The following is a 57,130-nucleotide window of genomic DNA, read 5'->3' as shown; positions in this document are numbered from 1 at the left end:
TAGCTACCTTAGATAAGATAGCTATTTCCTTTAAATCTTTGAAAACGATTGCTTAGCAATACTGATCAAATGCACCGATTAAGCTATCGGCAATCATTTGAGCCGGACGGCCTTCAATTTGATGACGTTCGATCATGTGAACCAATTTACCATCTTTAAATAAAGCCATGGCTGGCGATGATGGCGGAAAAGGCATCATATACCCCCTGGCCTGATCAACGGCCTCTTTTTCCATGCCCGCAAAAACAGTAACCAATTTATCCGGGTGTTTCTCATTAGCAGCAGCTAATCTTGCAGCAGGGCGTGCATTCGCTGCAGCACAACCGCATACTGAGTTTACCACTACAAATACAGTTCCTTCGCCAGCAATTGCGTTGTCTACATCTGCTGCAGTTTTTAATTCTTCAAAACCTACATTTGTAAGTTCTGCACGCATCGGTTCTACTAAATATTCTGGATACATATGCTTTAATTTCTTTTTTAATTTCTTTTGAGTGCTACAAATGTACAGCACTTGCAGCTAGCATCAAAGCACCTGCAGGCTGAAGCCTTAGTTTTTACCCTTAAATTACTTTGGGTTAAAACTTTAGTCCCAGCGGTAGCATTATTCATATGAATTTTCGCGGGCAATAACTATATTGCTATTGTTTTTAACCCACCAAACCATGACCACCACAGCAGAAACACCATTTCGTATGGAAATGGATCCGAACAAATTAGATTCAAAAATCAAGAGTTTTGAATACAATGGAAACAACTACCTGTACATCTGTCATTTAAACGTCTACTCTGGAATTCCGGGCGGTCATGAAGATGACAGACCGGACCAGGTTAAGTTTTTGGTTAAAAGTTTTTATGGCAAATACATTGACATGGTGATTCCGCTCATGGAATTTGATACGTCTGAATTTTATGCGACGCTAAGCAATGACATCAATAAACATTTAATTTCGACTGAATCAAGTTACTAATTGTTTGCTATTTTTGCTCTATGGAAGCCAAATCAGACAAAAATGCCAAATCCAGTGATTTGATCAGAACCATCGTAAACGATGCATTGAAGCAAAAGATGTGGGTATTTGATCCCGCTTCAAAAAGATGGTTTACGCCTGGTGAATTTATGGAGATGTATGAGCGGTATGATAAGCTGGATATTACCTGGCTGGATAACATCCAGGTGCTTGACCCGATAGAGGGCCTTGAGGCTGCCGATCAGTTGATACAAAGTATCATGACACGCAGAACTGCACTTGCCCGGCGGATAATCGACTACTGGAAAGACAAGAAATAATCCTTTAGACTGGATTTAATTTAACTCTGTTAAATTCTGACGACCTGGCAACTACCTTGATGGGGTGATGTTAATGTCAAACAACAATCATTAAACGGCCATGCTTCCAGTACTTTTGAATTTAGCTAAACTATTGTGTAATTTTGCGCCTGTAAAATAGAAATTTAAAAACATATTATATGTCATCAGTAGAGACAACTTACGTTCCTTACAAAGTTAAGGACATTTCACTGGCAGAATGGGGCCGTAAAGAAATTGGATTAGCCGAAGCAGAAATGCCAGGGTTGATGTCATTACGCGAAGAATTCGGTCCGTCAAAACCTTTAAAAGGTGCACGCATCGCCGGATGTTTACACATGACCATCCAAACTGCAGTTTTAATTGAAACTTTGGTTGAGCTGGGTGCTGAAGTAACCTGGTCTTCATGCAATATCTTTTCTACCCAGGACCACGCTGCAGCTGCAATTGCTGCTGCTGGTATCCAGGTGTATGCCTGGAAAGGCTTAGATGAGGAGAGCTTTGACTGGTGTATTGAGCAAACTTTACATTTCGGTCCGGAGCGTCAGCCTTTAAATATGATTTTAGATGATGGTGGTGATTTAACCAATATGGTGTTTGACAGGTTCCCTGAACTGATTGCTGACATCAAAGGTTTATCTGAAGAAACTACTACAGGTGTACACCGTTTATACGAGCGCATGAAAAATGGCACTTTGCACTTACCTGCAATCAATGTAAACGATTCAGTAACCAAATCTAAATTTGACAACAAATACGGATGTCGTGAATCCCTGGTAGATGCGATTCGTCGTGCTACTGATGTGATGATGGCTGGCAAAGTGGCTGTTGTTGCTGGTTATGGCGACGTAGGTAAAGGTTCTGCAGAATCTTTAAGCTCACAAGGTGTACGTGTAATCGTTTCTGAAATTGATCCGATCTGTGCATTGCAAGCGGCCATGGAAGGTTATGAAGTTAAAAAATTCGCTACTGCAGTTAAAGAAGCTGATATCATCGTAACTACTACCGGTAACTGTGACATCGTTCGTGCAGAGCACTTCAAAACGATGAAAGACAAAGCGATTGTGTGTAACATCGGTCACTTCGACAATGAAATTGACGTAGCCTGGTTGAACAAAAACTATGGTGATACTAAAGTTGAGATCAAACCTCAGGTTGATAAATATACCATTGATGGTAAAGACATCATTTTATTGGCAGAAGGTCGTTTGGTAAACTTAGGTTGCGCAACTGGTCACCCAAGTTTTGTAATGTCGAACTCTTTCACCAACCAAACGTTGGCACAATTAGAGCTTTGGACAAACACAGACAAATACGAAAACAAAGTATATGTATTGCCTAAATACCTGGATGAGAAAGTTGCCCGTTTACACCTGGCTAAAATTGGTGTAGAATTGGACGTTTTAGATCAGCATCAGGCGGATTATATTGGTGTTCCTGTAGAAGGTCCGTTTAAACCGGAAGCATACAGATACTAATGCACAATAGATTTGGGATTTCAGATCGACGATTTCCCGGTATAAACAAATAGCTGCAAAATATTTTGCGGCTATTTGTTGTTATAGAAAGATTGTATTTACTGACTAAATTCATCTTCTACACTTTGGTTCAGGTCATAGAGCAACCAGTTTTTATGCTTCACATCAGCCTGTTTGCTTTTCAGCAGCTGGATAAAGTCCTTTACTCCCACCGGCTCATTTCCGTTTCCATGGATCAATACTATGCTACCGGAATTGGCTGACTGACCTTTAGCCAGCCAGGCGTCGCTACCTACCGGAATAATGCCATAGCTGAGCAGCTTGGTCACCACCTGACGATCAGAAACAAGGCCCGGAAATCGAAAAAATATGGAGGGTAGCAAACCCTGCTGGATCATGGCGAGTTCAGTTCCAAGAATCTCAAAGTTAAGGTCGGTACCAGGCTCCAGTAAAAAATTAGTTTGCAATGGCGCGTTGGAACTTACCCTATGGTTGTAAGAATGGTTGACCCAGGTGATGTCGATGTCACCTGATCTGACCAGACCTTTCAACCAATTTAGATCACCTTGGTGAGTCAGCATCCACCTTCCTGTTACGGAAATGGCAAGTGGAACCGGTTTTTCTGTCTTTTGAAATTCAGCGATCAAAGTAGTAAAAATCACCCTGTCCAGGGGTTTATGCGAAGGACAAAGGTCTATGGTTAAGGTGATTCCTTTTTCCTTGGGAAAGCCATGAATGATGCCCGCATCTTGTAAACTGCCTGAAAGCTGGGTCGCAGTAGCGATCGTTTTCATATAAGCAGTATTTTCAAAATGAGTGGTGGCCTGATCCCAGGTTAAGATCTTAACGGGCAAACCCGCCGCAGGCACAATTGCTGTGGTTAATTCCTGGGGGTTAACGGTCAAATAAGCTAAAGTTCCCGAACGGGTAAATTTCCTTAAGATCAGCTGATCTTTACCTTCGTATCTAGTCAGGGCAAAAAAACGGACATAATTGTCCACATTTACCTGAGCCAGACCTGATATGGCCGGACAGAGCAACAAGCTCATCAATAGCAGTCTGTTTTTCAAAAATGCAATCATACAAGAGGGTTCAAATCAAATTTTAGGAATGATGGTACTCGCGTTTCCATCTCTGATGGCCTGGTAATGCGGCGACATAATCTCCACGCCTGCAGCATCAAAAGCGATATGAATATTTTTATGCAGCTCTGAAAAAACGGCAGGCATTTTTGCCGGATTATTGATGTACACATTCAATTCATAAGCGACAAACCAATCCTCCAGGCTCGTTTGCAATACAAATGGTTTTTTTTCCTTGATGACGCCTTCCGATTGCATAGCCGCTTTGATCAATAGCTCGTGAATGACATTCCAGGAAATGTCATAACCCAGGGTTACCGAAGTATGGATGATCAGTTCGCCTTTGCTGGCCATGCTGCTGTAATTTACGGTATTACCACTCAATATAGCACTGTTTGGAATGGTAATCACTTCATTTTTGAAGCTCAGGATCCTGGTAACAAGCAAAGATTTCTCTTGTACAGCGCCGGTAACTTCACCAATTTTCACAATATCGCCAATTTTAAAAGGACGCATATAAGTGATCACCATACCGGCCACACCATTACTGATTGCAGAAGAAGATCCAAAAGAAATGAGGAGCCCTAAAAAAACAGAAACACCTTTAAATATCCCAGAGTCTGAACCCGGTATAAATGGCCAGATCACAACCAGCATAAATGCGTTGAGAATGAGCTTGACAATATTGTACGTAGGTTTAGCCCAATCCGGATAAAATCCACTGACGGTTAATTTTTCCGTTTCAATTTCATTGGCAAAGAATTTAACTACTTTTTTTAGATAATGGAATACGACAACAACGACGGCAATGGTAATGAAGTCGGGGATAAAATTGATGACGGCACGAAAGATATTTTTAAGCGGGTTAAGTACAAAGCTGATCAGGCTATCGCTCCAGGGTTTTGTCCATGGAAAAAGCCGGAATACAATGGGCAACGTGAGGTAAACAAGGATCACAATGACCGCAATCTTTATCAGATTTAAAATCTTTCGGATCAGGATCAGTTCGCTTTTCCGGTCAATAAGTTCATAATTTTTGATTTTAAGTCCTGAGATTTTTTCATGCAGCCGAATCCTAAGCCAGGCATTAAACCGGTTTGAATACTTATTGAGCAGATAGATACATAACCCAAGAATAAAAATTATTAGCAAGCCCAAGCCGCCCCGTTTCAGCAATTCAGTCAGGTCAGTTTCTTTTTTATAGGTATTGATGTTTTGAAGAATGATTTCCTGATAAGCTTTGGCCATGATGATCCGATCCATCTTCGCTGAATCAGCATCAGCTTTAGATAAACTGAGTAATACATCGCCCCGATAAGCTACATCTACCAGGGTAGAATCATTGAATGTAGTGAGTGAGTCTGACACGAACAACAGGTCTTCTGATAAGGCAACTACCTTTGCGGAAGTCCTTTCTGCCCGTTCGGCAGCGGATAAAGAGCCCAGTTTATTCTGAATGTAAAAAAGGGTATCTGCATGCGCGATGACCGGGTGTGCTTTCTGCATTACTTTACTTTGCTGGGCATGGCCTGGTTTTTGCAAGCCCAGGAGGCAAAGGATGATGAGCAGTTTTTTTTGTAACATTGAGCTGATAAATTATCGTTAATGCAGACAGCAAAATAAGAAAATAATCTGCTAATTTTACCACATGGCTAAATTATCTGTAAACATCAATAAGATCGCAACACTCCGCAACAGCCGCGGAGGAAACAATCCGGATTTAGTAAAAGTAGCGTTAGACTGTGAACGTTTTGGTGCTGAAGGCATCACAGTACACCCGCGTCCCGACGAACGGCACATCCGTTACCAGGATGTTTTTGACCTGAAAGCTGTTATTGCTACAGAGTTTAACATTGAGGGTAATTGCAGGGAGGACAAATTTGTTGACCTGGTTTTGGCCAATAAACCCGCGCAGGTAACTTTGGTACCTGATGCTGAAGGGCAAATCACTTCTAATCATGGATGGGATACGGTTAAGCACCTCGACTACCTCAAAGAAATGGTTGGCCTGTTCCAGTCGGCAGGAATCAGGGTATCCATTTTTGTTGACCCCATCGTAGAAATGGTAGAAGGTGCCAAAGAAACTGGTACAGACCGGGTTGAATTGTATACCGAAGCCTATGCACACAATTATTATGACAACCGCGAAAAGGCTGTTTTACCTTATGTGGCCGCAGCACATAAAGCCCATGAACTTGGCCTTGGCATCAATGCAGGTCATGATCTGGACCTGCATAACCTGCATTATTTCGCACAAAGTATTCCGGGTTTACTGGAAGTGAGCATTGGACATGCCCTGATCAGCGATGCGCTATACCTCGGATTGGAAAACACGGTTCAAATGTATTTGAGACAACTGAAAAATTAAAATAAGCATGATGAAAAGATTATACGCCCTGGCTTTTGTATTTAGCCTGTTTTTAGCTGCCTGCGGCAATAACGCGATGTTGGAACAAAGCACCGCTACCAAACTGGTTGCAGCTTACCTGGAATCGAACCCAGAGTATGAAACTGTAAAAGTAGCACTGGGGGAAATCAAATTCAAAAGCAAGCATGACAAGCTAAATCTACTTAAATATCAGGACCTGCAGAAAAAAGGTTATGTAGAGATGAGCCTACAAGATCAAAAGAAAAAATTCTTATCCAGGGACAGCAGTTATGTTTACCTGATTACGCTAACCGATAAAGCCAAGCCTTTTGTGGTGAAGCAGGAACAGGATCAAGCTGTAGTAAAAGGTATCGCTTACCTGATGGATGAAAGCAAACCCGCAACGATTGACAAATCGGCCAATAAAAGCGCAAAAGTAACTGTGATGCTGAAAAAAGACAAGAACCCTTTCACTGTTTTTTACCAGGACAAAAATGTTGGGGGCAATTTCATTACCAAAACATTTAAGCTCAAATACAAAAAAGAAGAGGGCTGGATGGTTACAGGCGATTAATCTGAAAGTTTATGAAGTCTTTTTAACTGAAGCTAAGGGTATTTTTTATTACCTTTGCGCAACTTTTTATTCATAGACTTCATGAGCTTAAACATTCATTACAAAGAGGATTTTAAAGACCGTCACATTGCACCTAATGCAGCAGATACAGAGGCCATGCTACATACCATTGGACTGGCTTCTATTGACGAATTAATTGAACAAACTGTTCCTCAAACCATCCGGTTAAAACAGCCTTTAAATTTACCAAAGGCGAAATCTGAAAAAGATTACCTGGCGGCATTAAAACAGACTGCGGCTTTAAATAAAGTCTTTAAATCTTACATCGGACAAGGTTATTACGATACCATTACCCCTGGAGTGATTTTACGTAATGTGATGGAAAATCCAGGATGGTATACGCAATATACGCCTTATCAGGCGGAGATTGCTCAGGGCCGTTTACAAGCCTTATTGAATTTCCAGACCATGGTAATTGACCTGACGGGAATGGAAATTGCCAATGCCTCTCTGTTGGATGAAGGTACTGCTGCTGCAGAAGCCATGTTTATGCAATACAGCTTGCGCAAAAACCAGCAGGCAACAAAATTCTTTGTTTCTGAATTACTTTTCCCACAAACGATAGATATTCTAAAAACCCGTGCCAATCCTTTTGGCATTGAGCTGGTAATTGGCGATCACCAGTCATTTGATCTGACAGATGAGTTTTTTGGTGCAATTGTACAATATCCTGCAGGTAATGGAGAAGTATTTGATTATACTGGTTTTGCCAGCAAAGCACATGAAAAGAATGTAAAAGTAACGGTAGTGGCCGATTTGCTGAGCTTAACCTTATTAACGCCTCCGGGCGAATGGGGTGCTGATATCGTAGTGGGTACAACCCAGCGTTTCGGCGTACCAATGGGCTTTGGTGGACCACATGCCGCTTATTTTGCAACTAAGGATGAATATAAACGTTCAATCCCAGGACGCATCATCGGGGTGACCATTGACAGCAATGAGAACTATGCATTGCGCATGGCCTTACAAACCCGTGAGCAACATATCCGTAGAGATAAAGCAACTTCGAATATCTGTACTGCACAAGCTTTACTGGCCATTATGGCTGGCTTTTATGCCGTTTATCATGGTCCGAAAGGCTTAAAACTAATTGCAGAACGTACGCATGGTCTGGCAATTACCTTATCCAAATCATTGGAAAAAGCGGGTTATACCCAATTGAACAAAGCTTATTTTGATACCATTCAGTTAGATCTTGGGAACCTGGTTGACTCGATCCACAGAGAATGTATCGACAATGAGATCAACCTGCATTACCATGGCAGTGTGGTAACCATTGCATTGGATGAGACCACTTCGGTAGAAGATATTAAATTGCTAACCAAGATTTTCTCTAAGGTAAAAGGCATTGCTGCTGACGCAGTGGAGCTGGCAGATGACAAATCGGTAGAGACGGTAATTCCTGAAGCCTTACAACGTACGTCAGCTTATTTGACACACCCGGTATTCAACGTACATCATTCAGAGCATGAGATGTTGCGTTACATCAAATCGTTAGAAACCAAAGATCTTTCGCTTTGTCACTCGATGATTGCATTGGGTTCATGTACCATGAAATTAAATGCAACTACCGAAATGATCCCGGTTACCTGGCCAGAATTTGGTAAGCTTCATCCTTTTGCCCCTGCTGATCAGGTTGCAGGATATTATAACGTATTCAATGAACTGGATAAATGGTTGAGCGAAATTACCGGATTTGCTGCCATGAGCTTACAACCAAATGCTGGTGCTCAGGGTGAATATGCAGGGTTGATGGTAATCAGGGCTTACCACCAGGACCGCGGTGACGCACACCGTAACATTGCTTTGATTCCTTCTTCTGCTCATGGAACCAATCCTGCATCTGCAGCAATGGCCGGCATGAAGATCATCATTGTGAAATCATTAGAAAATGGCAACATTGACGTAGCTGACTTGAAAGCGAAAGCTGAAGAACATGCAGCAAATCTGTCTTGCCTGATGGTAACTTACCCATCTACGCATGGTGTATTTGAAGAAAGCATCATAGAGATTTGTAACATCATCCACGAAAACGGTGGTCAGGTTTATATGGACGGTGCAAATATGAACGCACAGGTTGGTTTAACCAGTCCGGGTTCAATTGGTGCCGATGTTTGTCACCTGAACTTACATAAAACTTTCTGTATTCCACATGGTGGTGGCGGCCCTGGTATGGGACCAATCGGTGTAGCGAAACACCTGGTGCCTTATTTACCGGGACATGCGGTAGTAGATATTGACAATGGCAAGGCGATCCATGCGGTATCTTCTGCACCCTGGGGCTCTGCGTCGATCCTGGTAATTTCTCACGCTTATATCGCGATGATGGGTGCTGAGGGATTAACCAATGCAACCAGGTACGCGATTCTAAATGCAAATTACATGAAAGCGCGTTTAGAGCAACACTACCCGGTTTTATATTCAGGTGCCCAGGGACGTTGTGCACATGAGATGATCCTGGACTGCAGGGGCTTCAAAAACTTTGGTATCGAGGTAGTGGATATTGCCAAGCGTTTAATGGATTATGGTTTCCACGCACCAACGGTATCTTTCCCTGTGGCGGGAACACTAATGGTTGAGCCAACTGAAAGTGAGCCTAAACATGAGTTGGACAGATTTTGTGATGCATTGATTGCGATCAGAAAAGAAGTAGCTGCTGTAGAAAATGGCGATTTAGACAAAACTGACAATCCTTTAAAGAACGCACCGCATACTGCAGCCAATGTAACAGGTGACGAATGGAACCACAGTTACAGCCGACAAACCGCAGCTTTCCCATTGCCATATGTAGCTGCTTATAAATTCTGGCCTTCGGTTGGAAGAGTAAATGACTCATTTGGAGACCGTTCGCTAGTTTGCGCTTGTCCGCCGATTGAGAGCTATATGTAAGAAACTACGGCTTAATTTTAAGCGTATAAAATTTTATTTTTTATTTATAAAAAAGCCATTATTAATAATGGCTTTTTTTATAACTTTATAGATACCCAATCTGGCCTTTTGCCGGAAATCTTTATGACGAATCAAAAGATCAACCTTCTCGTTATCGATGATGATGACATTAACATCTTCATCATTAAAAAAATTGTACAAAAAACGGGATATAATGTTGAAATGGTAGCCAAGGGAAACGGACAGTTAGCAATTGACTACCTCAAGTCTGTATTGCATCAGCCCAACTTTCCTGAACTGATCCTGGTCGACATCAATATGCCCATCCTAAATGGATGGGAGTTCCTTGATGCTTATAATGAGTTACAGGTTAGCCCACCGGTTGACCTCTATATGCTTTCCTCATCGGTTTATGAAAATGACATTGAAAAAGCCAAAACTTATACTAAAGTGAAAGGCTTCATTTCAAAACCCCTGTCTATGGAAAGGCTCATTGAGCTTTTTAAACAACTGGAGTAAAAATTTAGTCTATACTGAAATGCCCGTCGGTTAACCGGATATAACCTGTCGCCTTAGTTTTTGCATGGTAAAACAGGCATTTCCAGTTTTCTGCTGCAGCTTTTTTTCCAAATTCTTCACGCAATTCCATGGCTTTACGACCGTCAAAATCATATTTAGCGATAAATTTACGCAGCAGTTCTTCAGGCTCTGGCAAAACATCACCACCAAAAAACACCTTATCAACACCGTCATCCAACAAAAATACCTGGTGAAAAGGCGTATGTGCGCCGGTTAATTCATAACTGATCTGATCAGTGAGCTGTCCGGAGCCATCGATGAGTACCAGCTGTGCATTTCGCTGTAAAAATTCAAAGATCTCCACTTTGTAAGAAGAAGATTTATTACTGAAGGCACTCTCCCATTCTCCCCGTTGGATGACATAAGTTGCATGGGGAAAACTCAGTTCTGTCTGCCCGTTTACCTGGTGGATCATGCCGCCGGAATGGTCGAAATGTAAATGTGACATCAAAACCATAGTTACGTCGTCGGGACTGAAACCTGCCTTCCGGATATTTTCATGTAATATAAGCCGGCCCTGCTCATCGCTATAGCCAAGACCAGCATCGAACAAGAGCAGGTCATCACCCATTTTCACAAGGAAAGGTTGTACATGAATAAATAAAGATGCCGGGCGATCTTTTGGATTATCTGTCTCAGGATTAAATGGAACGAACTTTTTACTCGCATCTACGGAGTAGGAACCTTCATATAAAGTGTGAACTTGCAATGGCGTAGTTATTAATTAAATGATATATTTACGAATCAATACAAAGATAGGGAACCGCTATGAACTTAATATAATATATTTAAATGGAGAAAAGATGGGTGCAGGCCGTACAGGGCAATCAGGAACAGACAGATTTGCTTGCACAAAAATTAACTATAGATCCAAGTTTAGCACAAATACTGGTTCAGCGAGGCATCACCTCTTTTGATGCGGCCAAAGATTTTTTCAGACCCCAGATGGCGCATCTTCATGATCCCTTCCTGATGAAGGACATGGACAAGGCGATTGTAAGGATAGAAAAAGCGCTGGAACAGCGGGAACACATTTTGATTTACGGCGATTATGATGTGGACGGTACCACCTCAGTTGCCCTTGCCTATAGTTTTTTCCGAAACTTCAGCTCAACCATTGCCTATTATATACCAGACCGTCATAAGGAAGGCTACGGCATTTCGACTACTGGCATTGACTACGCCCGGGAAAATGGCTATACCCTGATTATTGCGCTGGACTGTGGAATCAAATCGAATGATAAAATCACATATGCCAATAGTCTGGGTATTGATTTTATCATTTGCGATCACCACCTTCCTGGAGATGAACTACCGGAAGCGGTTGCCATCCTGGATCCCAAACGTGCAGATTGCACCTATCCTTTCAAAGAACTTGCAGGCTGTGGTATAGGCTTTAAACTGGCTCAGGCTTATTGCATCCGGCATCAATTACCTGCACATCAGTACGAGCAATACATAGACCTGGTCATGGTGAGCATAGCCGCAGATATCGTACCTGTTGAGGATGAGAACCGGATCCTGGCCTATCATGGACTGATTAAGCTGAATACCAAGCCCTGTATGGGTTTGAAAGCCCTGATGGACATCTCTGGCAAAAACAAACACTATACCCTTACGGATGTGGTCTTTTCGCTGGCGCCAAGGATCAACGCTGCGGGCCGGATGGACCATGCTAACCAGGCTGTAAAAATGCTGCTTTGCGATGAAGATGGTCTGGCTCTTGAACAAAGCTTATTTATCAATCTTCAGAATACAGAACGCAAAACTTCTGATCAGAACATTACCGCTGAGGCTTTAGCATTGATTGAAGATTGTGAGATCTTAATGAATAAAAAAACAACAGTGGTGTACCATGAAAGCTGGAACAAGGGGGTGATCGGCATTGTGGCATCGCGACTAACGGAAAAGTATTACCGACCTACCGTGGTGCTGACTAAATCTAATGGCTTACTGACGGGATCGGCGCGTTCGGTGGCAGGTTTTGACTTGTACGAGGCCTTGTTGTCCTGCCAGGACCTGATGGTACAGTTTGGCGGACATAAATTTGCGGCCGGGCTGACGATGAAACCAGAACATATCGAATCTTTTACAGAACGTTTTGAAAAGGTAGTCTCAGCGACAATTACCGAGGACTTACTTTGTCCTGAAATCAAGATAGATAACGAGATTTCTTTAGCTCAAATTGACGGGAAATTTCAGCGGATCATTGCACAGATGGCTCCGTTTGGCCCACACAATATGGCTCCGGTCTTTGTCAGCCACAAAGTAAGTTTAATTGGAAAGCCGTATATTGTTGGCGAAAAACATTTAAAACTAACTTTAAAACAACAAAATTCAGCTATTTTTGAAAGTATTGGATTTGGTCTTGCAGCATATGAAACTCTTTTAGAACCAAACCGTCCCTTCTCTGTTTGTTATACCATAGAGGAGAACGTGTGGAGAGATCAGAAACGCATACAACTCAATATCAAAGCCATAAAATTAGCAGAATAAACAGACACTCATATTTCGTAAATCATAATTACAAATGATCTTAAGAGCTGAAAATTTAATTAAGAAATATAAACAGCGTACTGTTGTAAATGATGTATCATTTGATGTAAGTCAGGGTGAGATTGTAGGTTTGCTTGGACCGAACGGTGCAGGAAAAACGACTTCATTCTATATGATTGTAGGCTTAATTAAACCGAATCAGGGTACCATCTTTTTGGATGACCAGGACATCACCAGCGATCCGATGTACCGTAGGGCTCAGAAAGGGATTGGATATCTGGCCCAGGAAGCTTCAGTTTTCAGAAAATTATCCGTTGAAGACAACATCATGGCTATCCTGGAGATGACCGACATGAACCGGGAGGAAAGGCATGAAAAACTAGACGAACTGATCAACGAGTTCAGTTTACATAAGGTGCGTAAAAACCGTGGCGATTTATTGTCTGGTGGCGAGCGCCGCCGTACTGAAATTGCGAGGGCTTTAGCTGCGAGCCCGAATTTCATCCTGCTGGATGAGCCTTTTGCAGGGGTTGACCCCATTGCAGTTGAAGAAATTCAAACCATTGTAGCTAAACTTAAACAAAAAAATATCGGCATCCTGATTACCGACCACAATGTTCAGGAAACTTTATCCATCACAGATAGGGCATATTTACTTTTTGAAGGTAAAATACTCGAATCAGGCACTCCAGAAGTTCTGGCCGCCAACGAAATGGTAAGGCGGGTATACCTCGGCTCAAATTTCGTACTCCGGACCAAAAATCTATAATCCTTATTCAAAATCTATCCCATGGCAATAGTAAATTCAATCTTCACCTGGTACATGAAAAAGCGTGTTCATCAAATTGAACTTTTCATGAAATATCCGCATGATGTACAGGAGGAATGGTTTTTTAAACTGATTGCAATGGCCAATTATACCGAATGGGGCATCAAGTACGATTATCAGTCCATCCGATCGGTGAAGCAGTTTAAAGACCGCGTACCCATTCAAAACTACGATACCTTAAAACCTTACATTGAGCGGATGCTAAAAGGCGAACAAAACATACTCTGGCCCTCAGAGATCAAGTGGTTTGCCAAATCATCGGGAACGACCAGCGACCGCAGCAAATTTATTCCCGTATCTGAGGAATCTTTACAGGAATGTCATTTTAAAGGCGGCAAAGACTTGCTTTCTATCTTTTGCAACAACAGGCCAAATAACCAGATCCTAACCGGCAAGGGATTGGTATTGGGCGGCAGTCACCAGATTAACCAGCTAAATGAGGATTCTTTTTACGGCGATTTATCTGCGGTACTGATCAAAAACCTGCCCATGTGGGCAGAATACTACCGTACCCCAAACATTTCTATTGCGCTGATGGACAACTATGAGCAGAAAATGGAAAAAATGGCCGAGGCAACCATTAAAGAAAACGTAACCAATATTGCGGGTGTACCGACCTGGACTATTGTATTGGCTAAGAAGGTATTGGAAATGACTGGCAAGAAACATTTGCTGGAAGTATGGCCCAACCTTGAACTCTATATCCATGGGGCGGTAAACTTTAAACCCTACCGCGAGCAGTTTAAAGAATTGATCCCCTCCAATGAAATGTATTACCTGGAGACCTACAATGCTTCTGAAGGCTTTTTTGGGATTCAGGACGAGGTCAACTCCGACGAGTTGTTGCTGATGCTGGATTACGGTATTTATTACGAGTTTTTACCTATTGAAAATCTTGACGATGAAAATCCGGATACTTTAGCCTTAGATCAGGTTGCTTTAAATAAAAACTATGCGATCATCATTTCTACAAATGGTGGTTTATGGCGCTACATGATTGGAGATACGGTACAATTTACTTCTCTGTCTCCTTACCGCATCAAAATTACGGGTCGCACAAAGCATTTCATCAATGCTTTTGGTGAAGAGGTGATCATAGACAATGCCGAGCAAGCCATTTGCAAGGCATGCATTGAAACCAATGCTGTTTTTAAAGACTACACCGCTTGCCCGATCTATTTTAAAGGCGAAGAAGTGGGCGGCCATGAATGGATCATTGAGTTTGACCAGCAGCCAAATAATTTTGAAAGGTTTGTAGATGTACTGGACGAGACCCTTCGTGAGGTGAATTCAGACTATGATGCAAAGCGTTTCAAAGACATGGCACTAAAACGCCCGAAAGTCCACAATGCCCCATCAAATACTTTTTACAACTGGTTGAAATCAAAAGGAAAATTAGGCGGACAGCATAAGGTACCACGTTTGGCTAACGACCGGAAATATGTCGATGAAATTCTCTCCATACTCTAAGCTATTGCTGTACTAAATTTATTTTCTGGAACTGCGTTGGAATTAAAGTATTTTTTAATTAGCTTTAATTAGCTAAATATGAATTCCTTATGAAAACCGTACAACAATTACTTGCCACCAAGCCCGTACAAATCTTTTCTGTAACGGCGAGTTCATCAGTTTTGGATGCCCTGCATGTGATGATGGAAAAAAACATCAGTGCTTTATTGATTACCGACGCGCAGCAACTGCTGGGGATTTTCACGGAAAGGGATTACGCCAGAAAAATTGTGTTACACGGAAAGTCATCAGCGGATACCCCAATAAAAGATGTCATGACGGCTGATCCGATTACTGTTCTACCCTCAGATAGCATCGAGATGTGTATGCAGATCATGACTGATAAACACATCCGACATTTACCCGTGATGCTGCATCAGGAGTTACTCGGTATGGTATCTATTGGAGATGTGGTAAAATTCATCATTGCGGATCAAAAACAAACGATATCACAACTGGAAAGTTATATCAACAGTTAGATTTATAAGATCATGAAAAAGGCCTGGAAAATAATTCCAGGCCTTTTTCATGTGTTCATTTTCTCTGTTACCAGATTTTTACTCTTTTATCAGGAGCCAGGTACAATGAATCTGAAGGTTTCACTTTAAACGCGGTATAGAATTCCGGAATGTTCCTCACCACGCCATTTACCCTGAACTGCGCAGGTGAATGCGGATCGGTACCTACCTGATTTCTAAGCGATTCATCAGTTGCTTTATTCAACCAGGCTTGTCCCCAGCCGATAAACACCCTTTGTTCACCAGTAAAGCCATCCATAACCGGAGCTGGTTTTCCACCTAAACTGGCTTTATAAGCTCTTAATGCGATACTTAGCCCCCCCAGGTCGCCGATGTTCTCACCCAGCGTAAAGTTTCCATTGACATTCAGGTCAGGAAATACTTTAAACGAACTGTATTGAGATACCAAAGCACTTGTCCTTTTCTTAAACTCTTCGTTATCTTTTTTGTTCCACCAGTTACGCATGACACCATCGCCATCAAAAGTACTTCCCTGATCGTCAAAACCGTGACCAATTTCATGACCAATTACTGCACCAATACCACCGTAGTTTACAGCATCATCAGCATTCATGTCAAAGAAAGGCGGCTGTAATATTGCTGCGGGGAATACGATTTCATTCATCGGGGGGTTATAATATGCATTCACCGTTTGCGGATACATACCCCATTCAGAACGATCAACTGGTTTACCAAGTTTATTGATTGTTCTGTTGTATTCGAACTCTGTTGCCCTTAAGTTATTACCATAAAGATCATCTTTAACCACCTTTAAATCACCGTAATCTCTCCATTTATCCGGGTATCCGATTTTGGTAGTAAACTTACTGATTTTAACCAACGCTTGTTTTTTTGTCTCCGGACTCATCCAGTCCAGTTCCTTAATGCTGGCTTCGTAAGCTTTTAACAGGTTGTCTACCAATTTGATCATGCGTGCTTTGGCCTCTGCAGGGAAATGTTTTTCCACATACAGTTTCCCTACCATTTCACCAAGATTGGCATTAACCATGTCTACAGCCCTACGCCATTGTGGTTTTTGTTCTTTTATACCTCTCAGGGTTTTTCCATAGAAATTGAAGTTTTCCTGATCTAAAGCGGTATTCAATACCGATGCCGATCCTGTTACTACACCCCATTTCAGGTAATTTTTCCAGGTATCCAATGGTGTGCTTTTCAAAATAGTCGCAAGATCTTTGGTATAAGCGACCTGGGTAACTACCAGGCTGTCTACTCCTTTGATGCCAGCATCTGCAAGTAAAACATTCCAATCAAAATCGGGCAATAGCTTGTTCAGGTCTTTTACGGCGTATTTATTATACAATCCGGCCATATCCCTGGTGTCTTCCTTTTTCATTTGTTTGGTTGCCAATGCAGTTTCCAGGGCCATGATTTGTTTTGCTTTTGTTGCTCCATCAGGAATTCCGGCAATCTTTAACATGTTTTCGATATGCACCAGATATTTGTCGCGGATTTCTTTTGATTTTGCATCTGTCAGCAGGTAATAGTCACGGTCTGGTAGGCCTAAACCACCTTGCCAGCTAAACAACATATATTTTTTCGGGTCTTTAAAATCTTCCATTACACTCAGGTTGAAAGGAATTTTAAAGCCTATTTTATTCGCGTAGGCAAAATATGCAGGCAAATCTTTGGTTGAAGCAATGGCATCAATTTTTTTAAATTCGGCATCCAGGGGTGCTAAACCTTTGGCATCGCGAACCTTCATGTTCATGTATGAATCATAAAAATCGCCGATCTTTTGTTCCTCAGAACCGTCCTTGGACTTGCTCTTTGCAGCGGTTTCAATAATCGCTTTGACATCGTCCTGTGCTTTATCATTTACTATAGCCATCGCACCAAAAGAAGCCTTATCAGAAGGTATTTTTGTACTTTTCATCCAGGCTCCATTCACATATGCTGTGAAATTGTTTCCTGGAGCTACCGTGGTGTCCATATTTTTCAGGAGGATTCCCGAATGCAACTCCGCTGTCTTTACACCAGGGTTGTTGCACGCTGCCAGGAACAAAATGGTACCAGCAATTGCCGGAATTCCCATTGATCTGTTCAATTTTTTCATCGACATTAACATTTGTTTTTTAAGGTTAGAAGCTGTGCTTATTTTCAATATTTTATCTATTGTCTAAACTGGCAACAGCATCATAAATTATGAGTTAGTATATTCAAACTTAACAAAAGAAATCGAACAGTTTACTATTTAACCGAGAGGTAAATATCTACCCTGGCATTTTCAGGATTCTGCGCCTCAGGGCCATACACTTCGTAATCAGCGGTGTAAGCACGTGGAAGATCAGACTGCCAGATATCCAGCCAGGCTTCGTATACAGCTCCTTTAAGGAGATTTCCAGTAACAACACGTTTGATATACGCAGCAGCCGGGATGATGATTCCAGTTAAGCCTTCGGGAACCTGATCCAGATTGGCAACCCTGTACCCGATCAGGGTAGTGTACGGCTGGGTGTAGTCGCCTTCATACTCTGTGTATACACTATAAATATCTGTACTCTGTACATTGGAAATTTTTGAAAGCAAGTTTTCTGACCTGAATCTTTCCCAAAGTGCAGGAATAGCTATGGCTGCTGTTCCGTCTGTATTACAAGTTCTGACAGCAATACCCATTAATGCAAAAGCATCATGTGTTTGTTTTTCCATTTGATCGATTTTAAGAAGGCAAACTTAGGAACTTGTCTGACACCCCTATGTCAGTGCCAACTTATATCGTGGAAATCTTGATTACTTTTTTTCCTGCGGCATGTGTAGAATCTGTAACCGTAGTATCGGTTTTTAAACTATCCACCCGGGTTGCACTTTCGCTATTCAGTGGTGCACGTAGTTTAAGTTTAGTATTGTCACAGGCGCTAAGCCCTAACACTAAAGCAAACATAAAAATGATGCGTTTCATAAAGATTTTTATAATAAAATTCAAAATTAGAGAATAAAACAGCACAAATGTTACAACGCGAATTCTTTAATCCAAAGCAACCATTTTAATTACATCCCAATTACAATGGGGACCTGTGCAGTGGTACGCGAATACGCTTGTTAGATGAACAATTCGCTTTGATATTCATTTCTTAATGATAGCTTAATATCGCCACCTTAATTTTATTGTAATCACAAATCTCATGGTTATGATCAGCACTAAAATCCGTTACAGCGCAGTTTTTAAAACAGATCAAATGGATGATCTACATAAGTTTCAGACTTTACCGGAACCTGCCGGCAGTTATCCCTATCGTTTAAGCCTGAATCACCCGGCACAGGATAAACTTGTATTTCACATGGTTGGAGATACCGGCGGAACAGGTTTGCCAGACATTCAGGAAAAACTGGCCCGACAAATGGCGCAGCAATGCCATCAGGTAGAACGAAAAATAGACCAGCCTGCTTTTTTGTACCATCTTGGAGATATTGTGTATCATTACGGAGAAGCGGATCAATACCATAATCAGTTCCTCAGCCCTTTTGAACAATACCCGGCACCCATTTATGCCATAGCAGGAAATCATGACACCGACGTAAATCCGGATTGCGAACACTACAGCAGTCTGGAGGCATTTTACACCACGTTTTGCAATACCAGCTCAAAAACCATATACTTTGGTCAAAACATCAACCGTAAAAGTCAGGTACAACCCCATGCGTACTGGACTATGGAAACCCCTTTGGCTACCATTATCGGACTACATACCAATGTACCGAAGTATGGCTGCATCAAAAATGACCAGAAAAGCTGGTTCATCAACGAGCTCCGTCATGCCGCGCAACATCACAAAGACAAAGCGATCATCGTATGTATGCATCACGCCCCCTATTCAGCTGATTTTAACCATGGCTCCAGTCTGCCAATGATTGATTTCCTGGAAGCTGCGTTTCAGGAATCCGGTGTAAAACCTGACGTTGTTTTCAGTGGCCATGTACACAATTACCAGCGGTTCAGCAAGCAATACAATGACGGAAAAACTTTACCATTTGTGGTTGCGGGCGCCGGTGGATTTGAAGAATTGCATCAATTGGCGGATCCTTATGATCCGGCTTACACCATAGACAGCGACTGTTTTACTAAGGTAAATCTGGATAGTTATTGTGACGACAGACATGGTTTTTTAAAGGTTGAGATAGAGAAAAATCCTTTTCATTTCAGCATTAAAGGCAGTTATTACTTAATCAATGAAGATTTTAGAGATGCGCCACCGGTATTGTTTGACAGCTTTAACATTGACCTCACCGGGAGATAAAAAACCGGGGCACTTCCGCATAGAATTTCCTGATGTTAAAAAAATTATTTAACATTGGGGTCAACATTCGATGCATACAGATCAATCAAATCAAACATCTCCGGAAAATTTACTGATGAGACTCAAGGCGGGCGATCAGCTTGCTTTTGCTGCCATTTACAATCGGTACCGGAGTAAAATGTATGCCTATGCAAGTAATCTGTGTAAATCAGAGGAAACGGCAGAAGAGATTGTACAGGAGGTTTTTATCCGCATCTGGCAAAAAAGGGAACAGATCAATTTAGATTTGAACTTCGACGCTTACATCAAAAAAATCACCCTCAATCATGTGTTGAATTACCTGAAAAAAGCGTCCAGGGAAAGGACGCTTCAGCAGGAAATTTTTAATTATATTGAAACCATACGCAATACAACGGAAGACAACGTACTGGAAAGGGAACTGATTAAAACTTATGATGAGGCGATTTCAAAACTTCCGCCGCAAAAGAAACTAATCTACGAATTGAGCCGGAATGAGGAACTGACACATGATCAGATTGCAGAGAAATTGGGCATTTCAAAGAATACGGTGAAAAATCACATGGTTGAGGCGACCAAATTTATCCGCCAGTATGTAAATCAGCATGGTAGCATCATCTGTTTTTTGATCGCGTATTCAAATTATTTTCATTCCAACTAGTCCCCCCTGCTTCCACAGTTGTATTGATATAAACGGCCAGCATAAAAAGCTTAAAACCGGAGGTATATTTTGGAAGATAACGGACAATTAAACACATTATATCAACTCTATTTAAAAAATAGATGTACTGCGGATGAGCTCGAACAGTTTTTCAGGCTTCTTCGAAAAAAGAAAGATGCAGAAATATTGAGTTTAATGTCTGCGACCTGGGATCAGACCCAGGCTATCCCAGAGTCAGGGTTATACCCGGAATTCCTGAAACAGGAAAGTAAACAGGTTAAATTAAATCCTGAGCACATTGACCGCTTTAAAATTTACAAAGCGATCGCAATTGCAGCCATGTTGATCATCATTTCCGGAATTTACTTCTACCGTTCAGATTTTGGTAAACTGTTCCAGGCCAAAGTTAATTATGAACAGGCAATCACAACAAACCAGCGCAAGCAGATTCAGCTACCAGATGGTACCCGTGTTTGGTTAAGCCCGAACAGTAAACTGGACTATCCGGCACAATTTAAAGAATCGGAGCGTCAGGTTAGTTTAACTGGTGAAGCCTTTTTTGAGGTTACCCATGATGCCAGGCATCCTTTCACCATTAAAAGCGGCAGGCTAAGCACTACGGTTCTTGGTACCAGCTTTAATGTGATGGCATATACACAACAACACACCATAAATGTTACCCTGGTTACCGGTAAGGTAGCCTTGGCCTTAATTGGCCAAAACAACACACAGCGTGATACGATTGTGGCCAATCAACGTGTAATCGTTGATAAAACCACTTCCCGCATCATTAAGGAAGATTTCCCACAAGCTGCTGCTTTTCTGGATAAACGGTTAGGTTTATATGAATACGGAGGAGCAGCGCTTCAAGAAGTGGTGAGTGACCTGTCGAATCAGTACAACATTAAAATTAAACTGGACACGGGCATTTCCGAGAAAAACTTTTATGGCCACCTCAACATGAGTGATCCAATAGAACAAAGCTTAAATAAACTATGTACCGTGATGGAAATGAAATGGGAAAAACAAGGGGGGCTATATGTGATTCTAAAATAAATGCCGGACTTTGATGCGCAAAACCCGGCAAGTAAATTCAATTAAATGCCCGAGCCTTGAGAACTGTGGGCAAATCAATTAATATTTAATGATAAAGTTATGAAAAAAAAATTAATAGCGGTGATGCTTGTGTTGACCGTATGCATGCAATTTTTGGCGCAGGCACAAAATCAACTGGCAAAAAAGCTAAGTATAAACATTAAAGACACCCCCCTTAAAACGGCACTTGACCAGATCAGCAAGGCAAGTGGCATTAAATTCACGTATAATGAACAAGTGGCAAATAGCCAGTATAAGGTTTCAGTAAATGCCACGAACAGGAGCCTTGATGAAGTGTTGACAATGACTTTTAACAATTTACCACTACAGTACAGCCCCCTGGACAAAGAGGTTTTCATCCGTATGCAAACTGAACAGGAAAAAAAGCCGGTAGCCGGCCCGGCGGCAAATCCGGTACAAAGCCAGGTAAAATATACTTTAAGTGGTACTATTAAATCTGCAAACAGTGGAGAAACCCTGATTGCAGCCACAGTCCGTGTACTTGACAGCAAATTAGCAACCCAGAGTAATGAATATGGTTTTTATTCCCTCAGCCTCCCAAAAGGTTCATATACCATACAGGTAAGTGCGGTTGGCGCAAAATCACAACAGGTGCAAATCCATCTGGATCAGAATAAAAGTCTGACGTTAAGCCTTGAAGATGATCAGAATGAGCTCGAAACAGTAACCATAACTTCTTCAGCAGCAAAAAGAAACATAGATAACCCGCAAATGGGTATGGAACGCCTGAGCATTGCGGAAACCAAGAACGTACCCGTATTACTGGGCGAGCGTGATGTCATCAAGACTTTACAATTGTTGCCAGGCGTAAAGACATCTGGTGAAGGCAGCGGGGGCTTCTTTGTAAGGGGTGGTAGCTCAGATCAGAACATGATCCTTTTGGACGAGGCTCCTGTTTACAATGCCTCCCACTTACTGGGTTTCTTTTCTACTTTTAATTCTGACGCGATTAAAAATGTAACGCTTTACAAAACGGGTATGCCCGCGCAATATGGTGGTGCGCTATCCTCGGTCCTGGATGTTAAAATGAACGACGGAAATAACCAGAAGTTTGGTGTAAGTGGCGGTGTCGGTTTAATTGCTGCCCGGATTAATGTGGAAGGACCAATACAAAAAGACAAATCTTCTTTCCTAATTTCAGCCCGCAGAACATATGCAGACATGTTTTTAAAGATCTCCCCGGATTCTGCGACCAAAAACTCCAGCCTTTATTTCTATGATGTTAATGCCAAGCTGAATTATTATTTGGGTGAGAAAGACAGGTTGTTCATCTCCGGCTATTTTGGAAAGGATGTGATCAGCGGTGATCAATTATCGGGAATAAACTGGGGAAATGCGACCTCTACACTTCGATGGAACCATATTTTCAACAATAAGCTTTTCTCAAATACTTCGGTCATCTTCAGCAATTACAATTATAAGATCAGATCGAACAGTGATGAAAATACCTTAACCTTATTCTCGCAAATCAGGGACTGGAATTTGAAAGAGGATTTACAGTGGTATGTCAATGACAAAAATACCCTGAGCTTTGGATTGAATTCAATTTATCATACCATTAAGCCCGGTGAGGTACGCGCAACCGGAAATTCCGGATTGATATCACAAAAACTGCAGAGCAGGTTTTCGCTGGAAAATGCCTTGTATGCCAGCAATACCTGGAAAGCGAGTGATGCATTAAACGTTACCTATGGTTTGCGGCTTTCTGCCTTCAGCATCTTAGGAGAAGGTGACTATTTTGACGTTGATGGGGCAGGAAATGTCACCGGAACCAGGTCTTATAAAAAAGGAGAAGTGGTAAAAACCTATGTTAACCTTGAGCCGAGACTTGCGGTTTCCATACAGTTGAGTGAATCGTCTGCCATTAAAACTTCATATGTCAGGAATGCACAGAACCTGCACCTGATTGCCAATTCAAATTCTTCATCACCAACTGACCGTTGGGTAGCCAGTACCAATATCATCAAGCCTGAACGCAGTAACCAGGTATCGTTGGGTTATTATAAAAACCTGGGTGGCAATGCCTATGAAGTTACGGTAGAAACCTATTACAAATCGATGGACAATCAGATTGATTACCGTAATGGGGCCAATATTTTTACCAACAGACCGATTGAGACGCAATTGCTTTACGGTAAGGGCAGAGCATATGGTGCAGAATTTTTGCTTAAAAAGAAGACCGGAAGGTTAACTGGCTGGCTGGCCTATACCATTTCCAAAACTGAAAGAAAAATTGACGGAATTAATGACGGAGAATGGTACGATGCCAGACAAGACCGTACGCACGACATTTCGCTGGTGAGCATGTACCAGCTGACCAAAAAATGGTCATTATCGGCCAACTGGGTATTCTCGACAGGAAATGCGGTTACCTTACCTAACGGAAAATACACCATGCTTGGTCACAGCTACTTTAATTATTCCAAGCGCAATGCTGATCGTATGCCCAGCTATCACCGTCTTGACATTGGTGCCACACGCTTGTTAAAACAAACTAAAAAGTTCTCTTCAGAGCTCAACATCAGCCTTTACAATGCGTATGGCCGGGAAAATGCTTACCGGATCACTTTCAGGGATAAAGAAACCGATCCAAACAGAACAGAAGCGATCAGAACAACCTTGTTCAGATTCGTTCCATCTGTTTCCTATAATTTTAAATTTTAAGGCCCTGAGATCATGAAGCGTATAGAAAACTTAAAAATAAAAGGTAATAAGGTCATGACAGCCTCATTTCCACTTAAAAAACACACATATACTATGAAAATAATACATCGTTTTATACTTTTGCTCTTGATTTCGGCATTGTGGTCCTGCGAAAAGGCAATTGATCTGAAGCTTAAAGATAACGTTCTTAAATATGTAATTGAAGGAACCATTACCAATGAACCTGGGATTTGCAAAGTACTCATTAGCGAGACCAAGGATTTTAGTGATGACAACCAGTTTAATGGAATTGGCGGAGCAATTGTAAAAATTGAAAATAACGGGAATACTGTTTTATTGACAGAAATAAGTAAAGGCATTTATCAGACTACGGCCATAAATGGCACACCTGGCCAGACTTACAATTTAACTGTAGATATTAATGGGAAGGTGTTTAAAGCCAGCAGTACGATGCCTGAACTGGTTCCGTTTTTAGACTTCACGTTGAAGCCTGCAGATTTTGATACTACGCGTGCAACGCCAATGGTTAAATATAAAGATCCGGCTGAGACTAAAAATTATTATTGGTTTCAGCAGTATGTGAACGATAAGATTCAAAAGGACTACAGCGTAACGAATGATGAATTTACGACTGGCAGGGAAATCAATGAATACCTGGTATTTGAAAACAAGACGAAAAACCGCGCGCTGAACTTTAAAAAAGGAGATCGGTTAACAGCAGAGATGCATTGTGTTGACGGACCTGTTTACACTTATCTATTTAGCCTTTTTGGTGCTGCAGGCTCTGACAATGGTGCTGCACCCACTGATCCGCTAAGTAACATTAGTGGCGGGGCACTTGGTTTTTTCAGCGCACATACCGTACAAAGAAAAACGATAATCATACCATAAATAATAAAGCATGAATGAATTTGATAAAAGTATAACCGTTGGCGCATTATTTGGCTTCGTCATACTGCTTACCTTATTCGAAATGTATTTCAGTTACGCCCATGACAGGAAACGCTATCATGGGCGTGATACCTTAACCAATGTTTACTTGATGGCCGCCGCTTTTGTGATCAATGTAGCTACCAAGGCGGGGACATTTTTCCTGTTGGATTATGTTTATCTGCATTACAGCTTGTTTCACATTTCTAATGTATTTGTGTATTGGCTGGTATTGATTCTGGCACAGGATTTCCTATACTGGTTTTTACATTACACCGGTCATTATGTACGTTTCTTTTGGGCAATGCATGTTACACACCATTCGTCTGAACATTTCAACCTGACAACAGGATTCAGATCCACTGTATTTGAGCCGTTGTACCGCGTTTTCTTTTACCTTCCCCTGGCATTTATGGGTTTCAGCGCCATTGACATTTTATTTGCGTACCTCGTTACCCAAATTTATGGCAACCTGGTACACACCCAGGCTATTGGAAAGTTAAACCCTATATTTGAATATATTTTTGTTACGCCATCACACCATAGGGTTCACCATGCCAGCAACCTCCGTTATCTGGATAAAAACATGGGTATGGTATTGATTCTGTGGGATCGTATTTTCGGAACATTTCAGGAAGAGGTTGCCGAAGAAACCATCGCCTATGGCTTAACCAAACAGCCTGAAGATACCGGTGCTGTAAACATCATTTTCCACGAATTTAAGGCCATGATTGCCGATGCAAAAAAAGCACCTACCTTTAAAGATAAGGTAAAGTACTTTTTAAATCCTCCTGGCTGGAGCCACGATGGCAGCACGCAAACTGCAAAAGTTATGCAACGCGAATTGCTAAAACAGGACGTCGTGTAAATCCGGATTTTTATCAAATACGCTTTTGGCGTATGGACAAAGTGGCATAATTTTCAAGTTATTCTCCCGTGCATATTTAATCGCTTCTAAAACCAATTGCTTACCTACGCCTTGTCCTGCGAAGTCATTATGAACTTCTGTATGATCAATGATGAACTTACCTGGTCCAGACCAGACGTAAGTCATCAACCCGGCTTCTTTACCTTCTGAGACAGCCTTAAAGGTACCTTTTTTTCCGTCATCAATTCTTTCAATGTTCATATGCTGCTTAGTGTTTAATATTTCGGCCTTGTTCGGGCAATGGTACAAATTCAGTTTCTCCAGGTACGCGGTCAAATTCCTGTTTCAGCCATTTTTCTTTGGCTTCTTCAATAATTTCACGTGAACTGGCTACAAAATTCCAGTAAATGAATCGTTCCTCAGGAAAAGGCTCGCCTCCAAAAATATAAATGGTTGTATTTTGAGCCATAGTAAATGTGCATAATCTGGCATCTTTGGCAACAAGCATCTGTTTTGGCCCAAATTCATGCGCCTCACTCTGTACGCTCCCTTCTAAAATATACATACCCGATTCACCAAAAAGTGAATCGCCAATATTTAAGGTTTGTGCAGTTGTACTTTTAATTTCTATAAAAAACTGCGGACTAAAAGTATCGACCGGCGATTTGCGTCCAAAAGCTTCGCCTGCAATCAGCCGGAAAGTGACACCCTGATCTTCCCAATGTGGAATATCCTTCGCTTCCACATGCTGGAACGAGGGTTCCATATGTTCATGTTCCAGGGGCAAAGCCACCCAGATTTGCAGACCATGTAGATTTTTCTCAGAATGTCTGAGGGATTCCGGTGTACGTTCCGAGTGTACAATTCCTTTTCCGGCGGTCATCCAGTTTACTGCACCCGGATGAATATCGAGGTCTGAGCCAATGCTGTCGCGGTGCCTGATCGCTCCTTCAAATAAATATGTCAGGGTAGACAAACCGATGTGGGGATGTGGTGGAACATCCATATTCTCATGATCACTTAACGCCGCAGGCCCCATGTGATCGATAAAAATATAGGGCCCTACCATCCTCTTTTCACGAAAAGGCAATAGCCGGCCTACCATAAAATTGCCAATATTGGCAGCTCTTTCTTCAATGATCAGACTGATGTTAGACATATGGGAAAATATTGTATGGCCAAGATAGCTAAATTTGAATTAACTTTTGAATTCAATACCTTAGCTCCAAATTAAAATACAAATAAACCCAGTTGTTCCTGCAGGCAAATGTTTCTACAATTTCTAATGCGAATCAATAAATTCTTATACTGCCTCATTTTATTGATTCTACTTAGTGCAGGTCAAAGTTTCGGCCTGACCGAGAGTAAGGCTCCTATGGCTATAAATGGGGTAATTGATCTGCGCGGACAAAGTCTGGATGAAAAAATAGCCCTAAACGGCCAATGGATTTTCTATTGGCATGAGCTGTTTAATCCTGGTGAAACTCCCCGAAGCAAAGGGATCCTCGTCAACTTTCCTTGCCGCTGGACAGACCCTGTCAACGGAAAGGCTCTTCCTTCATACGGTTATGCAACCTACCAGTTACAGGTTTTGCTACCTGATACGAAAGAGCCCATGCGCATTGCCATGCCGGAAGTATATACGGCCTATAAATTATTCATCAACGGACAACTGGTTGCCTACAATGGCAAAGTTGGTACAAATAAAAAAAATTCTGTCCCTTATTGGGAGTATAGAACAGCAGAACTTCCACGCATTACCGACACCCTGAACATCTTGCTGCAAATCTCCAATTTCAGCCACAGCAAAGGTGGGATAAAAAAATCCCTCTGGATTGGAAATAAGGAAGACATCATATTGAAACGAAAGCAAACCGAAGCCATTGACCTGCTGCTTAGTGGATGCTTAATTATGGGTGGACTGTTTTTTCTTGGCCTTTACCTGATGGGAAACCGGGACAAGGCAATTCTCTTCTTTGCCTGCTATTCGCTAGTCTACAGTTATCGTGTTGCAGGCATTGACAATTATGTGCTACACACCATTGTCCCCAATTTGAGTTGGTACATCACCATCAGATTGGAATACCTGAGTTTATTTTTAGGCATCGGGCTGTTTGCCCTCTATACGCGTTACTTGTATCCTCAGGATAGTAACATCAGGATTGTCAATGCAATCGCCCTTTTTTGTTTTACTTTTTCCATTGCAGCACTGGTATTACCCCCACTTTTCTTTACCAAGCTGATCAACCCTTTTCTTGCGGTTATGCTTTTCTGCATTGTTTACGTTCCCTATGTATATACCCTTGCCTACCTCAGGAAAAGACCTGGGGCAATTTACACTTTGCTGAGTTCATTTGCCTTAATGCCCGTATTCACCATTACCTTATTGCATTACTGGTCAATCATTCCCCAGCTTCAGCTGGTCAGTTTCTTTTTCTACGTTAGTTTTTTCTTTCTGCAATCGCTTATCCTCTCCCATCGGGTTTCCTTTGGATTGAAAAAGGCCAGGACAGAAGCGGAACAGGGCCTTAAAGCAAAAAGTGAGTTTTTGAGTACCATGAGTCACGAAATCAGAACACCTTTAAATGCGGTGATTGGCATGAGCCACCTGTTGCTAAAAAACAATCCCAGGAATGATCAGAAGGAACAACTTGATGTGATGCTTTTTTCTGCAAACAACCTGCTTTCCATTGTCAATGATATCCTGGACTATAATAAGATTGAAGCCGGAAAGATCGTTTTTGAGCAGATTGAAATGGACATACGTCTCATTGCCAGAAACATCGTTTCAGGACTGCAGATGTCGGCGCATGACAAAGGCATTGTTTTGAATTTACAAATAGATCCCGGACTTAAAACAAAGTTGATCGGCGACCCTACACGGATCAGCCAGGTGATTACAAACCTGGTTCACAATGCGATCAAATTCACGAGTCAGGGCACGGTGCAGGTCAACATCCGCGTAACTGAAGAAACCGAAAGGAACATCACTTTAACAATCCAGGTTAAAGATACCGGTATTGGCATTTCTAAAGAAAAGCAAAAAGTTATTTTTGACCGGTTTACACAGGCAGATTCTTCCACTTCCAGAGGATTTGGGGGGACAGGACTTGGTCTGGCCATTTCAAAGAAGTTACTTGAGTTACAAGGCTCTACGTTATGCCTGATCAGTGAGCCGGGTACAGGCTCAAATTTTTTCTTTGTTCATGTATTTGAAAAAAGCATGAAAGACAGTACACATAAACCTGTTGAACAATCTCCTGATGAAAGTGAAAAACCTTTAAGCGGCATTCATATTCTCTTGGTAGAGGACAATTTAATGAATGTCCTGGTCGCACAAAGGTATCTGGAACGCTGGGGAGCGAGTATAGATGTAGCTATGAACGGTTTAGAAGCTTTGCATAAAATTGATCCTGAAAAACACAGACTGGTATTGATGGACCTGCACATGCCGATTATGGACGGATACGAAGCTACAACCAAAATGCGCGAAAATGGAATTACCATACCCATTATCGCTTTAACCGCCAATTTGCCTGAAGAGATCACCTCAAAAGTAAAGCAATCCGGCATCGATGATATTGTGATCAAACCCTTCCTACCCGACGAATTGTACCGCAAGGTGTTGCACCACATTCAACTTTAAGATCTTACCGCCATTTGCGTGCGAAACTGTAACTGATAACTTCCCGGCGTTATGCCCACTAGTTTTTTAAATGCCCGGATAAAATAATTAGCATCGTTAAAACCCAATTCGTAGCTTACCGCAGCCACTTTAGCTGAAGGATTACTCAACAACTGTTTGGCTTTGGCAATCCGTTCGGCCAAAATAAAATCATTTGGACTGATACCGAGTTCTCTTTTAAACAGTCTGTAAAAAGTAGCTTTACTCATGCAGGCCTTATCACTCAGGCCATTGATATTAATCTTTTCATTCAGGTTGGATTTGATGTAATCAATCACAAAGGCGAGTGGATTGTGATGGTCATGCATATCACCTGCGGCAAAGGCATTCAGGTTCTGGCTTTGCATAATACGCACCAGCAATTCTTTCAGTGTCAGGTCTGCCAGTACATCTTTAGCTGTTGATTGTTCTGAACAAATTCGGATAACTTTATTGATCAAATAAGCAATTTCCTGGTTGTTGTCAAAATGGTATTTATCATAATCGAGTGCCCATTTCTCTTTTCCCTCTTTTGGAAAAAACTCATTCAGGTAATTGATGGTCTTTTTGATCTGTTCCTGATCAATCGCCAATGCGATACATTGCGTAGGATTGCCATCCCTGGCTTCCGGAAAGTCAATTTTCATGGTCACAGCCGGTGGAACGATCACCGTCTGCCCCGGCAAATAGTCAAAGCCGTCCTGATCATATAAATGCATCACCTTTTTTCCACGCAGCATACTGGTGATTACGAAATCGTTAAAAGCAAGTGGCACCAGGTAAGATTGGGTATAAGTCTCAAAAATATTCAGCTCGCAGCGTTCCAGGGTATAGGACGTTCTATTCTCTACAAGTGTTTGCAGGCTTTCGGCTTTACTGAGATTTACGGCATTGGGAATATAATGCATCGTTTACAGGATTGGTTAAATATTAACGTACAAGTTAAGCATAAATTATGTTTCAACAAGGTTACACTAGCTGAAACGATAGTGCTACTAGATGCAACGATTATACTATCTAATGGGAGCATTTGACAACTAGGTTTGTATAGACCAAATCAAAACCAGGTATTTATAAATAAAACGACAGTATGAATAATTTAGTAGAAAGACCAGCTTTCAAAGCTCAGTATGATAATTTCATCGGCGGCAAATTTGTTCCGCCTGTAAAAGGAATATATTTCGACAACATCTCTCCCATTGATGGAAAAGTATTTACTAAAGCTGCACGCTCCAGTAAAGAAGATGTTGAACTTGCGTTGGATGCCGCGCACGAAGCTTTTAAAACATGGAGCAAAAGTTCCCCGACTTACAGGAGCAATATCCTGTTAAAAATCGCGCAAAAAATAGAAGACAATATGGAGTTCCTGGCTACGGTTGAAACCGTTGACAATGGCAAGGCCATCCGTGAAACCCTGGCTGCTGACTTACCACTGGTGGTTGATCACTTCAGGTATTTTGCCGGTGTAATCAGGGGAGACGAGGGCTCCATTGCTGAACATGATGAAAATACAGTAAGTATTGTACTCCATGAGCCCATAGGCGTTGTGGCACAAATTATACCATGGAATTTCCCTTTGTTGATGGCCACCTGGAAAATTGCACCTGCCCTGGCAGCGGGCTGCTGTACCGTAGTAAAACCAGCAGAGCAGACCCCGGTTTCTATAATCATATTGATGGAACTGATTGGCGATTTATTGCCTCCGGGTGTATTGAATGTGGTGAACGGTTACGGAATAGAAGTCGGCAAGCCATTGGCGACCTCTACACGGATCTCTAAAGTAGCCTTTACAGGCAGTACGACTTCAGGTAGATTGATCATGCAATACGCTGCCGAAAACATCATTCCATCAACGATGGAACTGGGTGGCAAATCCCCTAATATTTTCTTTGAATCGGTAGCAGCAGCAGATGACGCCTTTTTTGACAAAGCCGTAGAAGGCGCTGTCATGTTTGCCCTGAACCAAGGGGAGATTTGCACCTGCCCATCCAGAATATTGATCCAGGAAAGTATTTATGATCAATTTATAGCGAAAGTTATAGAGCGCACAAAATCGATCAAAATTGCGCACCCACTGGATAAAACCGGTATGATGGGTGCACAGACATCTAACGAACAATACCAGAAAATCCTTTCTTACCTGAAGATCGGTAAAGAAGAAGGCGCAGAAGTTTTAACCGGCGGATCTGCCAATAAACTGGAGGGGGATTTAGAAAGCGGGTATTACATTGAGCCAACACTGTTGAAAGGACATAATAAAATGCGCATCTTCCAGGAAGAGATTTTCGGTCCGGTGGCTTGCGTAACCACATTCAAAACTGTGGAAGAAGCCATAGAAATTGCCAATGATACACTATATGGATTAGGCGCAGGCGTTTGGACAAGGGATGCCCACGAGCTGTATCAGGTACCACGTGCCATACAGGCAGGCCGCATTTGGGTAAATCAATATCATGCTTATCCGGCACATGCACCATTTGGTGGATATAAAAAATCAGGTTTCGGCCGGGAGAATCATAAAATGATGCTGGATCATTACCGCAGCACCAAAAACATGCTGATCTCTTACGACAAAAACAAGTTGGGTTTCTTTTAGCAACTGGTTTTAATACTCGAACTGCCTGATCCGGTATCAGGCAGTTTTTTCCTTTAACCCCTATCATCATGCGTACAAAAAGAGTATTGGCTACACCAGCCGCAACAGCAGTGATCCGTCAGCTTCAATCTGAATATGGAGAACTATTCTTTCATCAAAGTGGTGGTTGCTGCGAAGGCTCCTATCCCCATTGCTTTGAAAAAGGCGGATTTTTAATTGGTTCAAATGACATCTGCATCGGCGAAATTGAGGATTGTAAATTCTATATGGCCGGTGACCAGTTTGAATATTGGAAACACACGCAATTGACCCTGGATGTGATGGAAGGCCGGGCCGCCAGTTTTTCCCTGGAATCCACAATAGACAAAGCCTTTTTTATCCAGTCGCGCCTCTTTACCGAACCAGAACTTCAAGATTTAGTGCCCCTAATCCCGGCAGAATAAATGATTTATTTAAACCGTAGCCCTCAGGGTAAGGTGAAAAGGCACTTTCAATTGTTCCTTTGAATTGCCCAAAATGACCTTGGCGGCCAGATCGCCCATTTTGCCAAAATCGGTAGAGATGGTTGTGACTCCGTTCAGGATAATTTTCTTGATCGGTGTTTCATTATAAGAGATTAAACCAACATCTGTCCCGATCTTAAAATCGAGCACTAAAATCCGTTCAATAAGCGTAACCAGGTCATCTTCTTTCAAATTGATGTAAACTTCTCCCTTTTGTATGGGCTCTTCGGCAATATTTGGCACCAATGCATATTTAAAGGCGTATTGCTGACAAAACTTAAAAAAACCTTTGATGATTTCTTTGGGATAATAACTGTTATTCGGAAAAATCAATTTGATCGTATCGTATTTACTGAGCTCGGTAATTGCCTGTTCCAGCGCATTGTAAATGTCATTTTCAAAATCTTCATACACCGCCGCATACTCCCCCGTAACACCAGGGATCAGTTTATCCAGGATGATTAACTTTTGCTTTGGAATGGTGTTGATCACTTCACAGGCCTTTTCTGTGCCTTCAATAAAATGCGGCATGATGACAAAATGAGAATATTTATCTTTTTTGTTGGCCAAAAAGTTTTTGAATAAGGTAAAGTCGTTGTTGTAAATGTATAAATCCGTAGCCACGTCCTCTCCCACAGCTGTGATAAAAGAGTCGTATATGATTTTTTTATAAGAGCTTAATTTATTGAACAGCAAACAAATCTTCAGCTTCTGCCTAAAATCGGTATTCATGATATAAAAACCTTTACCAGGTATAGACTCCAGAACGCCGATTTTTTTCAGGTTTCGGTAAGCCTTTTCAGCAGTATCCCTGGAAATCTCCAATTCATTACTGATGTCACAGATCGAGGGTAAAATATCATTTTTATTGACATGCCCGGCTTCTATAGCAGACAGTATAGAATTGGTCAACTGAATATATTTAGGCGTTGCAGAATACTCGTCAATGCTTATATATTTATAGGAATCAGTCAACTTCATAATGATTTGGTTAGAATTGCTCGCAAGAACCTGCAGATTACTAAAAGACAGGTACAAATACAATTTTTATTTACGCAATCGTTGCCGGAAATACAACAAAAATATTATAGATTATTAATTGTATAAATGACAATTATAATTACTAATTTCAACTATTTAATACTAACCATTTGTAATTTGCATGAAACATCCTTCCATTCTCCGGGTCTTCCTGGCATCGGCTATTTTTTCTTCAGTTAACCTCAGCTACAGCATGTGTAGCGCACAAGTCAATCCTACATTTAAAATTGAAACGGCTAAACCCATTGCAAAAGTACCTGCAACATTATGGGGTGTATTTTTTGAGGACATTAACTTTGGTGCTGACGGCGGAATTTATGCTGAACTGGTTAAAAACCGTTCTTTTGAGTTTGGGAAACCTTGGATGGGCTGGACTATTAAGAGAAAAAAAGCTACAGAAGGCGAATTACTGATCATCAATCAACAGGAAATCCATGCCACCAATCCAAGATACCTTCAGGTAAATACAAACAAAGCTACAGTAGGGAGCCTGGGTCTGATTAATGAAGGTTTTAAAGGGATCGGCGTAAAGAAAGGGTTGAATTATGATTTTTCTACCTTGTACAGACAGGCTTCAAAAGGGATCAAATTGCATGTCCAGCTATTGGGTAAAAATGACCAGGTGATTGGAGAAGCCATACTGGAACCTGCCGAGACGGGTACTGTGTGGAAAAAGCAAAACATTCCAGTTCGCGCGACAGAAACTGAACCTAAGGCAAAACTGGCCATATGGTTTGAAGGCAGTGGTAAAATTGATCTGGATATGTTGTCTTTATTTCCAGAAGATACCTGGATGAAGCGCCCTGGTGGACTTAGAGCCGACATGGTACAAATGCTTGCCGATATGAAACCCGGCTTTTTACGCTTTCCGGGTGGCTGTATCGTTGAAGGAACTGATCTGGCGAACCGGTATCAATGGAAAAACACCATTGGACCTGTAGCAGAACGACCAACGATGATCAACCGCTGGAATACGGAATTTGCGCACCGGCCAAGTCCAGATTATTACCAGACTTTCGGCCTTGGATTTTTTGAATATTTTCAATTGGCGGAAGACATTGGCGCGGCACCTTTGCCTATTTTAAACTGTGGCATGGCCTGCCAGTACAATACTGGGGAAGTAGCAGCCATGACAGAACTCGATCCCTATGTACAGGATGCGCTTGACCTGATTGAGTTTGCCAATGGCGATGTGAGCAGCAAATGGGGTAAAATACGTGCAGCAATGGGTCATCCGAAACCATTTAACCTCAAAATGATGGGCATTGGCAATGAAAACTGGGGTCCCCAATACTTAGAACGTTTGAAGGTTTTTACTGATGTCATTAAATCAAGATATCCAGAATTTAAACTCATTGCAAGCTCTGGAACAGATCCGGATGGAGACCGTTTTAACTTATTGAATACGGAACTCCGCAAACAAAACACCGACTTTATTGACGAGCATTATTATCGTCCGGCAGACTGGTTTTTGAAAAATGCAGCAAGATATGACAGCTACCCGCGTACTGGCAGTAAAGTTTTTGCTGGTGAATATGCCGCCCATGCAGACAAAGCAATTGTTGGCAGCGACAGGAGCAACTGGCAAAGTGCTTTAGCTGCAGCGGCCTTCATGACCGGCCTGGAAAGAAACTCGGAAGTGGTACAAATGGCATCCTATGCACCCCTATTTGCCAATATAGATGCCTGGCAATGGGCACCGGATATGATCTGGGTAGATAATCTGCAATGCTATGGCAGTCCGGATTATTACGTGCAAAAGCTATTTTCAGTAAACAAAGGTACGGAAGTGGTAACCATCTTGTTGAATGATCAACCGGCAACCGGACAACAAGGGCTGTATGCTTCAGCTGTCACAGATCAGAAAAATAAAACATTAATCATCAAAGTGATCAATTCCTCAGATCAGGCACAATCATCCGATTTTGACATTAGCGGAAATAAAATACAAGGTATTGCTGATGTAGAGGAAATGGCGGAAATGGACCTGAAGCGTGTCAACTCTTTTGCATCACCTGTGGCTGTAGCTCCAAAAAAAACAAGCTTAAAAGCTAAAGGCCAGAGGTTACACCTGAACCTCAAACCCTATTCATTTAATGTGATCAGGATAGCTTTGAAATAAAGAACTATAAGTAAAAACCAAATCATTACACATGAAATTAACCAGATTCATTTGTTTAAGCCTCTGCACGGTATGGGCTGCCAACAGTAGCCAGGCACAAAACCTGACACAGCTAAGCATTAAACCGTCTGACAAGCAGGTCATCAGTAAACACATTTACGGACATTTTGCCGAGCACCTTGGCCGTTGCATTTACGATGGCTTCTGGGTAGCTGAAAACTCGGCCATACCAAATAAAGGCCGGATCAGACTGGATGTTGTCGAGGCTTTAAAGAAAATAAAAATCCCGAACCTGCGCTGGCCAGGAGGATGTTTTGCTGATGAATACCATTGGCGTGACGGCATTGGAGACCGCAGCCTTCGGCCAAAAATGGTGAACACAAACTGGGGCGGTGTAACCGAAGACAATAGTTTCGGTACCCATGAGTTTCTGGAACTTTGTGAAATGCTCAACACAGCACCTTATATTGCCGGTAATGTTGGTAGTGGAACAGTTGAAGAAATGGCCAAATGGGTGGAATACCTGAATTTTGATGGGGTGAGTCCGATGGCCAGTCTGCGTAAACAAAACGGACGTGAAAAGCCCTGGAAAGTAAGTTTCTGGGGCGTGGGCAATGAGAGCTGGGGCTGTGGCGGAAACATGACCCCACAATATTATAGTGATCTGTACCGCAGGTACGCTACCTATGCCCGTAATTATGAAGGTGCGCCCTTAAAAAAGATTGCCAGCGGAGCCAATGCCGAAGATTACAACTGGACCGAAACGTGTATGAAAAACATAGGTACCCGCATGTGGGGATTAACTTTACATTATTATACCTTGCCAACCGGGAACTGGAAAGACAAGGGTTCGGCAACCGGGTTCAATGAGGAACAGTATTTCAGTACAATGAAAAACTGCCTGAGAATGGAAGAAATTGTTTCCAAACACGCCGCTATTATGGACAAATACGATCCGGCAAAAAAAGTAGCTTTGGTTGTGGACGAATGGGGCATCTGGACGAATGTAGAGCCTGGAACCAATCCGGGTTTTCTCTATCAGCAAAACAGTTTAAGAGATGCATTAATTGCAGGTACAACCCTGAACATTTTCAACAACCATTCCGACCGGGTTAAGATGGCCAACCTCGCCCAGACAATTAATGTATTGCAAGCCCTGATTTTAACAGAAAAAGACAAAATGCTGCTTACCCCTACTTACCATGTGTTTGACCTATTTAAGGTTCATCAGGATGCCAAATACCTGCCCATTGAGTTTGTCAGCCCGGATTATGTTTCCGGAAATCAAAAAATACCAGCCTTGAATGTTTCTGCTTCACAGGATGCATCTGGAGCCATACACATTTCACTGGTTAACCTCGATCCCAAAAATAAAATCAAATTGAATACCAGTTTAAATGGTCAGCAGTGGAAATCAGTTAGTGGACAAATCATCACTTCACAAAATGTAAACGATGTCAATACCTTTACTACACCGAACAAAGTAAGTATTGCTAAATTTAACGGCGCAAAAAAAGAAGGTGCAAATTTGAATGTTGAACTTCCAGCGCAATCGGTAGTCGTTTTAGAACTTAAATAACCATCATGAAGCTTAAAGCTATATTTTTATATTTAACCCTTGCGGTGGCATTACCTGCTGCAAAGGCCCAACAGGCCAAAGATCCTTATTTGTTTGCTTATTTTAAAGGAAATGGGGAAGATGGACTGCATTTCGCCTACAGCGAAGATGCTTATCACTGGAAGAGCCTAAAAAATGACCAGTCGTTCTTAAAACCGACCGTAAGCAAAGACAAACTGATGCGCGACCCTTGTATCATTCGTGGTGCGGATGGCCTGTTTCATATGGTCTGGACAGTAAGCTGGAAAGACAAGGGTATTGGTTATGCGAGTTCGAAAGATTTAATCAATTGGTCTGAACAGCAGTTCATTCCGGTGATGGTAAAAGAAGAAGGTGCCAGAAATACCTGGGCACCAGAAATCACCTATGACCCTTCCAGCAAGCTGTATATGATTTATTGGGCAACAACCATCATCGGCCGTTTCCCTGAAACTGCATCTAAAGCTGACGACGGCTACAACCACCGGATGTATTACGTGACCACCAAGGATTTCAAAACCTTTTCAGATACCAAATTGCTGTATGATCCAGGGTTTAATGTCATTGATGCCAGTATTGTGAAAGACAAGGATAAATTTGTGATGTTCCTGAAGGATGAAACCAGGGAACCAGCCCAGAAAAATCTTAAAATTGCTTTTGCCGATCAATTGACCGGGCCTTATACTGCTGCCAGTGCACCGATTACGGGAAACTATTGGGCAGAGGGCCCAACCGCTTTAAAACGGGGTAAAGATTGGGTGGTATATTTCGACAAATACCGCGATCACAAATATGGCGCTATCAAATCACAGGATCTGAAAAACTGGACTGATGTATCCGATCAGATAGCGTTACCTACAGGGTTAAGACATGGTACCATTTTACAAGTTACTAAAAAGGAGCTTAAAAAGCTCCTTGAACAATAATTCGCAGGCTGTATCCTGAGCAAAATCAGAATCATGATACAGCCTGAATATCTCTAATTCCCATCTGGTTTCACCACACTACTTTTCGGACTTTCCGGCCAATGCCAGTTCGCCACAGCATCCGGTTTTGAAGGATCAAAGTTAAATGCCGGATCGATCAGAAATTTACTGATCCCTAAATTTGCCTTTTTAATCCCTTCCACCACACATTTCGCAATTTCATACGCACCATAGGTATTGAAATGCGTATTGTCAGCTAAGGGTTTATCTTGTCCCGGATAGGAATTTGCCGGATAATGCACAAAAGCCTTTTTGGAGCTTTCTTCTCCCAAAGCATTGAACAAATCAGCAGTCATCACATTTAAATCAATCAATGCCACTTTTTCATCAGCAGCTACCTTCCGCGCAGCTTCCGGGAAATCACCCAGAGAGTTCACAATCTTTCCATTTTCGAAAGCACGGCGGCTGGTTGAAGTGACGATCACCGGAATTCCTCCTTTTTTCTTCGTTTCAGCAACAAAGTTTTTCAAACGTTCTGTATAAGATTTGTAAGCGCCATCGTTAGGCCCTTTTTCTTTTTGGTCATTGTGCCCGAATTCAATAAACAGATAATCCCCAGGCTGCATAACACTCAATACTTTCTTCAATCTGCGACTTCCAGCGAAAGAACCTAGCGTCAATCCGGATTCTGCATGGTTCGCAAAGGAAACACCCGGTTTAAAAAACCTCGGGATCATTTGACCCCATGAGGCCCAGGGCTCATCATCCTGGTTGACGACAGTGGAGTTACCAGCCAGGAAAACCGTAATCTGATCCGATACTTTTGAAATCTCAATGGATTTAACAGCAGGGTGCTTTGCAAACTCAAGTGTCAGTTTATCGTCCCAATCCAGTTTGGTTAATTCACGAGGCTTCAGCCCAACTACTTCCCCACCAGTAATATTACGATCTTTCACATTGACAATGAAAGTTCTGGTAACCAATTCACCAGCCTTAGTTTTCACATCTTCCAGCATCAGTCGCCTGGACTCTGCTTTTACAGTAGTCTCCATTGCTTTTTTTGCATCACCTAAAGTCACAGTTACCTTATAATTCCCTTCAGGTACAGCAACCGAAAAATAAAAAGGCTGGTCTTCAGCATTGATCTTCGTATCCAGGTCAAAGCCATATCCTTTCAATTTGGAATACGTATCTGAGGGCAATACCCGGGTGAGCCCAGAAACCTTTTTACCATCGGAGAAATCAAATTTAAAAGCAGTTTTCACCTGCGCTTTTAAACTTGTACTAATCATAGCTGCAGCAAATGCTACCTTTATGAAGCTATTGGCATTCATCATTATTTTATCGTTTATATTCAGATCACAAGAGTACATTTCCTTTCCTTAACATCCAACATGCACCATCCTGTTAAGCATTGTAAAAATGATATGACCAAGGCACAAATTCAGGATAGAACGGGTTGCCAAACGGCCGATCAGGCCGTATTTTGAGGCAAATTAAAACCGGGCAAAAAATCAGCTAACCAAATGCAGCAATTGAAACGTTTATTCTGGCTTATACTTCTCTTCATTCCTGTATTCGCACATACGCAAAGTAACCAGAAAGCTCAACAGGTGCCCAAGCCTGTTTACCGTGATCCGGTATACGATGGTGCAGCAGATCCGGTTGTCATCTGGAATAAAGCCGAAAAGAAGTGGTTTATGTTGTACACCAATCGCCGTGCAAATGTAAAAGATCTGGACGGTGTGACCTGGGTTCATGGAACCAGGATCGGCATTGCCGAGTCCTACAACGGAGTAGACTGGAAATACCGTGACACCTGCGACATTCAATACCGGCTGAGCGATTATACCCACTGGGCACCTGAAGTGATCGAAAACAAAGGAACCTATCACATGTATCTTACCTATGTACCCGGAGTTTTCAGCGATTGGCGGCACCCCAGATATATTGTCCACCTGAGCAGCAACAACCTGATCAGCTGGAAATTTGAGTCTAAACTAACCCTTGCCTCTGAAAAATGTATCGATGCCTGTGTATTTAAAGTACCCGGAGCGGGCTGGCGGATGTATTACAACAATGAAATGGATAGCAAGTCCATTTATTACGCCGAAAGTGACGACCTCTACCGTTGGAAGGACGCAGGGAAACGTGTGATTGCAGATCGTGGCGGCGAAGGCCCCAAGGTATTTTCTTGGAAGGATACCTATTGGATGATTGTCGACAATTGGAAAGGGCTTGGCGTTTATGCATCGAAAGACCTGATCAGCTGGAAACGGCAAGCCGAAAACATTCTCCAGCTTCCAGGCAAGGGAACTGACGATGAGGTGATGGGTGGTCATGCCGATGTGGTGGTAAACAATGGACGCGCATTTATCTACTATTTTACCCATCCAGGCAGGACACCAGCAAATAAAGGCATAGACAATTACGAAACCCGACGCAGCAGTTTGCAGCTTGCAGAACTGGAATACCACCATGGCGAAATCACCTGTGACAGAGACAAACCCTTAAAAATCGCCTTAAAACATTAAACACACGACCCAATATATGAGACTTAAACTGACCTTAATCTTAAGCTTTTTAATAAGCTACATTGCCTTTGCCCAGTCCGGAAATCCAACAAGGGTAACTTATAATTTTAATCCCGGCTGGAAACTGTATGTTGGCGATGCAACCGATGCAGCATCGCCCGGCTTCAACGATAAAGACTGGAAAGACATTACCCTTCCGCATGCCTGGAATGAGGATGAAGCTTTTAGAAAATCAATTGAAGATTTACCTACCGGCATTGCCTGGTACCGCAAACATTTTAAAATCCGGCCATCAGATGCGGGGAAAAAGATATTCCTGGAATTTGAAGGCGTTCGTCAGGCTGGGGAATTCTATCTGAATGGAAAGTTCATCGGTTTGCACGAAAATGGAATTATGGCTTTTGGTTTCGATATTACCGATGTATTGAAACCCCAGGGAGAAGAAAACGTATTGGCTGTACGCATCGACAATGCCTGGAATTATAAAGAAAAAGCCACCAATTCTGGTTATCAATGGAACGATAAAAACTTCAATGCCAACTATGGTGGATTGTCTAAAAACGCGAGGTTGCATGCCACAGGTAAATTGTACCAAACACTACCCTTGTACACCACATTGAAAACAACAGGGACTTACATATTTGCTCAGGATTTTGACATTCCAGGCAAATCTGCAAGCGTCGTAGCCCAGTCGGAAATTAAAAATGAAGACAGCACCGTTCAAAGTTTTCAATATGAAGTAGAAATCAGGGATGCCGACAATAAAATCATCAAAACCTTTAATGGTCCAAGCTCGAGTATCAAACCTGGCGAGACCAAAACACTGACAGCACAAGCCGCTGTAAACAATCTGAATTTCTGGAGTTGGGGTTACGGGTATCTTTATGCTGTAACTACCCGCTTAAAAACAGGGAGTAAGGTAGTGGATGAAATGACCACAAAAACTGGCTTTAGAAAAGCTGAATTTAAAAACGGCATGGTTTATTTAAATGACCGCGTATTGATGATGAAGGGGTATGCACAAAGAACCAGCAATGAATGGCCAGCCATCGGACTTTCTGTTCCGGCATGGATGAGCGATTACAGCAATAAGCTCATGGTTCAAAGCAATGCCAACCTGGTGCGCTGGATGCACATTACACCATGGAAACAAGATATTGAATCTTGTGACCGTGTAGGTTTAATTCAAGCTATGCCTGCCGGTGATGCTGAGAAAGATGTAGAAGGAGTAAGATGGGAACAACGAAAATCAGTGATGCGCGATGCCATTATTTACAACCGCAACAATCCAAGTATTTTGTTTTATGAGTGCGGTAATGAGTCGATCAGCGCAGCGCACATGCAGGAAATGAAAGATATCCGCAACCAGTATGATCCACATGGAGGCAGAGCGATTGGTTCCAGAGAAATGCTGGATATTGACCAGGCAGAGTATGGCGGGGAAATGCTGTATATCAACAAAAGCGCAAACAAGCCATTATGGTCTATGGAATATTCCCGTGATGAAGGTTTAAGAAAATACTGGGATGAGTATAGTCCGCCTTTCCATAAAAACGGTGCCGGCCCTTTGTACAAAGGCGCTGATGCCAGTGATTACAACCGAAACCAGGATTCGCACGCGATTGAAAGTATTGCCCGTTGGAATGATTATTATCAGGAACGTCCGGGTACCGGTACACGCGTTAGTTCTGGTGGTGTAAATATCATTTTTTCAGATTCCAATACCCATCACCGTGGCGAAGAGAACTACCGTCGCAGTGGAGAAGTAGATGCCATGCGCATTCCAAAAGACGGTTATTATGCCCACCAGGTCATCTGGGATGGATGGGTTGAGCCGAAGAAAACGGGGATCCACATCATGGGTCACTGGAACTACAAAGCTGGTGTAAAGAAAGACATCTATGTGGTGGCTACAGGCGACAAAGTAGAACTGGTGCTAAACAATAAGTCTCTGGGCTTTGGCGAACTCAGCGATGGGTTTCTATATACCTTTAAAAACATCAGCTGGAAAGCTGGCATTTTAAAAGCGGTGTCCTTTGACAACAATGGCAAGAAACTGGCGGAAACCCAATTGAAAACTGCAGGAGTTCCTGCAGCACTTCGCTTAACCGCCTTAAAAAACCCGACCGGATTTAAAGCGGATGCAGCTGATGCTGTATTGGTAGAAGTGGAAGTTATTGATCAGAACGGCAACCGTTGTCCTACTGCATTGAACCCGGTTAACTTCAAATTGACTGGCCCGGCCGAATGGCGTGGTGGCATTGCCCAAGGCCCGGATAACTATATTTTATCAAAAATACTACCTGTTGAAGGCGGCGTAAACCGTGTCATCATCCGCTCTACAACTACCGCTGGAAAAATAGATTTAACCGCAAGTGCTGAGGGATTAAAGACGGCTTCTATTTCTTTTGAGTCCGTACCTTTCCAGGTACAGGATGGCTTAACAACAGTATTACCTGCAGACGGACTGAAATCTGATTTGAGCAGAGGTGCTACCCCCGCTGGCCCTTCATATACAGTTAGCCGTAAAACGGTAAAAATCGTGGCTGCAGATGCCGGTGCTAATGCAGACAAGGCAAAACTAAGCTATGATGATAATGAGCTGACTGGCTGGGCCAATGATGGCAAGGTTTCAACTGCCTGGATCAAATATACTTTAGCAAAAGAAAGTACCATAACAGGTGTCGGTTTAAAATTGAACGGATTCAGGACCAAGATTTATCCAATCCGGATTTTAGTTGACAATAAGGAAGTATTCAATGGCCTTACCAAGCCTGGTTTAGGCTATTTTACCGCTGTTTGTAAAGCGACAACAGGCAAAACGGTTACCATTTTGCTAAGCAATACTGGAGCTGGTCAAAACGGCAGCAATTTCGGCACGGAAATGAATGGCAAAAAGCTGGATGACGGTATTGATATGCCGGGTTCCAATTCAAAAGGTGCCTTCAGCATCATTGAAGCAGACGTATATGAAAATCCTTAATTGACTAAATACTCAAAACAAAAAAGGAGTTGCGCACATGCGCAACTCCTTTTTTGTTTGATGCAAATCTGCTCAATCTTACTTGCTTTTAATTCGTTAAAATATTCTCTTTAGGCATGGTAAACTGTTTATTGTCACCATCTGGTTTTGGCAAGCCAAAGTAAAACAACAGCGTTCTTTTTTTGGTGCCATTGATGTGGTTTAACTCGCCAAGTGGGCCAAGGTTTTTCGCATCTGGTGTTACATTTAAGGCCAGTTTACTTCCAATTGGCGGGATTGCATCCAGAAAGGAAATGTCTCCTACAGGAAGCTGCGGATAAGAAGCCACGCCGCTTAAGCCATAAAAGTTAAACAGACGAACAAACAAATCATCATCCGGTGAAGCGATGGTAAATTTACCCTGTACAGTATTCATTTCCATCCAAACCACATCCGAAAAATAGCCCTTAAACTCTGGATAAACCCATGGCGCACTACCTGTTTGAGTATTGTTATTTCTATTTTCAAAAACATTATAGGTGCCGCCTTGTAAACGGTTTTTCCACACCCTTGAGGGGCCTTTACCCAGCCATTTGGCACCTAAAACAAAGTTTTCAGGATAATTGAAGCTGATACCAGCAAACCTGTAATCGCCATTTAAGGCATATTCATAAGTCATTTCCAACCAACCGTTCGCGTTCATTTTCCAGCGCACATATTTCATATCGCCTGTATAAGCCGCTTCGGCCACAATGGCATCACCTTCTTTACTGTATTTTAATCCGGTAAAACTGGCATTGCCGGAAACCAGAACAGGTCCGTTATTGAAAAATAAACCGGCACTACTTTCGTTACCCAATTGTACCAGTTTACCCGTTTTTTTGCTTAACGTAACCGATATGCCACTGGCTTTCATCGTAAGCGTACTATCAGTTTCGGTAGTTGTTACACCAGCGGTATTGGATGGCTGCCGCGCTACTGATTTGGCAAACAACTGTGCATTAGATTTTACTTTCCATACCCATCTGTATAGCTCGTTTCCAAAAGGATCATATGCCGAGAGTGCCAGGGCATCGTAATTCTTCCAATCTCCGGGCAAATCTATTTTTAAATTTCCTTTTGCTACCGGCGCAATGGCAGGTGCAGTTACGCCACCCTGTTTTAAAGAAAGGTATCCATGGTCCAGTTCATCCTGTTTTTTAAAATTGATCAGTTCCCATTTAAACTGACATTGGTTGATATTGGTAAAATGATAACGGTTTTCGACCGGAATAGTTCCATTAAAGTCTTGAGGCAACACTTTCAGGTCAATTTTCACCGGGCTGTAAATTTCACGTATGGCATAAGCACTGCCTTCTTTTTCGCGATGCGGACCAACCAGGCCATCCGGTGCATTTACACCATTCACATCAATGATGCGGTTTTGGTCGGTACGTACCAGGCCCTCATCTGCCAAATCCCAGATAAAGCCACCTGCACCTCTTTTTTCCTTCCAATGTAAATCCCAAAAATCAGCCAGCGATGCTGCACCACCGCCATCATCCTGGGCATGTAAAAATTCGGTAGGCATATAGATATTGGTATCCGCTAAAATCTTTTTGGTACTGTAATAATCCTCATAGTGATTACAGTCAATTCCGCCAAAAGCATTACCCGGTTTATGGTGTGCATGAATGACCGGTCGCCTGGAAAGATCATATTTGGCATAGTCTGCATCCAGATCAAAGTTATGTCCGCCTTCATTTCCATTGCTCCAAAAAATAATCGAAGGATGGTTGACATCCCTGATCACCATTTCTTTAACCAATGGCCGCCCTGCTTTGGTACTGTATGCTTTTTGCCAGCCTGCCAGTTCATCCAGCACGTACAATCCCAATGAATCACAGATGTTAAGAAAGCTTTGGTCTGGTGGATAATGAGAGCAGCGAACAGCATTCATGTTCATTTCTTTAATCAGCTTCACATCCATCAAATCAATTTGCGGATTAATTGCGCGCCCGGTCTCCGGCCACCACACATGGCGGTTCACCCCTTTCATTTTAATCTTGGTTCCATTGAGGTAAATCCCGTCCCCTTTTCTGATCTCTATGGTCCTGAAACCAAATTTATCAGTTGCCTGATAAATGGATTTGCCTGCATTCTGCACCGTGATATTCACCTGGTAGCGGTTCGGACTTTCTGCGGTCCAAAGTGCCGGATTTTTAACCACCGCCTTTACATTGGCGACCGAGTCGTTACCTGTAGTTGTTTTTGTAGTGGCCACAACCTTCCCCTTGCTATCCACAATTTCAGCAAGGATGGTTCTTCCAGGTTTTACATTTTTCAAATGAACATTCATGTTAAATGTACCGTCTGCTTTGGCATCAATGGCAGTCCAGTCGATGTGTTCTTTTGGGAAAGCTTCCAGATACACCGGGCGGAAAATTCCACCCAATATCCAGTAGTCGGCCAGGCGTTCCGCATTGTTTACAGAGGCATCGGCCGACATTTTGCTAACCACAGCTTCCAATTGATTTTCTTTATCAAATTTGATTAGCGCGTTTATGTTGTACCTGAATCTGTAAAAAGCACCTTGATGGGCAGGCCCTGCAGATTTACCATTGATTTTCAACTCAGTATCCGTCATCGACCCCTCAAAAACGATGTAAACATCTTTGTCTTTCCAGTCTATAGGTACTGTAAAGCGATGCTTGTATATACCTTTTTCATCGGCAAAGCGGAAGTTTTTTCCATAAGTTACATAGTCGCGACCGTAATTGTATGCACCAAAACCTTGTTGCTCCCAATGTGAAGGCACTTCAATTTTAGACCATATCCCACTATTTCTACCGCCTGTGGCCCAGAAGTCCCAGGTTTTGGTATGCACGTTATCTGTTCCGGAAAGGTACTGGATCTGCTTTACAGGTTTCGTTTGTGAAAAACCCGGCAGAGCAGAACAGACTAATAAGCTCAGGCTAAAAATTCCTGCTTTTAAATTCATAAGATTGTTTACTATGTTGTTATTTACTTTTTGCGATTTCTACAGCGTACACCTGGCTTTCACCTTCAAAATTGGCTCGAAAAATCACCCATTTACCATCTGGAGAGAAGTGTACATTGGGTTCTAGTTTATACCCATGTGCTTTCATGTTAACCAGCTTTTCTGACTGGAATTTATCGCCAACCGGCTTAAACAGGTAGATCCACATGCCATCATCAGCCTTGGCCACTTGTTTGGGATCTCCTCCATCGCCCGCAAACAGACGCTGATCGGGAGAGATATTGAAATGGATAGACCATTCATTTCTCTGCAGCTCATATTTCTTTTCGGCACCAGTATTCAGGTTTACGCCTGTTAAATAAAATTTGGTACTGCGTGGCATCTGGTGGTCAAACCAAATGGTTTTACCATCAGGTGCAAAAAACTCATGTCCCGCAATTTCCATGTCCATGGTCCGGTTATGCCTTTTTTTAACTTCTCCGTTGGCGATGTTAATGGTCCAGATCCGGTCCACCTTATGCCATGGCCCTTCCTGGCAAAACATCAGCTGGTTAGGATCTGTGGGAGAAAACTGCACATGCCCCAGCCAGGTCTTTTCAGTATGAATCTTATTCAACTTCCCTGTTTTCAGATCGATGGTAAACAAGGTGTTCGGAATTTTAGCATCATAGATCCGGTTAAAGAACTGGCTTTTTTCAGGATACTGCTTTAAGATCTCCCGTTCGGTGTCTCCATCACTAAATTTGCCTGCCAGTACCGTTTCATCCGCATTCATCGTAGATACTGTTGCTTTAAGGTCTGCGGGAAAAACATACAATAAGCGTGTTTTCTTGGTTATTGCACTACTGGCAAATACGCTATCCTGAATCTGGTAAACTACTTCCTGCGATTTATGGGCCACAATTTCGGCACGCATCGGGTTTTTCTGATGGGTAATCTGTTCCGTTTTCAGGGTTTTCATATCTACCGTAAATACCTGACGGCTGTTATTTACTGAGTTGTAAAAAAACATTTTATCACCCACAAATGGATTGTTATGAAAGTAAAAGCTACTGCTGTTTCCGGGTAAACGGGAAAGGCGGACAACTTTATGCCCGGTCTGCAGATCTATCCATTCCTGGGGCATCGGTTTTTTAGAACCCGTTTCGAGTTTTTCCTGCGCTTGTCCCGGGAGCCACAACAGCGCTGTCAGACCAACTAAAATACAATTTGATTTCATCATCATTGAATTGATTATTTATACATTTGAACGGCACTGTCATTTATTTCAAAAGGATGTTTCTCTAACATGCGGTAGGTTTCGGCACCGGCCAGAAGTACGGGGCCATAACTGTGTGCAGCGAAAACATTGATGGGGCGGTAGTAATAAAAGGCCGGATCAAAGCCCATTCCGGTGCCCACACAGGTGCCTTCTACCTGTCCCTGCGCATTAATTTTAGTACTCACGGCATTCCATGCCAGTAAAGCCATCGGGCCGTAAGCTTTGGCATCCAGCCAGCCTTTATTAATGGCACGGGCAATGCAATAGGCATAAATGGCAGTAGCTGAAGTCTCCAGATAAGAATCATTTTTATCCAGTAACTGGTGCCAGAATCCCGTGCCATCCTGCAAGCTCGCCAAACCCTTGACGTGTGCTTTTAATATTTTCAATACGATTGCCCTTCCAGGATGATTTTCAGGCAAGACGTCCAGCATTTCAATCTTCGTCATGAGTCCCCAGCCATTTGCCCTGGCCCAATGAAATTGCGGATGCGGATCCATATCCTGTACCCAACCGTGCATATATAAACCTTTTTCAGGATTAAACATCCGGTCGGCAAACAATTGATATTGCTTTACAGCCTCATCAAAATATTTTACATCACCTGTTAAAACACCCATTTGCACCAGTGCGGGTAAGCTCATGTACAAATCATCCAACCAGAGGGTATTGGGCTGTGGTCTGTTTCTGGCCAATGTTCCATCTTTCAAACGAAACTCCTTAGTCATGATATAATTGATGTAATTGTCAATAACCGGACGCAGATTTGATTTGATCTCTCCAGTTCTTTGTGCTTTAATCATTGAAGCCGCGATGGCTCCTGCATCATCCAGGGCATGCGGATCTATGATGGAACGTACTGGAGTCACAGCACCTTTGTTCGTTTTTAAGTAGTTTTGATAAGTAGCCACTACATCTGCCAAAAAGTTGATCCTATTGATTGTATAATCACGATACTTCTTATCTCCTGTTGCTGCAGCCACTTCAAGCATTCCAGTATAAGTCACCCCCCATTCGTAACTGGTCAAGCGGTAATCTCCTGGTTTAAATATCGAATTTGAATTGGCCTTTTTTAGATCAGCAAGCGCAGTACCGGTGGTTTTATCCACCAATTGAAAAGGTGTGGTCGCATTGAGATAATTGAAAACACGATCTAAAGATATCTTGATGTCAGCTAATTTTGTTTCACCGTAAGGCGTGATATAAGCAGGTTTTAGCAGGTGTAAAGGTGTGGTTACATCATTTCCTTTATGGGGAACATATTGGGCAAAAGACGGCGCCGCCGGAAATATAAGCCCGCAGATGCAAAGCATTTTAAACCCGGTATTTTTAACAGACTGAGCGGAGTTAAACATGATTCAAACGTCTTATTCGGTTATTTGTCAGCCTAATCTAGCGCATTTCAGCAGCAAGGGCATCCTGCCGCATCCTGTTAAAGGCGTAAAGAAGTCATTACAATCGGGAAAAAGCTAAAGGCTGACCGGGGCAAGCAATCCATAGCTGTACCCGCTTTTTAAACCACCAAAATCCAGGATAATGCGGTCCAGAATTACGCCGGGATCGATCATATAGATGCGCAGTGTATGTTTTCCCGGATTCAACGGATCCAGTTTCAGTTTTTTAGTGGCGCTATTGCTCAATACATTCTGCTTCCATTCTTCGCTCCTGCCCTGGGTTTTGAAATCCATTACCTGGTAGGCGTTGCCATCAACTTCAACTGCATAACGCATGCGATAATTGTTGTTGAGCGGATGGGTTGGCAAAGTATATATGGTTATTTCAGGATTTGTAGCTGCTGCAGTGTTGAAGTCGTATTCAACATATGCATTATTTTTAAGCGATCCAGTGACTTTCATGTCAGGAATTTGCACACCAACAAGCGGCAAAGCCATTAAACTTTGGCCTGTATGTCCCAGATCTTTTAACAAAGACCATTGCTGAATTCCATGATCCACTTTTCGGCTAAACGCAGTTGCTGGAATATCGAGATAACTGTCTTCTGTACTCAGATCAACATGTACTGTCCGTCTTGTTCCGTTGGCTGTAAATGTAATCTGTCCACTTTTTTGATTTGCTTTAGCCCAGTCTATGCTTACCCAAATGCGATGCTCTCTTTTTCCAAATTGCGGCTCCAGTTTACCCGAACTTTGCGATAATTTAATCCAGGATTCTGTTTCGGCCTTCCATTCTAAAACTTTATCTGTGCTTAGAAACACATCGACAAAATAACGCTTGTTGGCAAAACGGTTAAAAGCAGGTAAAACAAACCCCGGACCTTTAACTAACGACGAGTCGGGCCGAATAAAGCCTTCCGGAGCTATGTTCCATACCGCTGCTTGATCAATCGTGGTTGCGGGCAAATCAGGGGTTTGGTAAACTGGTAAATTACGTGGGCTCATGGACATCATTCCTTTCCATTTCCCGCCACTAAGTCCATTATTGTAATATTGGGTTTCTTTTACAATATCTTCGTATGCCTGTTTAGATAAGCTGGCATAATCGGCTGCACTTGTCCTGTTTTGTTTGGTGTACCACATGGCTTTATCTCGGTATAGAAACTTCTTGTTCATGAGGGACGCACCGACAACCGGATAATAAACCAGTTGATAAAAAGCATCTGCGTCTTTGGCTTTAATCTGGGTTCGCAAAGCCTTTACAGCAGCTGTTAAGCCCTCATATTGGTCTATCCTTCGTTGTGCCTCATCACCATAATAGAAATGGTTATAAGCGGTATAACTGGTTTTTGTGGTCGGCTCAGTCTGACTCCATCCCATAAATTCTGGCTTTCGATCAAAAGCAAGCTGGTAGTATTTCCACAGCACCTCGGCAATCTGACTGGCATTTTCGGGGCCGAATATATCTGATGCCCAGTTCTGCAAATGGACTTTGGTATAACTGCTTTCTTCAAAAGGTTTAGTCTGGTACGCCATATCCAGGAACAATTGCATATTGTACTCTGAAGGTTTAATATCACCCACATTCAATACCCACAAACGATCAGATTTAGTCTGATAAGCTTTCATCATCTCTTCGCGAATTAGCCCCGGATGTGTGGTGCTCAACCACAGATAGTCGTGCGGGCGCCCCCAATATGAAGCGTGATAGTAGACTCCAGAACCGCCTGCCCTGGAATTTTCCTTTTCATTGTTTAAGCGCTGGATGTATCCATAATTGTCATCCGGCCAAACCAGGGTGATGTCTTCCGGCAGTTTAATCCCCCCATCGTAAATATCCAGTACCTCTTTATACACGGTAAACACCTGCGGTACAGCAGCAGGATTAGGATTGATGTATTTTTGCAACAGCTTCCTTTGATCCTCAATAATTCCCTCGAGTAATGGAATGGCTTCTTTCACACTTTTTACACCTTCCATACCGCTATCATGAACACCACGCATACCTACTGTATATACGGCATCGTTATTTTTACTTTCTTTCACCCGATCTTCCCAGTATTGGTGCACCGCATCTTTATTGGTCAGGTAATTGAAAGCCCCCCTATTTTTAGTCCATTCGCTTACGTTATTGCGTAACATGGGTTCTGCATGAGAAGATCCAACCACAATGGAATAATCAGCGGCAGCCTTTTCATTACCAGGATAGTGGTAAAATGCTTTGGTACTGGGGTGCATAGCCGGCCAGATCAGGTTGGCTTTAAGCCTCAACAACAATTCAAATATCCGTGTATACGTTTTCGGACCGATATCGTCAGTTTCGGGCTCCAGGGTTTTAGCAGCCCATGGCTGTAGCCCCCAATCTTCGTCATTTAAAAAGATACCACGGTATTTAACGGCGGGCGGATTGGATACCATTCCACCTTGTACATAAATCTCTTTTTTTGAGGCTGGCTGCACATCAGCCCACCAGTACCAGGGCGAAACACCGATTAACTTAGAAAGTTCAAAAACGCCAAAGGCAGTTCCGCGGGGATCACTTCCCATCACAACCAATGCCTGTTTTACACCTGGAAGCGGATGATCAGCTATAGAAATGCTGAATGTTTCCCACTTTCCAGTGACCCCAGCTGTTTTAATCTTTTTTTGAAGCACCAGCTTGTCAATTAACTCGGATTGCCCAAGGGTTCCGATTAGCACACAAAAAGGACTGGTTATTTTCCCACTGTTATTTACTTTTGCACTGGTACCTGTCACTAATTTCAGATCATCTTTTAATGCATTAGCTGCGATATTGACTACCTCGGCATCTCTTTTATCTATATAAATCGCTGCTGCTACTTGATTACTCACTAAAGGAAAGGCAGCGGATGAAGCCTGCGTTGAAATGGCGACTTTAGCGACCTGTGCCTTTGCACCGTACTTTATGAAGAAAAATTGTACCATTATAATCAGGCATTTTACCAGCAATACTCGTTTTGTTGTCATAAAATTCTGGAGCTAAAATAAAGCTTTCTATTATCGATCTTTTAATAGAGACACGTCGTCTGCCTGGCAAAAGCCATGAGCAATACCATCTGCAAAGAAACCAATTTCTACCTTCCCGGCACGGACCTGTATATTTTTAACAGAAATTGTTTGCCAGGAAATATTTTCCTTTTCAATACTGTATTTAAACGTTTTTCCATTACTCAATGCATACATTTCCAATCTATTAAAACCATTACTATTTTTCACTTTTGCAGTAAGGGTATACCATCCATCCTGAAGTTTCACATTCGGTGAGGATGTAATTTTCTGAAAAATTTTACGCTTAAAATTCACCTGATCGCTGATATTCAGGCTTTTTTCACCGATTACGATCTGCCTGTCGAGTTCGCTGTTCTTATAGTTAAGAACTGGTGATTTAGCGCTGTCGAGGCTAATTTCAGTCCCCTGAATAACAGTAGTAGCCCATCCGGTTAATTGTGTTTGAACCGGTTTAAACTTACTGGGAATATAATTACGGTCTGCCTCAAAGCTGCCATTCTTCACATAGTTGTTATCGTCCCCCACTTTCCAACGGCCTGTTTTAGCGTCCAGGTCCCAGGAGCTAACTGAATTAAAGTATGGGATTTTACCATCAAACGATAGCGGGCACCATTGGTTATACCCCAGTCCGTTTCCTGCGAAATCCGCCCAGCGGTCGCCACAATAAATAATGGTTTCTTGTTCTTTTCCTTTTACAGTACAGAAAAAACCGGTCTGCGACACATGTGCATAATCGTCGGAAGTTCCTTTCATCACCAGCATATCGTTAGTTGGCAAGTAAGGCCCCCTAATGTCATCAGCCACCAGGTAATACGCAAAAGAGGCATCCCAGCCATAAATATTTGATGCGAACATATAATATTTACCATTGTATTTGAACATACAATTCCCTTCACGGCTTTCCCCTTTAAAAACCTGCGTACAGTCTAACAAGCCAACCTTACCTGCTTTTACACCAATTTCTGAAACATATATTTTGTTTCGGCCTCTTCCATAAGAATAAACCAGATATGATTTTCCGGTATCCTCATCGGTAAATACAGTCTGATCACCAGTATTACTAGTCCCGATCATCTGCTCCATACTGATTCTCTGATGCCATGTAAATTGACCGGTTGGCGAATCCGATAATGTAATCAACACCTGATTACCATGTTGGACAAACATGGCATATTTGCTCAATTCTTTAACGTAGGCTACTCCCAAACGTCCAACCCAGGTTTTACCAGATTGATCAGTTTGATCTTTTGTTAAAACATTTCCTTCAAACGTCCAGTTCACCAGATCGACAGAGCTGTAACAGGTTACAGATTCAAAAGTTGCTTTTGGTTGTGTTACAGCAGGATTGTTGCGGTAAGCATCCGCTTCGGCATAATGAACGCCATACCAATAATATTTTTTCAGTCCGGTAAGCGGATCTGCGAACCTGAATATCCCGCCCCCCTGGCTATTGATGGGAAGGCCGTCTCTGGTATTCCAGAATACATCATTTTTGATGTTTTGCCCCTGTGCATTCGAGCTATCCAGGCTACAAATCAGGACAAGCAACAAAATCAAAACCTTATTAAAAGCATATTTATGCACCATCATGTTCCTTTAAAATTTAAAATCAATTTTTGATGACAACTTTATCCAGTGCGATAAAGTATCCGGTACTACCATAGGTTGTTTTTCTTTTGTCCGACCAATTGGGACGTTCCCTTAATACAGAAATTGTCAGTGTATACTTTCCTTTGGGTAATTCAGGGCTTATAAATTTCAATCCAGATATCGGTTTTAAACTATAAAAATCCACGATAGCACTACATAGCACCGCTCCTTTATCATTTTGGAGCAGTACACTTCCATAGCCATGATCCGGAGCGGACAAAGCATAAAAGCTGATCCCTGTTCCTTCAAATTTAACTGCAAATGAATCACCTTTGGTATCCGAGCGGCCAGCTTTCCATTTACCCGTATATTGAATGCGCTGGTCATCTGTATGCTCGATTATTTTTTGACTTATTGCTTTAGGCGAAGTGAGGCCCGTCTTGATATTTAACCTCCAGGCATCCTGGTAAGCGGGGATAGCTATTGAAGTTCCAGATACAGTAAGCGGCTGCCATACATAAGTTGCCGCCGAGGCCTGCTTCGGAAAGGACCAGCGATCACCCATAAACAAATAAGTACTGTCTTTCGATCCTTCAACGGGCAATACAAAGGTAGTTTGCGAATTCCAGGTCAGGGAACCTTCTGGTGCAAACAGCCCTCTTAATGTCCATGGCCCTTTTAAAGAAGTAGCGGTATAATAATAATTGTCATTTTTCTCCCAGCTTGTTAAATGCGACCCCAGGAAATAATACAGATTGTCCTTTCTAAACATAGTTGGAGACTCGAAACCAGCGGTCATATTTTTATTGACTTGTTCGATGATGCTCCTGTAATCTTCAGCCAACTTATAAACCTCGCCCCCATGGATGAGCACGTAGCCCGAACCATCCCGATCCTGGAAAGTCCCCATATCCCATTTTCTGATCGGCTTGCCATCAAACAACAATGGCCCTTGAAAGGTATAGGGGCCGGTTATGCTATTTGATGTAGCGTAACCGACAAACTGATCTTTGTAACCCAGTGTATCCACATGCATGTACATCATGTATAAGCCTGTTGAAGGGCATTTCATCACTTTTACTCGCTCAGCGACCCGGTTAGGCCCCAATTTCCCTGAAGTTTGTACAGGTAGTGCAACCCTTTCAAATTTCCAGTTGTATAAGTCTACGGAGGAATAACAGTTAAACCCTACAAAAGCATTACTGGTATCGGTATGTGCCTCGCCAAAAAGGTAGTATCGCGCGTTGTCTTTAACGATATTGGCACCATGCGCACTGACCACTTTTCCATGTTGATCAAACCAGGGCACACCAGAGTAAATGGCATCAGACTGCCCAGGTTTTTGAGCAAATACCTCAAAGCTAGCCATCAAAAAAAGAATTATGATCAGCCTCATACTAGTTCTTAAAATTGATTACATTTTCTTGTATATGCGCTTTATCCTGAATGGTATCTGCATTCACATTTTTGAGCAATACGTTTTTAACCGGTTGCTCTTTTTGTCCTAAAATCCGGGAAAGAAATTTCACATTGGAGGCTTGTAAATTATCCAGGTGTATGTCACTAATTGGGGTAAGTCTCCGTTCAACTGTTGGCACCAGGGTTCTCCATTGGTATAAAACATCAGTTTCAATGCCCAAAATACCCAGGTCAATTTTACCTGCTCTGATATTGGAAGCATAAATATTTTTCACATAGCCGCCCATGCGCTCATTGGTTTTAATAAAGATGAGGTGGTTCAGCTTTGCACCATCAACAACGGTACAGCTGTCTATGAATACATTTTCAATTCCTCCAGAGAGCTCGGTACCCAGGGCTACCAGCTGATGACCATTTTTCACCAGGTTGTTGCGGATAACAATATTTTTTGAGGGGATTTTTAAGCGCCAGCCCTCCGGGTTCCTGCCCGATTTGATGGCAATCGCATCATCGCCCTGATCAAAAATGCAATTTTCAATTAATACGTTTTGACTCATTTCCGGATCAATGCCATCATTGTTGTGGCCATGTGCCCAGACTTTTACATTCCTGATGACTACATTTTTAGCTAAATATGGATGTATGGTCCAAAACGGGCTGTTGGTTATGGTAATTCCATCTACCAGAATATTTTCTGACCTGTTGAACTGGATAAACTGCGGACGCAGATGAGCCGAATCATTAACCATTTGACGCTCCTTTACCGGTGTATATGCCATCGCTAAATTGTATAAACGCTTGATGCTTTCCATATGTGCTTTAGGACGTGCAAACCACTGCTTCCAGATGTCCATTTTTGCTTTCAATTCCCCTTCGCCAGTTATGGCTATGTTTTTACATTCGTAAGCATAAATCAAGGGTGCATAATTGTAACATTCCATCCCTTCCCAGCTACTGTGGACTGCTGGTAAATAATCAGCTGGCTGCTCGGAAAAAAGCAATACTGCCCCTTTATTTAAATGCAGGTTTACATTACTTTTTAAGCGGATCCCGGCTGTTAACCATTCCCCTTTGGGCACAACCACTACCCCACCACCGTTTTTATTGGCCTGAGCAATGGCTTTTACTAATGCCTGGGTAGTTCGCTCTTTATTTCCCTGGATTGCACCAAAATCAGCAATTGACAGCCGCTTGCATTTGCTAAAATCTGGGATTCTGATAGCTGGCATTTCAAACGGAGCCTTTACTTTTATCGTTTGAAGATCTACTGGTGATTTTTGCTGGGCGGCAGCAAAGGCCGTCAAAAATAA

At 42.3% G+C, this 57,130-nt stretch carries 43 protein-coding genes and 1 pseudogene (1 of these 44 only partly in view); 25 read left to right on the top strand and 19 right to left on the bottom strand.

Translation table 11 applies throughout. The annotated features are described in order from the left end of the window. Positions 1–52 precede the first annotated feature (52 nt). Entirely contained in the window at positions 53–463 is a 411-nt protein-coding gene (locus IM797_RS10870) for a BrxA/BrxB family bacilliredoxin (protein ID WP_194127124.1), read from the bottom strand. A gap of 202 nt (positions 464–665) precedes the next feature. Between IM797_RS10870 and IM797_RS10865 the strand changes: the two genes are divergently transcribed. The 3 genes from IM797_RS10865 (at position 666) to ahcY (ending at position 2,787) form a co-directional block, all read left to right on the top strand. Beyond that, complete coding sequence (locus tag IM797_RS10865; protein WP_194127123.1) at positions 666–971, top strand: hypothetical protein; 306 nt, start codon at positions 666–668, stop codon at positions 969–971. Positions 972–991: 20 nt separating this feature from the next. Next, entirely contained in the window at positions 992–1,291 is a 300-nt protein-coding gene (locus IM797_RS10860; protein WP_194127122.1) for a hypothetical protein, read from the top strand. A gap of 179 nt (positions 1,292–1,470) precedes the next feature. Then, on the top strand, positions 1,471–2,787 hold the full coding sequence (ahcY, locus tag IM797_RS10855) for an adenosylhomocysteinase (protein ID WP_194127121.1): 1,317 nt from the start codon (positions 1,471–1,473) through the stop codon (positions 2,785–2,787). Positions 2,788–2,885: 98 nt separating this feature from the next. On the opposite strand, the gene IM797_RS10850 is transcribed toward ahcY, so the two are convergent. Together IM797_RS10850 and IM797_RS10845 are read right to left on the bottom strand one after the other, a co-directional pair. Beyond that, positions 2,886–3,869: a polysaccharide deacetylase gene (locus tag IM797_RS10850; protein WP_194127120.1), complete on the bottom strand. Its 984-nt coding sequence runs from the start codon at positions 3,867–3,869 to the stop codon at positions 2,886–2,888. Positions 3,870–3,884: 15 nt separating this feature from the next. Then, on the bottom strand, positions 3,885–5,453 hold the full coding sequence (locus IM797_RS10845; RefSeq protein ID WP_194127119.1) for a mechanosensitive ion channel family protein: 1,569 nt from the start codon (positions 5,451–5,453) through the stop codon (positions 3,885–3,887). 64 nt (positions 5,454–5,517) lie between these two features. Between IM797_RS10845 and IM797_RS10840 the strand changes: the two genes are divergently transcribed. The 4 genes from IM797_RS10840 (at position 5,518) to IM797_RS10825 (ending at position 10,279) form a co-directional block, all read left to right on the top strand. After that, positions 5,518–6,237: a pyridoxine 5'-phosphate synthase gene (locus tag IM797_RS10840; protein ID WP_194127118.1), complete on the top strand. Its 720-nt coding sequence runs from the start codon at positions 5,518–5,520 to the stop codon at positions 6,235–6,237. Between the two features lie 7 nt (positions 6,238–6,244). Then, positions 6,245–6,811 (top strand): hypothetical protein, encoded by a 567-nt coding sequence (locus IM797_RS10835; RefSeq protein WP_194127117.1) that lies wholly within the window; start codon positions 6,245–6,247, stop codon positions 6,809–6,811. Between the two features lie 81 nt (positions 6,812–6,892). Then, positions 6,893–9,760, top strand: coding sequence for an aminomethyl-transferring glycine dehydrogenase (gene gcvP / locus IM797_RS10830; protein ID WP_194127116.1), 2,868 nt, complete (start codon positions 6,893–6,895; stop codon positions 9,758–9,760). A 123-nt stretch (positions 9,761–9,883) separates the two neighbouring features. Further along, complete coding sequence (locus tag IM797_RS10825) at positions 9,884–10,279, top strand: response regulator (protein WP_194127115.1); 396 nt, start codon at positions 9,884–9,886, stop codon at positions 10,277–10,279. A gap of 4 nt (positions 10,280–10,283) precedes the next feature. Here the strand turns inward: IM797_RS10825 and IM797_RS10820 are convergent, their stop codons facing one another. Next, complete coding sequence (locus tag IM797_RS10820; protein ID WP_194127114.1) at positions 10,284–11,048, bottom strand: MBL fold metallo-hydrolase; 765 nt, start codon at positions 11,046–11,048, stop codon at positions 10,284–10,286. An 83-nt stretch (positions 11,049–11,131) separates the two neighbouring features. Here IM797_RS10820 and recJ point away from each other — a divergent pair, with 83 nt between their 5' ends. The 4 genes from recJ to IM797_RS10800 all read left to right on the top strand — a co-directional run bounded on the left by recJ (position 11,132) and on the right by IM797_RS10800 (position 15,652). Then, on the top strand, positions 11,132–12,835 hold the full coding sequence (gene recJ, locus IM797_RS10815) for a single-stranded-DNA-specific exonuclease RecJ (protein WP_194127113.1): 1,704 nt from the start codon (positions 11,132–11,134) through the stop codon (positions 12,833–12,835). A gap of 34 nt (positions 12,836–12,869) precedes the next feature. Beyond that, positions 12,870–13,604, top strand: a complete 735-nt coding sequence (gene lptB, locus IM797_RS10810) for an LPS export ABC transporter ATP-binding protein (protein ID WP_194127112.1) — start codon at positions 12,870–12,872, stop codon at positions 13,602–13,604. Between the two features lie 21 nt (positions 13,605–13,625). Beyond that, positions 13,626–15,134 carry a GH3 auxin-responsive promoter family protein gene (locus IM797_RS10805; RefSeq protein WP_194127111.1) on the top strand — a complete coding sequence of 503 codons (1,509 nt, stop codon included), beginning with the start codon at positions 13,626–13,628 and terminating at the stop codon, positions 15,132–15,134. A gap of 89 nt (positions 15,135–15,223) precedes the next feature. Then, complete coding sequence (locus tag IM797_RS10800) at positions 15,224–15,652, top strand: CBS domain-containing protein (RefSeq protein WP_194127110.1); 429 nt, start codon at positions 15,224–15,226, stop codon at positions 15,650–15,652. A 67-nt stretch (positions 15,653–15,719) separates the two neighbouring features. Here IM797_RS10800 and IM797_RS10795 read toward each other — a convergent pair whose 3' ends face one another. The 3 genes from IM797_RS10795 to IM797_RS10785 form a co-directional block, all read right to left on the bottom strand. Beyond that, on the bottom strand, positions 15,720–17,771 hold the full coding sequence (locus IM797_RS10795) for a M13 family metallopeptidase (RefSeq protein ID WP_228098807.1): 2,052 nt from the start codon (positions 17,769–17,771) through the stop codon (positions 15,720–15,722). Between the two features lie 128 nt (positions 17,772–17,899). Further along, positions 17,900–18,358 carry a GyrI-like domain-containing protein gene (locus IM797_RS10790; RefSeq protein ID WP_194127109.1) on the bottom strand — a complete coding sequence of 153 codons (459 nt, stop codon included), beginning with the start codon at positions 18,356–18,358 and terminating at the stop codon, positions 17,900–17,902. Positions 18,359–18,419: 61 nt separating this feature from the next. Further along, positions 18,420–18,608, bottom strand: coding sequence for a hypothetical protein (locus tag IM797_RS10785; RefSeq protein ID WP_194127108.1), 189 nt, complete (start codon positions 18,606–18,608; stop codon positions 18,420–18,422). A gap of 229 nt (positions 18,609–18,837) precedes the next feature. Here IM797_RS10785 and IM797_RS10780 point away from each other — a divergent pair, with 229 nt between their 5' ends. The 6 genes from IM797_RS10780 to IM797_RS10755 all read left to right on the top strand — a co-directional run bounded on the left by IM797_RS10780 (position 18,838) and on the right by IM797_RS10755 (position 26,201). Then, positions 18,838–19,944 (top strand): metallophosphoesterase, encoded by a 1,107-nt coding sequence (locus IM797_RS10780; RefSeq protein ID WP_228098806.1) that lies wholly within the window; start codon positions 18,838–18,840, stop codon positions 19,942–19,944. 115 nt (positions 19,945–20,059) lie between these two features. Further along, the gene (locus tag IM797_RS10775; RefSeq protein ID WP_194127106.1) at positions 20,060–20,623 is read left to right on the top strand and encodes an RNA polymerase sigma factor; all 564 of its coding nucleotides are present in this window, start codon (positions 20,060–20,062) and stop codon (positions 20,621–20,623) included. Positions 20,624–20,818: 195 nt separating this feature from the next. Then, the gene (locus tag IM797_RS10770) at positions 20,819–21,679 is read left to right on the top strand and encodes a FecR family protein (protein WP_194127105.1); all 861 of its coding nucleotides are present in this window, start codon (positions 20,819–20,821) and stop codon (positions 21,677–21,679) included. 99 nt (positions 21,680–21,778) lie between these two features. Continuing rightward, positions 21,779–24,403, top strand: a complete 2,625-nt coding sequence (locus IM797_RS10765; protein ID WP_228098804.1) for a TonB-dependent receptor — start codon at positions 21,779–21,781, stop codon at positions 24,401–24,403. Between the two features lie 93 nt (positions 24,404–24,496). Continuing rightward, positions 24,497–25,294: a DUF4249 family protein gene (locus IM797_RS10760; RefSeq protein WP_194127104.1), complete on the top strand. Its 798-nt coding sequence runs from the start codon at positions 24,497–24,499 to the stop codon at positions 25,292–25,294. Between the two features lie 10 nt (positions 25,295–25,304). Further along, positions 25,305–26,201 carry a sterol desaturase family protein gene (locus tag IM797_RS10755; RefSeq protein WP_194127103.1) on the top strand — a complete coding sequence of 299 codons (897 nt, stop codon included), beginning with the start codon at positions 25,305–25,307 and terminating at the stop codon, positions 26,199–26,201. Here IM797_RS10755 and IM797_RS10750 read toward each other — a convergent pair. Continuing rightward, a complete protein-coding gene (locus tag IM797_RS10750) occupies positions 26,181–26,462 on the bottom strand; it encodes a GNAT family N-acetyltransferase (protein ID WP_194127102.1) in 282 nt (93 codons plus the stop codon). The two genes, IM797_RS10755 and IM797_RS10750, sit on opposite strands and share 21 nt — an antisense overlap. A gap of 7 nt (positions 26,463–26,469) precedes the next feature. Next, positions 26,470–27,360, bottom strand: coding sequence for a pirin family protein (locus tag IM797_RS10745; RefSeq protein WP_194127101.1), 891 nt, complete (start codon positions 27,358–27,360; stop codon positions 26,470–26,472). Between the two features lie 126 nt (positions 27,361–27,486). On the opposite strand from IM797_RS10745, the gene IM797_RS10740 reads away from it, so the two are divergent. After that, complete coding sequence (locus tag IM797_RS10740) at positions 27,487–29,847, top strand: ATP-binding protein (protein WP_194127100.1); 2,361 nt, start codon at positions 27,487–27,489, stop codon at positions 29,845–29,847. On the opposite strand, the gene IM797_RS10735 is transcribed toward IM797_RS10740, so the two are convergent. Next, the gene (locus IM797_RS10735) at positions 29,844–30,773 is read right to left on the bottom strand and encodes an AraC family transcriptional regulator (protein ID WP_194127099.1); all 930 of its coding nucleotides are present in this window, start codon (positions 30,771–30,773) and stop codon (positions 29,844–29,846) included. The two genes, IM797_RS10740 and IM797_RS10735, sit on opposite strands and share 4 nt — an antisense overlap. Before the next feature lie 182 nt (positions 30,774–30,955). Here IM797_RS10735 and IM797_RS10730 point away from each other — a divergent pair, with 182 nt between their 5' ends. Continuing rightward, positions 30,956–32,461, top strand: a complete 1,506-nt coding sequence (locus IM797_RS10730) for an aldehyde dehydrogenase family protein (RefSeq protein WP_194127098.1) — start codon at positions 30,956–30,958, stop codon at positions 32,459–32,461. Between the two features lie 68 nt (positions 32,462–32,529). Continuing rightward, a complete protein-coding gene (locus IM797_RS10725; protein WP_194127097.1) occupies positions 32,530–32,904 on the top strand; it encodes a DUF779 domain-containing protein in 375 nt (124 codons plus the stop codon). A 9-nt stretch (positions 32,905–32,913) separates the two neighbouring features. On the opposite strand, the gene IM797_RS10720 is transcribed toward IM797_RS10725, so the two are convergent. Then, a complete protein-coding gene (locus tag IM797_RS10720; protein ID WP_194127096.1) occupies positions 32,914–33,945 on the bottom strand; it encodes a GntR family transcriptional regulator in 1,032 nt (343 codons plus the stop codon). A gap of 181 nt (positions 33,946–34,126) precedes the next feature. Here IM797_RS10720 and IM797_RS10715 point away from each other — a divergent pair, with 181 nt between their 5' ends. The 3 genes from IM797_RS10715 to IM797_RS10705 are packed head-to-tail and all read left to right on the top strand — an operon-like array spanning position 34,127 to position 38,650. Further along, entirely contained in the window at positions 34,127–36,127 is a 2,001-nt protein-coding gene (locus IM797_RS10715) for an alpha-L-arabinofuranosidase C-terminal domain-containing protein (protein WP_228098803.1), read from the top strand. 31 nt (positions 36,128–36,158) lie between these two features. Next, positions 36,159–37,706, top strand: coding sequence for an alpha-N-arabinofuranosidase (locus tag IM797_RS10710; RefSeq protein WP_194127095.1), 1,548 nt, complete (start codon positions 36,159–36,161; stop codon positions 37,704–37,706). A gap of 5 nt (positions 37,707–37,711) precedes the next feature. Further along, on the top strand, positions 37,712–38,650 hold the full coding sequence (locus tag IM797_RS10705; protein ID WP_194127094.1) for a glycoside hydrolase family 43 protein: 939 nt from the start codon (positions 37,712–37,714) through the stop codon (positions 38,648–38,650). A gap of 53 nt (positions 38,651–38,703) precedes the next feature. Here the strand turns inward: IM797_RS10705 and IM797_RS10700 are convergent, their stop codons facing one another. Next, on the bottom strand, positions 38,704–39,987 hold the full coding sequence (locus tag IM797_RS10700) for a rhamnogalacturonan acetylesterase (protein ID WP_228098802.1): 1,284 nt from the start codon (positions 39,985–39,987) through the stop codon (positions 38,704–38,706). 189 nt (positions 39,988–40,176) lie between these two features. Here IM797_RS10700 and IM797_RS10695 point away from each other — a divergent pair, with 189 nt between their 5' ends. Together IM797_RS10695 and IM797_RS10690 are read left to right on the top strand one after the other, a co-directional pair. Further along, positions 40,177–41,184: a family 43 glycosylhydrolase gene (locus IM797_RS10695; protein ID WP_194127093.1), complete on the top strand. Its 1,008-nt coding sequence runs from the start codon at positions 40,177–40,179 to the stop codon at positions 41,182–41,184. Positions 41,185–41,200: 16 nt separating this feature from the next. Beyond that, complete coding sequence (locus tag IM797_RS10690) at positions 41,201–44,167, top strand: sugar-binding domain-containing protein (RefSeq protein ID WP_194127092.1); 2,967 nt, start codon at positions 41,201–41,203, stop codon at positions 44,165–44,167. Positions 44,168–45,578: 1,411 nt separating this feature from the next. Here the strand turns inward: IM797_RS10690 and IM797_RS28680 are convergent. The 7 genes and pseudogenes from IM797_RS28680 to IM797_RS10655 form a co-directional block, all read right to left on the bottom strand. Further along, positions 45,579–47,126, bottom strand: a pseudogene (locus IM797_RS28680) (glycoside hydrolase family 2 protein); the annotation flags it as partial. A 19-nt stretch (positions 47,127–47,145) separates the two neighbouring features. Beyond that, positions 47,146–48,351 carry an oligogalacturonate lyase family protein gene (locus IM797_RS10680; protein ID WP_228098801.1) on the bottom strand — a complete coding sequence of 402 codons (1,206 nt, stop codon included), beginning with the start codon at positions 48,349–48,351 and terminating at the stop codon, positions 47,146–47,148. 8 nt (positions 48,352–48,359) lie between these two features. Then, positions 48,360–49,742 carry a glycoside hydrolase family 105 protein gene (locus IM797_RS10675; RefSeq protein WP_228098800.1) on the bottom strand — a complete coding sequence of 461 codons (1,383 nt, stop codon included), beginning with the start codon at positions 49,740–49,742 and terminating at the stop codon, positions 48,360–48,362. 114 nt (positions 49,743–49,856) lie between these two features. Beyond that, entirely contained in the window at positions 49,857–52,769 is a 2,913-nt protein-coding gene (locus IM797_RS10670) for a glycosyl hydrolase 115 family protein (protein WP_194127090.1), read from the bottom strand. 30 nt (positions 52,770–52,799) lie between these two features. Further along, positions 52,800–54,401 (bottom strand): family 43 glycosylhydrolase, encoded by a 1,602-nt coding sequence (locus IM797_RS10665; RefSeq protein WP_194127089.1) that lies wholly within the window; start codon positions 54,399–54,401, stop codon positions 52,800–52,802. A gap of 19 nt (positions 54,402–54,420) precedes the next feature. Further along, positions 54,421–55,770, bottom strand: a complete 1,350-nt coding sequence (locus IM797_RS10660) for a family 43 glycosylhydrolase (protein WP_228098799.1) — start codon at positions 55,768–55,770, stop codon at positions 54,421–54,423. 28 nt (positions 55,771–55,798) lie between these two features. Then, positions 55,799–57,130: the 3' portion of a glycoside hydrolase family 28 protein gene (locus IM797_RS10655; protein ID WP_194127087.1), read on the bottom strand. The gene runs 30 nt beyond the window's last position; the window shows 1,332 of its 1,362 coding nt (coding positions 31–1,362); the start codon falls outside the window, past its right edge; its stop codon occupies positions 55,799–55,801.

Source organism: Pedobacter sp. MC2016-24, assembly GCF_015223055.1.
Classification (GTDB): domain Bacteria; phylum Bacteroidota; class Bacteroidia; order Sphingobacteriales; family Sphingobacteriaceae; genus Pedobacter.
This window is presented reverse-complemented; position numbering and strand designations above follow the sequence as displayed.

What these genes read in the sequence shown, in the direction of transcription:
- IM797_RS10825 (WP_194127115.1), top strand. Translation starts at nt 9,884, where the DNA reads ATGACGAATCAAAAGATCAACCTTCTCGTTATCGATGATGATGACATT.
- IM797_RS10845 (WP_194127119.1), bottom strand. Translation starts at nt 5,453, where the DNA reads ATGTTACAAAAAAAACTGCTCATCATCCTTTGCCTCCTGGGCTTGCAA.
- IM797_RS10660 (WP_228098799.1), bottom strand. Translation starts at nt 55,770, where the DNA reads ATGGCTAGCTTTGAGGTATTTGCTCAAAAACCTGGGCAGTCTGATGCC.
- IM797_RS10870 (WP_194127124.1), bottom strand. Translation starts at nt 463, where the DNA reads ATGTATCCAGAATATTTAGTAGAACCGATGCGTGCAGAACTTACAAAT.
- IM797_RS10865 (WP_194127123.1), top strand. Translation starts at nt 666, where the DNA reads ATGACCACCACAGCAGAAACACCATTTCGTATGGAAATGGATCCGAAC.
- IM797_RS10740 (WP_194127100.1), top strand. Translation starts at nt 27,487, where the DNA reads ATGCGAATCAATAAATTCTTATACTGCCTCATTTTATTGATTCTACTT.
- IM797_RS10780 (WP_228098806.1), top strand. Translation starts at nt 18,838, where the DNA reads ATGATCAGCACTAAAATCCGTTACAGCGCAGTTTTTAAAACAGATCAA.
- IM797_RS10835 (WP_194127117.1), top strand. Translation starts at nt 6,245, where the DNA reads ATGATGAAAAGATTATACGCCCTGGCTTTTGTATTTAGCCTGTTTTTA.
- IM797_RS10730 (WP_194127098.1), top strand. Translation starts at nt 30,956, where the DNA reads ATGAATAATTTAGTAGAAAGACCAGCTTTCAAAGCTCAGTATGATAAT.
- lptB (WP_194127112.1), top strand. Translation starts at nt 12,870, where the DNA reads ATGATCTTAAGAGCTGAAAATTTAATTAAGAAATATAAACAGCGTACT.
- IM797_RS10850 (WP_194127120.1), bottom strand. Translation starts at nt 3,869, where the DNA reads ATGATTGCATTTTTGAAAAACAGACTGCTATTGATGAGCTTGTTGCTC.
- IM797_RS10675 (WP_228098800.1), bottom strand. Translation starts at nt 49,742, where the DNA reads ATGTTTAACTCCGCTCAGTCTGTTAAAAATACCGGGTTTAAAATGCTT.
- IM797_RS10680 (WP_228098801.1), bottom strand. Translation starts at nt 48,351, where the DNA reads ATGATGATGAAATCAAATTGTATTTTAGTTGGTCTGACAGCGCTGTTG.
- IM797_RS10765 (WP_228098804.1), top strand. Translation starts at nt 21,779, where the DNA reads ATGAAAAAAAAATTAATAGCGGTGATGCTTGTGTTGACCGTATGCATG.
- IM797_RS10860 (WP_194127122.1), top strand. Translation starts at nt 992, where the DNA reads ATGGAAGCCAAATCAGACAAAAATGCCAAATCCAGTGATTTGATCAGA.
- IM797_RS10840 (WP_194127118.1), top strand. Translation starts at nt 5,518, where the DNA reads ATGGCTAAATTATCTGTAAACATCAATAAGATCGCAACACTCCGCAAC.
- IM797_RS10775 (WP_194127106.1), top strand. Translation starts at nt 20,060, where the DNA reads ATGAGACTCAAGGCGGGCGATCAGCTTGCTTTTGCTGCCATTTACAAT.
- IM797_RS10800 (WP_194127110.1), top strand. Translation starts at nt 15,224, where the DNA reads ATGAAAACCGTACAACAATTACTTGCCACCAAGCCCGTACAAATCTTT.
- IM797_RS10695 (WP_194127093.1), top strand. Translation starts at nt 40,177, where the DNA reads ATGCAGCAATTGAAACGTTTATTCTGGCTTATACTTCTCTTCATTCCT.
- IM797_RS10690 (WP_194127092.1), top strand. Translation starts at nt 41,201, where the DNA reads ATGAGACTTAAACTGACCTTAATCTTAAGCTTTTTAATAAGCTACATT.
- IM797_RS10670 (WP_194127090.1), bottom strand. Translation starts at nt 52,769, where the DNA reads ATGACAACAAAACGAGTATTGCTGGTAAAATGCCTGATTATAATGGTA.
- IM797_RS10725 (WP_194127097.1), top strand. Translation starts at nt 32,530, where the DNA reads ATGCGTACAAAAAGAGTATTGGCTACACCAGCCGCAACAGCAGTGATC.
- ahcY (WP_194127121.1), top strand. Translation starts at nt 1,471, where the DNA reads ATGTCATCAGTAGAGACAACTTACGTTCCTTACAAAGTTAAGGACATT.
- IM797_RS10700 (WP_228098802.1), bottom strand. Translation starts at nt 39,987, where the DNA reads ATGATGAATGCCAATAGCTTCATAAAGGTAGCATTTGCTGCAGCTATG.
- IM797_RS10785 (WP_194127108.1), bottom strand. Translation starts at nt 18,608, where the DNA reads ATGAAACGCATCATTTTTATGTTTGCTTTAGTGTTAGGGCTTAGCGCC.
- IM797_RS10795 (WP_228098807.1), bottom strand. Translation starts at nt 17,771, where the DNA reads ATGTCGATGAAAAAATTGAACAGATCAATGGGAATTCCGGCAATTGCT.
- IM797_RS10745 (WP_194127101.1), bottom strand. Translation starts at nt 27,360, where the DNA reads ATGTCTAACATCAGTCTGATCATTGAAGAAAGAGCTGCCAATATTGGC.
- IM797_RS10755 (WP_194127103.1), top strand. Translation starts at nt 25,305, where the DNA reads ATGAATGAATTTGATAAAAGTATAACCGTTGGCGCATTATTTGGCTTC.
- IM797_RS10735 (WP_194127099.1), bottom strand. Translation starts at nt 30,773, where the DNA reads ATGCATTATATTCCCAATGCCGTAAATCTCAGTAAAGCCGAAAGCCTG.
- recJ (WP_194127113.1), top strand. Translation starts at nt 11,132, where the DNA reads ATGGAGAAAAGATGGGTGCAGGCCGTACAGGGCAATCAGGAACAGACA.
- IM797_RS10705 (WP_194127094.1), top strand. Translation starts at nt 37,712, where the DNA reads ATGAAGCTTAAAGCTATATTTTTATATTTAACCCTTGCGGTGGCATTA.
- IM797_RS10790 (WP_194127109.1), bottom strand. Translation starts at nt 18,358, where the DNA reads ATGGAAAAACAAACACATGATGCTTTTGCATTAATGGGTATTGCTGTC.
- IM797_RS10715 (WP_228098803.1), top strand. Translation starts at nt 34,127, where the DNA reads ATGAAACATCCTTCCATTCTCCGGGTCTTCCTGGCATCGGCTATTTTT.
- IM797_RS10770 (WP_194127105.1), top strand. Translation starts at nt 20,819, where the DNA reads ATGTCTGCGACCTGGGATCAGACCCAGGCTATCCCAGAGTCAGGGTTA.
- IM797_RS10665 (WP_194127089.1), bottom strand. Translation starts at nt 54,401, where the DNA reads ATGATGGTGCATAAATATGCTTTTAATAAGGTTTTGATTTTGTTGCTT.
- gcvP (WP_194127116.1), top strand. Translation starts at nt 6,893, where the DNA reads ATGAGCTTAAACATTCATTACAAAGAGGATTTTAAAGACCGTCACATT.
- IM797_RS10720 (WP_194127096.1), bottom strand. Translation starts at nt 33,945, where the DNA reads ATGAAGTTGACTGATTCCTATAAATATATAAGCATTGACGAGTATTCT.
- IM797_RS10750 (WP_194127102.1), bottom strand. Translation starts at nt 26,462, where the DNA reads ATGAACATTGAAAGAATTGATGACGGAAAAAAAGGTACCTTTAAGGCT.
- IM797_RS10760 (WP_194127104.1), top strand. Translation starts at nt 24,497, where the DNA reads ATGAAAATAATACATCGTTTTATACTTTTGCTCTTGATTTCGGCATTG.
- IM797_RS10710 (WP_194127095.1), top strand. Translation starts at nt 36,159, where the DNA reads ATGAAATTAACCAGATTCATTTGTTTAAGCCTCTGCACGGTATGGGCT.
- IM797_RS10805 (WP_194127111.1), top strand. Translation starts at nt 13,626, where the DNA reads ATGGCAATAGTAAATTCAATCTTCACCTGGTACATGAAAAAGCGTGTT.